We start from the raw sequence: 55,535 nt of genomic DNA on the forward strand, positions 1-55,535 counted from the left end.
GTTCCTCATCTTCCAGCACGACCCGATGGACGGCTTCTTCCAGCCCGCCGGCATCATCGGCTCCATCATCGGCGCGATCATCGTGCTCTTCATCTACCTGCGCTTCGCCGGTCGGAGCGCCTCGCGTCGCTGACGCGACCACACACGGACTGGAGGGACGGTGCCAGCTGGCACCGTCCCTCCAGTCCGTCTGCGCGTGCGCCGCGCACGTCACGCGCGGTTCTGCGCCGGCACGTGTCCTGAACACGCGCCTCCGGGCCGAACACCCGGATCACCGTGTTCTCGCCGGACCGGCGTGTTGAGAACACCCGCCCCAAGCAGCGCGCGGGGGCGCGGCCCGTACCGACGATCGCTACTCCACGCCCCACTCGCGGACGAGCATCCCGAGCGAATGGTCGAAGGCCTTCAGGAGGTCCATCCCTGGTCGGAGCAGGGACTGCATCCGGTACCCCTCCCAGATCGCCACGATGTGCTCCGCGGCCCGCACGGCGTCGAGCCCGACGGGGAGACGACCGAGCGCGATGTCGTGCTCGACGCCCGTGATGATGATCTGGTGGTACGCCTCGTACCGCGTCTGGAGGTAGGCCGACGACGGGTGGGTCGGGTCGGTCGCCTCGGCCAGGACGGACAGCAGCATCCGCGGGAGCATCGGCTCCGCGACGGTGTCCTCGACGAGCCGCCGCATGTACATCAGGATCCCCTGGTCGCGGGCGACGTGGGCCAGACCGCCCGTCCGCTGGTTCTGCCACGCGTTCACGGTCGAGAGGATGAGCCCCTGCCACGACGGGAAGTACTGCTGCACGTCGTCGATCGACATGTCGAGCTCGTCGGCGATGTCCTTCATCGTCGTGCGCCGGTAGGACTGGCGGGAGAAGACCGCGATCGCACCCTCGATGATCCTGACCCGCTCCTGCAGGTGGTCCTCGGTGGCGGGTGCCGGTGCCACGCTGTCCGGTGCGTCCATGGCGGGTTCCTTCGGTTCGGGAGCGATCGGCGACGGCCGGGTCGGCGGTGCGGGCGATCAGGTGTCGTCGTTCGGGGATCACCGGTGACGATCGCGGTCGACGATCGCGTTGGTCCCATGGAACACGGCCGGACGGCCCCACGGATAGCGCCAGTTCTGGGGGTCAGCGCCTCGGTGTCGCGGGCTGGCTCAGCCGATCCGGAGCGACCGCACGACGTCCTCGACGGCGGCGAGCGGCATCCGTTCGGCGAACGACGCCGCGCTGCGGAACGGTCGGAACAGCTCGTCGCGGCCGTCGACGACGAGCACGATGTCGGCGGTGCGCTGGATCCGGCGCCGACTCGGGACCGCGACTGCCCGCGTGATGGTCTCGAGGCCCCAGGACGACTCCGGCTCGGCGTCCCGTGCGGTGGCCCAGATGCCGACCGTGCCGTGGTCGACCACGAGCGAGCGGGTCCCGGTGTGGACGCCGCGTCCGACGGTCACCACGAGCGCGTCGGGGAACCGTCGGCGGAGGACCCGGTCGCGGTTGATCCGGGGGATGCTCGCGACGACGATCGCGATGACGATGATCGCGAACGCGGTCGCGACGATGAGGGCGTTGCCGGCTGCGCGCATCCGGCCGGACTCACCGGCGACCAGCATGCCGACGATCGCGAGGACGAGGAGGACGATCGCCACGGTGCCGCCGACCGTGAACGGGAGACCGCGGAGCGGACGCGCGCCGCGCGCTGCCCGGGCGACACGGGTCGCGTGCGACGCCGTGTCGGTCTGGAGGCGCGGCACCGGTCCGGTCGTCGGCTGACTCGTCATGGTCGGACGGTATCCGATCCCCGCGGGGAGTCGCCTCCCCCAGTGCGGGGAGCCGGCGGCGGTGCCGGGTGTACCGCACCGCGCTCCGAGCGCGGCACCGCTCTGCGGGGCGGTGTCGTGGCTGGCGAGCGGTGTGTTGCGGAATGGAACTCGGCGCGGCTGCGTTCGGCCCCACGATGAACATCTTCGACTCCGCCCAGTTCGGCGACCTCCAGCTCCGCAACCGCATCGTCATGGCTCCGCTCACGCGCACAAGGGCCGGCTCGAAGGGGATCCCGAACGATCTCCTCGTCGAGCACTACGCCCAGCGCGCCGGCCTCGGTCTGATCGTCACCGAGGGGACCTGGCCGATCCAGGAGGGGCGCTCGTACCCCGGCCAGCCCGGCATCGAGACCCCCGAGCAGATCGCCGGCTGGAAGCGCGTGACCGACGCCGTGCACGCCGAGGGCGGCACGATCGTCATGCAGCTCATGCACGGCGGACGTGTCTCGCACACCGACATCTCCGAGACGCCGCGGATCGTCGGCCCGAGCGCGATCGCAGCACCCGGCGAGACCCACACCGCGAACGGCAAGGTCGCGATGCCCGTGCCGCACGAGCTCACCACGGACGAGGTCCGCGAGGTCGTCGCCACCTTCGTGCAGGCCGCCCGCAACGCGATCGAGGCCGGCATGGACGGCGTCGAGGTCCACGGCGCGAACGGCTACCTGGTCCACGAGTTCATGTCGCCGGTGTCGAACGTCCGCACCGACGAGTACGGCGGGTCCCCGGAGAACCGGGCACGCCTCGCGGTCGAGGTCGTCACCGCCGTGGCCGAGGCCGTCGGCGCGGGCCGCACCGGCATCCGCCTCAGCCCGTCGCACAACATCCAGGGTGTCCTCGAGGAGGACGCCGACGACGTCCGTGCGACCTACACCGCGATCGCGGAGGGCATCGCTCCCGTCGGCATCGCGTTCCTCGACGTGCTGCACGCCGAGCCCGCGGGCGAGTTCGTCCAGCACCTCCGGACGACGGTCGGCGCGCCGTTCATCGCCAACACCGGCTTCGCGTCGGTCACCACGCGCGAGGAGGCCATCGGCTACGTCGCCGACGGTGTCGCCGATGCGGTGGCGACCGGGCGCGCGGCCATCGCGAACCCCGACCTCGTGGTGCGCTGGGAGCAGGACGCCGGGGAGAACACCCCGAACGCGAACACGTTCTACGGCGACTCGGCCGAGGGCTACACCGACTACCCGACGCTCGCCGAGGCCCGCGTCGACGCCTGAGCGGCCCCCGCAGGTCCACGACGCCCCTCCCGCACCGATCTGCGGGAGGGGCGTCGTCGCGTGTCCGCCCGACCGCCCCGGACGCCGGCGGTCCACCACCGGCCGGTACGCTCCGGGCATGGCTCTCCTGCACCGTTCGACGATCGTCCCCGGCAAGCTCGACCTCGCCGCCGCGTGGATCGGTCGGCAGCCGTGGTGGACGGGCGGATCCGACACGTCGCTGACGAAGCCCGGGGCGTTCCGCCTCGACGACCCTGAGGGACGAGTCGGCATCGAGTTCATCGTCGCGGGGACCGTGTCGGGGGCGCTGCTCCTGCTGCCGCTGACCTACCGTGACGCCCCGCTCGAGGGTGCCGAGGCCGGACTCCTCGGGACGATGGAGCACTCGGTGCTCGGGACCCGGTGGACGTACGACGCCGCGGTCGACCCGGTGGCGCTCGCGGCGGTCATCGAGGTCGTCCGGACCGGGGGGACGCAGGCGCGCGAGATGATCGACGGCCCGGACGGACCCGTCGAACGGGTGCCCTCGGTGCTCGCGCACGGTTCCGTCCGCGCCGCGGGCGATGGTCGCACTGGAGGGACGGTGCCGGTCCTCGGGATCGCTCCGGCCTCGGACGTGGTTGCGGCCTCCGACGTGGTCACGTCCTCGGACGCCGTCTCGACGACGGTCACCCTGCCGAACGCGCAGCTGGTGGTGCGCCGCCTGCTCGACGGGCGGTGGACGCCGGACGACGCCACGGGCCTTCTCTCCGCGACGTGGGGCGACGTCGTGGACGTCCCCATCGTCGCGGTGCGCTCCGCCTGAGTCCGCGAGGTCGACGGCCCCGGTACGGTCGAACGGTGTCGAACACATCAGCGCCGCTGACCGTCATGACCTACAACATCAAGAACCCCGAGCCGGAGCACCACTGGGAACGACGGTTGCCGGTCCTGCTCGACGTGGTCCGCCGGAACGCCCCGGACGTGCTCTGCGTGCAGGAGGCCTTCGCCGGCCAGATGGACGACCTCCGCGCCGGTCTCCCGGGATGGGCGGACATCGGACAGGGCCGCGAGGGCGGGACGGCCGGCGAGCACTCCGCGGTGTTCTTCCGGGCGGACCGGCTCGAGCTCCTCGGCGACGGTGTGTTCTGGCTCTCGGACACCCCGGACGTGGTCGCCTCGAACACGTGGGGGAGCGTGTTCATGCGGATGGCGACGTGGGGACGGTTCCGGGACCGACGCACCGGGGGCGACTTCACCGTGCTCACGACGCACCTCGACCACGAGGCGTCCGCGAACGGCGACGAGGTCCGTCGGCGGAGCGCCGAGCTCATCGCCCGGCGGATGGCCGAGGTCGACGGGCCGGTCGTCGTCACCGGGGACTTCAACGAGGGGGCGGGACTCGGTGCCGCGACGCCGCCGTTCGTGTCGGCGGGCTACGTCGACACGTGGACGGCGGTCGGGGCGACGGACCCGGTGTCGAGCTTCAACGACTGGCGGCCGCCGACGTCCGACGGCGTCCGCATCGACTGGATCCTCACGCGCGGGGACGTCGCCGTGGAGTCGGTTCGGATCGACCACGACGGGCCGGAGACCTGGGCGGCGAGTGACCACTTCCCGGTCGTGGCGACGCTCCGCCCGGGCGGGCCGTTGGAGGGAGCTCGGACGCCCTAGCAGTCGGCCGAGGAGTGCACCGGCATCGGCGACCCGAGGACCGTGACCGTCGTGCCCGAGGTGATCGCGCTGACGCCGTTGACGCCGTCGCGTGTCCGATCGCCGTCGCCCGCGCGGGACCAGCCGCGCTCGAGCACGATCTGCCAGTCCGCGTCACCGTCGGAGCCGTAGGACTCCTTGTCGGTGTCCGGGGCGGCTCCGACCCGGTCGGCGATGTCGTCGCCGACCGACACACCGTCGGGACCCTGCAGGTGGATCGTGGAGCCGGAGCGCGACCGGACGCTCGCGGCGAGGATGCGGACGTCGTACCCGTTGCCCGCGGCCGCCGTCGTGGCGAGGTCGATGATGCGGAGTGCTCCACCCCACGTGTACGAGGTGCTGGCCGGGACGCAGTGCGCACCGTCCCCGACCACCGTCTGGGTGACCTTCGGGCGGCCGAGCAGCGCGGTGAGGGTGGCGATCGTGCCGTCCGTGTCCCGCATCGACCGGGTGCGGAGGAGGTCCGGTCCGGTCAGGGCGAGCTGTTCGGCGTCGAGCTGGATGGTGTCGGTGCCGCGCAGCAGCCGACGTTCCCGGGCCGTGGCGCGCGCCGACGCCGAGGCGTCCGGGACCGTGCCGTCGTCGGCGACCGCACTGCGTCCGATCGGCCGCGACTCCGACCGTGGCCCCGCGGCGGAGCCGGGATCGCCGGGCACGGCGACCGCGCCCACGGCGGTGCACCCGCTCACGAGCAGGGCGACCGCGGCGAGCGTCGTGATGAAGAGACGACGAGCCACCCCTCGACGGTATGGGGCGTTCTCCGCGGGGTGGACCGTCGTTATCGAATCGGTTCACCCCTGTGGCCGACTCGTGACCTGGGGAGGACGGGGCGGGACACGCGTGTCGGACGCGCCCCGTCCCTCCAGTCCGATCCCGGACCGCTCGTCCGGTCCTGGCCTACTCGTCGTCCTCGGTGCGGACGCGACCGAGCGTCGCGATGAGGTCCTCGTGCAGTTCCATCCACACGTCGTGGTACGAACCCGACAGCGGGCGTGCGAGGGCGTCGCGGTCGCCAGCGCGGTACCCGGCGATCGCGGCCTCGAACCGGTCGCTGTACCGGCCGAACCGCGGGTCGACGGACACGAGTTCGCCGATCACGCCACCGATCGTCTGGTGCACGGCGTCGAGGCGGTCCGCGACGTCCGCGCCGGACTGCGCGTCGGTCGTCAGCTGCTTGAAGTCGCGGTTCGGGAAGAGGAACGACTCGTAGACGCCGCTGATCGTCGCGCGATCGGCCTTGGAGAGCCGGTCGTCGGCGAGCAGCACCGAGCGGGCCCGGCCGGCGGGGGTCAGCGTGTGCATCGCCCGCTTGCCGCCGGTGACCTGGGTGTGACCGCGCTCGTCCGTTCCCGCGAGCGTCGACTCGATGACGACCTCGGTCAGCCCGGTGCTCTCCACGATCTGCTCGGTGGTCGCGAAGCCCCGGACGCGTAGGGCCTGGAGCACCGTGAACTCGGACCCGTCGGAGGCGATGTCGTCGGTCGTGTGCTCGGACACCTGGTGTGCCCACGAGCCGGTGAGGAACAGGCGCGGGATCATCTCGGTCGCGAGTCCGGCCACGATCGTGTCGTAGCAGGCCGCCACCGCGGGGTGGATGTCGAGGAAGTCGTGGTGCTCGGTGAGCTCGTCGACCATGCCGGCGGCGCGGGCGAACGGCAGGGCGAACCCGGCCGTGTACGTCAGGGCGCCGGCCTCGATCTTCTCGCGCTTGTCCATCTTCGCGATGCGCCCGTAGAGCGCGGCCGACTGCTGCTCGGCCTGGGTGCGGAGGGCGGTCATGTCGTCGAGGTCGAGCTGGGTGATGCCCGACATCGGTGCATCCCAGGTCGGACGCGAGTACGCGGCGACGTGGGTGATGTACGGCACGTAGTTCGCCGGCTTCGTGAACACCGTCGAGATGTCGACCACCTGCACGTCGAGGCCGGAGTCCGGGCCGAAGAACATCGCCGTGGTGACCGACCAGGGCAGCGGCGACGCCGGGTCGTTCCAGTGCCAGGCCGGCTCGTTCAGGAAGATGTCGCGGACCAGGACGAAGCCGCCGTCGTCGGTCGGGTACGGGCCGTGGTCCGAGACGCCGAGCCGGTTGTCGAAGTGCAGCAGGAAGCCCATGAGCTCGGCCGCGCCCTGGAAGCGCTGGAAGGTCGACCGGTCGGCGTCCTCGGTGAGGGCGATCCGGTCCGCGGTGAAGCGGTCGATCCAGTCGCGGTCGAGCACCTCGGCGCGGTAGTCCTTCATCGAGGTGAGGATCGGGCCGTTCCCCCAGAAGCCCTTGTACATGCGGCGGACGACCCCGAACGCGTCGCGGATGCGGTCGCCCTTGTAGTCCTCCTCGTGGAGGTTCAGCTCGAGGGCGATGCCACGGCCGAACGACGGCGCGGTCGCCATCGCCCAGATGTGGAGCATGTTGATCTTCGTGCCGATCTCGCGCTTCGCCGTCGCCGCGATGTCGATGACACCCTGCTTGCCGACGCCGTCCTCGATCGCGCGGAGCCACTTCGGGTGCATGAACCAGCAGTTCATGAGGCCCATCGCCTCGTACTCCTGGCGGGGGATGAGGCCGGACTCGCCCTCGGTGGCGCGGGAGGCGAGGGCGTCCCACTCGTTCCACGTGTAGTACCCGATCGCGTCGTTGACCTCCTCGCGCGTCAGGTCGGGGAGCGCGTCGTCGTCGACGTACAGCACCTTCGTGGTCATCTTCTCCTGCATGACCCGGTCGCCCTCGACGCCCTTCGGGACGACGCCGCCGAACTTCTCGAGGAGCAGCATGATCTGCGCGAGCTCCTCGGCGCTCATCGCGGGTGCGGCGCTCTCCGGGGCGGGGGAGTCGTCGACCGGGGCGCCCTCCTCGACCAGGACTCTGCCCTGCGGTCGCTCGCTGACGTCGAGGCGGATCCGGACGCCGTCGGCGGGGATCGTCTCGCCGCGGCCCGTCCGGACGCCCTTGTCGAAGGTGACGCTCATGACGGCGGGGATGCCGTACTCGCGGCACAGGATGCCGAGGTGGCTCTCCGGGGCGCCCTGCAGGGTGACGACGCCGCGGACGCCGGCGTTCAGGGCCATCGTCAGGAAGGTCGTGGTGCCGCCTCGGGAGAGCACGACCACGTCGGACACGTCGGCGTCGTCCGCGACGAAGGCGATGACGTCCTCCGGTGTCTCGAGCCACTTGACGACGCCCTCGACGACCTGGTCGGTCTCGTAGACGGTGAGGCCGGTCCCGACCTGCTCGAACGTCGTGCCGTTGTCGGTGATCTGCTGGGACATTCGTCCTCCGGGGTTCGGGCGCGACGTCGCGCTGCGATGGGTTGCGAGTGATCCGGACCGGGAGGGGCCTCGGATTGGTCGACCGGCCGGATGGTGTTCCTGTCGATCAGAACCTAGTGCGTGCGGCGGCCGGAGCGCACGAGGACGCGGTCGACGGCCGATCGGACCTGTCGCTTTCCGGGCGGAACGACGAGATCGGCGGAGAAGTCGGGGGAATCGGTCGCTGTGCGGGCAAACCGACACACCCGCCGCGGGTCAGGGGGTCACGATCACGCGGAGGACCTGGCCGGCGCGCTGCTCGGCGGCCGCGGCCTCGAGGCCCTCGAGCGGCACGACCCGCTCCAGGAACGCATCGAGCCGGAGTTGGCCGGTGCGCCACAGCTCGGTCATCCTCGGCACCTGCACCCGCATGTCGCTCGACCCGTAGAACGAGCCCGTGATGCTCTTCGCCTCGTGGAACAGTTCCTGCGCGCTGAAGGACACCATGTCGTCCGCACGTCCGGCGCCCACCACGACGACCCGTCCGCCGCGTCGGGTGGCGTCCCAGGCCGAGCGGATCGTGCCGGAGACGCCGACGGCGTCGATCGCCACGTCGAACCCGCCGCCGGTCTCGACGGCGGTGGACGGCCCGCGCTCGCCCGGGGCCGCCGTGACGATCGACCCGAGCGACTCGGCGAGCCGGCGCCGCGCAGGATCGGGGTCGACGACGGCGATCAGGGACGCACCGGCGATCCGTGCGCCCTGCACGGCGTTCAGCCCGACCGCTCCGGCCCCGATCACGAGGACGGTCTCACCGGGTCGCACGCCGGCCGTGTCGACCGCAGCGCCGAAGCCGGTCGGGACCGCGCAGCCGAGGAGCGCCCCGACCTCGAACGGCACGTCGTCGGGCAGCGGCATGAGGGAGCGGGCGGGCACGACGGTCTCGGTGGCGAGGGTCGCGGTGCCCATCCCGGCCACCACCGGTGTGTCGCCGACCGACAGCGCTGCGCCCTGGTCGGCGGACCGGGGACGGTTCCGGCAGATGTACGGCTGGCCGGCACGACAGGCCGAGCAGTGTCCGCACGCGGGGACCCAGCTGAGGACCACGCGGTCGCCGACCCGGACGTCCGTCACGTCGGCACCGACGGCGATCACCTCGCCCGCGCCCTCGTGCCCGAGGACCGCCGGCAGGGGCTGCCCGAAGTCGCCGCGGGCCAGCGACAGGTCGGTGTGGCAGAGTCCCGCCGCGCGGATCCGGACGACGGCCTCGTCGGGACCCGGGTCCCGACGCACGACGTCGTCGCGGACGGTGAACGGACCGCCGGGCTCGAACACGACCGCGGCGCGCATGGTGGCGCTCACGCGAGGGGGTCGATCTCGTCGAACGTGCCGTCGTCGGGCACCGGGTCGCCGAGGACCGCCTTCACCTCGAGGTACTCCTCGATCGCGAACGGCCCCATCTCACGACCGAGCCCCGACTCCCCGTAGCCGCCGAACGGCGACACCGGGAGCGCGGGGGTCCGGACGCCGTTCACCCGCACCTGGCCGGCACGGATCCGCCGTGCGAGGTCCCTGGCCCGCGCATCGGAGCCGGACCACACCTCGCTCGACAGGCCGTAGGGGGTGTCGTTGGCCATCCGGACGGCGTCGTCGGGACCGTCGTGGCCCTGGACGACGAGCACCGGCCCGAAGACCTCCTGACGGACGATGTCGTCCTGCTCGCCGACGTCGGTGACGATCGTCGGGTGCATGAACCACCCGGTGCCGTCGACGGCCGTGCCGCCCGTGGCGATCGTCGCACCGGCAGCCCGGGCGGCGTCCACGAACCCGAGGACCTTCGCGCGCTGCCCGGCGGACACCATCGGGCCCATGGTCGTCGCGGGGTCCAGTGGATCGCCGAGCACGTAGGCCTCCGCAGCGGTCACGGCCACCGCCACGGCTTCGTCCAGCGCGGCCCGCGGCACGATAAGCCGGGTCGGGGCGTTGCACTTCTGCCCGGCGTTCGTGAAGCAGTTCTTCACGGTGGTCCGGACTGCGGTGGCGAGGTCGGCGTCGTCGAGGACCACGGCGGGCGACTTGCCGCCGAGCTCCAGCGTCGCCCGCTTGATACGGCCGCCGGCGACCGCGCCGACGTGGCGACCCACCCCGAGCGAGCCGGTGAACGACACGACGTCCCAGGTCTCGTCCTGGAGGAGCGCCTCACCCGTCGTCGCGCCGGTGCCGGTCACGACGTCGAAGACCCCGGCAGGGAGCCCCGCACGACGACCGAGCTCGGCCAGGAACAGCGCGCCGAGCGGGGTGAGCTCCGCGGGCTTCAGGACGACGGTGCACCCGGCGGCCAGGGCCGGGGCGAGCTTCGCGACGATCTGGTGGAGCGGGAAGTTCCACGGGGTGATCGCGAGGACGACCCCGACGGACTCCCGCACGATCGAGCTCCCCGAGGCGTCGCGGGTGTCCCACGCGAACCCGCGCGCGATGTCCGCTGTGGTCCGGAGCACCTTGACGGGCAGGTCGACCTGCACCGCGCCGGATTCCCGGAGCGGCATGCCGATCTCCCGCGAGGAGAGTGTCGCGAGCTCGTCACGGTGCGCCTCGAGCTCGCCGGCCAGGCGGTCGAGCAGGTCCGCACGTGCGGACGGGGCGAGCGCTGTCCAGCCGGCCCATGCCTCCCGTGCGTCTCGGAGCGCGCGCTGCGCGAGACCGGGGGATGCGTCGAGGACGGTCCCGATCACCTGCTCGGTCGCCGGGTCCACCACGTCGAGCGGGCGCTCGCCGTCCGGCGAGACCCAGTCGCCGCCGATGAACACGGACCGCTCCGGCACCACGACGGGGTCGGCGGACACGCCGGTGATCCCGCTCATGCGCCGACCACCCGGACCGGCACGCGGTCCCACCCGCGGAACAGGTTCACCCGCAGCCGCTCGGGCGCTCCGTCGAGCGACAGGCGGATCCCGCGGTCGAGCACCGCGCGGAAGAAGGACCGGACCTCGGCCCTGGCCAGGTGCGACCCGAGGCAGAAGTGCGCGCCCCAGCCGAACGACAGGTGCTCGTTCGGGGTGCGGTCGAGCCGGAAGGTCTCCGGGTCCTCGAACATCGCCGGGTCCCGGTTCGCCGCGGAGAACCACAGCACGACCTTCTCGCCGGCGGTGATGTCGCGCCCGCCGATCGACAGGTCCATCGTCGCCGTCCGTCGCATCGCCGCGACCGGGCTGACGTGGCGGAACATCTCCTCGACGGTCGGCGCGAGCAGGGACCGGTCGGCCGCCAGACGCCCCCACGCATCGTGCTCGTCGAGGGCCACGGTGCCACCGGACACCAGGTGCCTGGTCGTCTCGTTGCCGGCCGCGACGAGGAGGATGTAGTACGCCGCGAGCTGGTTCCAGGTGAGCGGCTCGCCTCTCACGGCGCCGTTCGCCATCACGCTGATGAGGTCGTCCTGCGGGTCCGCGCGCCGGGTGTCCGTGAGGTGTTGGAAGTACCCCATCAGCTCGTCGCGCGCCTCGGCGAGGGCGGCAGCGTCCACGACCCCGTCCGGGTCGGAGCTCGTCAGCCGGTTCGTCCAGTCGACCATCCGGGGTGCGTCCGCGGCGGGGACCCCGAGCACGCGTGACAGCACGAGCATCGGCAGTCGCGCGCTGACCGTCTCGACCAGGTCGAACGACCCGAGCCGCTCGGCGTCGTCGAGGAGCAGGGTCACCGACTCCTCGATCATCGCCATCCACCGTTGGATCTTCACGGCGCGGAGGTGCGGGATCGTCACGCGGCGGAGGGCGACGTGCTCCTGCCCGTCCATGTTGTGCAGGCTCTGCAGGGCGCCCTCCACCTTGCGGTCGAGGATCTGCGTCCCCTCGGCGGCGGTCAGGCGGTCGGTGTCGCTCGCCGCGGCCTTGACGTCGGCGTACGTCGTGAGCGCCCAGAACCCGGGACCGCGCTCCGACGGTGCATTCCAGTGCACCGGGTCGTGCTCCCGCAGCTCCCGGAACACGGCCATGTCACGGTCCTCGGTGAACGCCCGGAGGTCCATGAGGTCGATGTCCCGCGGGTCCGTCGTGGCACGGTCCGCGGGTGCGCTGTCGATCGTCATGCGAGAGTGCCTCCAGCGAGCGCGGCGTGCTGCTCGGCCGCATCGAGTCGGGGCGCGGCGACGACGCCACGCGGGTGGAGGAAACGGTACACGGGGTCGGCAACGAACTGAGTACCGTTGACCTTCGATCCGCCCCCAGGAGTGTGCCCGTGACGACAGTCCCCGAAGCCGTGTTCGCCTTCGACCACGACCACGGTCGTCCGGCGCGCGAACTCGCCGACCTGCTCGGCGGCAAGGGCGCCGGTCTCGCCGAGATGACGGGTGCGCTCGGCCTCGACGTCCCGCCCGGCTTCACGATCGCGCTGCCGGTGTTCCGGATGTGGCGTCACGGTGGGTGGCCCTCCTCGTTGGACTCGGTGGTCGCGTCGCACGTCGCGGCGCTCGGGGAGCGGATGGGGCGCACGCTCGGCGATGCCTCGGACCCGCTCCTGCTCTCCGTTCGGAGCGGTGCTGCCGTCTCGATGCCCGGGATGCTCGACACGGTCCTGAACCTCGGGCTGAACGACGAGACCGTGCGTGGACTCGCGGCGGCCACGGGCGACGAGGCGTTCGCGTGGGACAGCTACCGCCGGTTCCTGCGCATGTACGCCACCATCGTGATGGGCATCGACCCGGGGGCGCTCGCCGAGTCCCGGCCGGTCGCGTCCGTCATCGGTGCCGGGGACGGACGGGCGCGTTCCGCTCAGCGGGATCGCGCCAGCGATCCGCGGAACGCGCCGGGCGAGCCTGCGAGCCCGGGGCACGCGTCCGCCTCGTCGGTCGCGGACCTCCAGGCGCGCATCCTGGCAGCCTCCGGCCGGTCGGTGCCGAGCGACCCGGCCGAGCAGCTCCGCGAGGCGATCGAGGCCGTGTTCTCGTCGTGGGACAGCGACCGCGCCAGGGCGTACCGGCAGCGCGACGGCATCGACGAGGACGCCGGGACCGCCGTCAACGTGCAGGCCATGGTGTTCGGGAACCGCGGGACCCGCTCCGGCACCGGCGTGGTGTTCACCCGCGACCCGGCGACCGGCGAGCCGGGACCGTACGGCGACTACCTCGTCGGCGGGCAGGGTGAGGACGTCGTCGACGGCAGCGCCCACCCGATGCCGATCCGGGAGCTCGCCGACGAGGACCCCGAGGTCTACGCCGACCTCATGGCGGTGCTCCATCGGCTCGAGGCGCACTACCGGCAGGTCTGCGACGTCGAGTTCACGGTGGAGGAGGGTCGGCTCTGGCTGCTCCAGACCCGCCCGGGCAAGCTCAGCGCCGTCGCTGCCGTGCGGACCGCCGTGGACTTCGTGGACGACCCGGACGTCGACCTGACGCCGGCCGAGGCGGTGTCGCGTGTGCCGGAGCCGATCCGGCTGCGGGCGCGGGGCGATCTCGGGGACGCGGGTCGTGCCTCCCGGCTGTCGGCGGTGCCGGCCTCCGGCGGTGGCACGGACGACGCGCTCGTCGACGACGCGCCCATCGACGACGCGCTCGTCGCGACCGGACTCGGGGCCTCACCGGGGACCGTCACGGGCGCGGTGGTGTTCTCGTCCGAGGCGGCGCTCGAGGCGACCGACGACGTGGTCCTGGTGCGCCCGGAGACCTCGCCGAAGGACGTCGTGGGGATGTCTGCGTCGGTGGGCATCGTCACCACCCGGGGCGGACTGGCGTCGCATGCGGCCGTCGTCGCTCGCGGATGGGGCATCCCGGCCGTGGTCGGTGTGGCGGCCCTGACGATCGCCGATGACCGGGCGACCGGGCCGGGCGGCGTCGTGATCAGTGCGGGCGACGTCATCACGATCGACGGGAGCACCGGGCAGATCTGGCTCGGGGCACGCGAGGCGGCCGCCATGTCCGACACCGACCGGGAGGCACTCGAACGCCTCGAACGCCTCGAGTCCTGGGCCGCCGGAGCCTGAGGGCCGTGCGACGGAGCTGCTGCTCGGACGCTCCTGCTGTCCGCAAACCGCGGCGGACTCGGCCGGCTCCGACGGTCCACCGAGCACGGTGGACGGACCGGCGGCGATCGTCGTCGGAGCAGACGAAGGAGTTCTGATGGCGAACGGTGTTGCAGCAGTGTGGGTCCCCGTGACGGACATGAGCCGGGCGGTGGCGTTCTACCGCGACCACCTCGGCCTCACGGTGACGAGCGAGGACGAGGACTGGTCCGAGATCGACGGGAACGGCCTCCTGATCGGACTGAACGGCCGCGAGAGCGCCTCGGTGTCGTCGGAGGGCGGCGCGGTCATCACGTTCCAGCCCGACGGCACGATCGACGACGAGGTCGCGCGGCTGACGGAGGCCGGCGTCGAGTTCACCGGCGGGATCTCCGACCACGAGTGGGGCCGGATCGCGCCGTTCAAGGACTCCGAGGGCAACGACCTGCAGTTCTACGTCCCGCCGACGAACTGAGCACGAGGACGAGCTGAGCCGGTCCTCCGCGGTGGGTGACGACGAGGACGAACGCTGGTTCGTCGTGGACGGGAGGCGATGGCGGCGGACCGACCCGAGCCTCCCGGCCGACGTCGTCACCCGCCTGCAGTCGCACCTCGGGCGTGGACGCTCCGGCGTCCGGGTCGCGAAGCGCGCCGGTGACGACGACGCCGTCGCTGCCGCGCGGAAGCGCAACGGGCTCGCGAAGCACGGGCTCGGGGAGCGCGGTCCGGAGTGGTGGGAGGAGCCGGAGGCGGATCGGCTGGCCCGGGCGCTCGATGCGCTGCGGGAGCTCGACGCCCTCGACGACTGAGCAGGAGTGAGGCCGGAGCCCGGAGCAGGGGTCGGTGCCCGAACGGTTCTGCCCCAGCGAGCGTCGACTGGCCGAGGGACTCCCTGGCGCAGTTGACGCTCGCTGGCACAGAACAGGTCCGAGCGAGCGAGCGAGCGGGGCCGGGCCGGACGGGGCAGACCGCCCTCAGTCCTTGCCCTCGAGCGCCGCCGTGACCGCCTCCGCGAGCATCCGCTGCCCCTCGTCGTTCGGGTGCAGCTGGTCCGTGGTCGAGATGCCCTTCCGGGGGGTCGACCCGTCGCCCGGGGGGAACACCGACGCCAGGTCGACGTACGCGGACCCGGTGGTCGACGCGACCGAGCGCATCGCCCGCTCGTACGCCGACCAGGAGGACTTGACCGTCTTCAGCTCGGTCGCACTCGGCTGCTGCTCCCCGATGACCAGGACCGACGGCTTGGTCGGCAGCGCCTGGATCCGCCGGACGAACGCCGTGTACCGCGAGCGGAACTCGGCCGCCGTGACGACCTGCGCGTCGTTCCCACCGAGTGTGATCGTGACGAGGTCGGGAGCCGCCCGCCGCATCGCACCGAGGAAGCCGTCGGTGTCCTTGGTGAACAGGGCCACCGTCGCACCGGAGTGTGTCGCGTCGAAGAGGGTGATGCCCTTGCCCCGGTCGCCGTTCCGGACCGTGAGGCCCTGCAGGTCGAACGCGCCCTTCGCGGTGATCGTCACCGAGTGCTCCCCGGACGACAGCCCGTGCACGGCCGTCAGCTGGGAGGCGCTGTCCGAACCGTCGGTGTCGACGGACTTCGTGGCACCGTCGTCGATGGCGTACGTGAACTCGCCGGAGCCCTGGTACCTGGTCCACCAGATGTCGAGGTCGGTCCCGGTGAACCGGTAGGTGCGCGTCGCTCCCGCCTGCATCGAGAGCGCGCGGTACCCGAGGTCGGGGATCGTGTCGTCGAAGGCGCTGTCCCCGCTGTGCGCCGTGGACCAGTCACCCCAGGTGGAGTCCGGTGCGTACACGGCGAACTGCGCGGGCAGGTAGCCGACCCCGCCCGGGGCGCCGGTCGTCGGGTTGGCGGCCCTGAGGTCCGCGAGCGTGAGGTCGATCCACCGGTCGGACCGGGCCGAGGCGCCCTGGCCCTCGCTGAGGGAGTCCCCGACGGCGACCCAGTTCGCGGCGGCGTGGGTCCGGTCGGCGAGCGCGGTGTCCCAGGTGCCGAGCGGGTCGGCCGGGGTCGAGGACGTGGTCGGAGTCGACGTCGGAGCGGGACCCGACGACGAGCACCCGGCCGCGGCGAGGACGACCACCACCGGGAGTGCGATCAGGGCGCTGCGGAAGGCTCTGGGCCTCCGGCCATCGGACTGCCGTCGGCTCATGGCCCGATCCTAATCGGGGTGTGGTGTGTGCTTCGTCGGCGCGGTCGGGACCGTCGTGCTCATCACCGCGAGACGCGCGAGCGTCTCGTCCACGTGGTCGACCATCGGTCGGCCGGCCTCGTCGTCGAGCCACCGCGCCGACGCGACCGAGAACGCCGTCACGCCGAGCTCCGCCGCGAGGGTCGCGGACAGCTCGTCGGCACCGCGGGCGATGAACCCCGCGCGCATGGCGTCGCCGAGGACCGATCGCTTCCAGAGTTCGCGCTCCCGGAGGCCGTCGTCGGACAGCACCACCGCCCGGTGGGCCAGGAAGTGCCCGCGCGCCGGTTCGAACTGCGACACGGCGAGTCGGCGGAGTCCTGCGGCGATGACCTCCATCGGAGGCAGATCGGGTGGCGCGCTCGTCATCACCTCGGCCACGACGCCCGGCAGGTCCTGTTGGTAGGCGAAGAACACCTCGCGCTTGTCGGCGTAGTGCCGGAAGAACGTCCGGGTCGTGAGCCCCGCCCTGGCCGCGATCTCCGGGACCGTCGTGGCCGCGAACCCCTGCTCCGTGAACAGCTCCATGGCGGCCTGCGCGAGACGTCCTCGCGCGTCGGGCTGCCATCGACTCATGTCCCCGATCCTAGTCATGACAGATCGTGTCATCGCGTGTATGGTCATGACACGGCGTGACATCAGGGCACGTCCGAGCGAGACCAGGGAGCACCACAATGCCGGACGCAGCATTCATCCTCGGGGCCACAGGCAGGACCGGTCGCGCGATCGCCGTGGACCTCGACGCCGTTGCCGCAGGCCCGTCGACACCTGCGGCGGTCACCCGATGACCGCCGCCAACCACGCGGCCTGGCTCGACCGGCCGTACGCGGACCTGACCGTCCGCGAGGCGCCGACCCCGACACCGGGAGTCGACGAGGTCCTGGTGCGGAACCGCGCCGTGGCGGTCAACCCGCTCGACACGATGAAGCAGTGGACCGGCAGCATGATGTACCGCTGGCTGCCGAGTCCGACGGTCCTCGGCGAGGACGTCGCGGGCGATGTCGTCGCGGTCGGCGAAGGCGTCACCCGCTTCCATGTGGGCGATCGTGTCGTCGGGTACGCGGTCGGCATGGAGAAGGACCGCGACCACGTCGGCGAGGGCGGGTTCCAGGAGCTGACCGTGCTCCGGACGATGCTCACGGCGCCGATCCCGGACGACATGTCCTACGAGCGCGCGGTCGTCCTGCCGCTCGGGGTGTCGACGGCCGCGAGTGCGCTCTTCCAACAGGACCAGCTGGGGCTGACCCACCCGACGCGATCCGTGCCTCCCGTCCGTGGCGATGGCGTCGCGGATGCGAGCGTCCGGCAGGTGGCGGAGACCGCCGGACGGGAGGCGGTGGTCGTCTGGGGTGGGTCGACGAGCGTCGGGAGCAACGCGATCCAGCTCGCCACGGCCGCCGGGTACGACGTGGTGACGACCGCGTCGCCGCGGAACCACGAGCGAGCGCTCGCGCTCGGCGCGACCGCCGTGTTCGACTACCGCAGTCCGACGGTCGTGCAGGACGTCGTCGCGGCGCTCCGTGGTCGGCGGGTCGCGGGCGTCCTCGCGGTGGGGGTCGGCTCCGGGGATCCCGCCGTCGCGATCGCCGCCGGGACCGGCGCGGAGCGGGTGGCCCTGGCGAGTCCGTCGGTGTCGTTCGAGTCCCTGCCGCGGCTTAGCGGACCGAGCCTGCGGTTCGTCCGGGTGATCGCGGGGCTCGTCGGCGGGAACGTCGCGCTGCAGGTCCGTGCTCGGTCCCGGGGGATCCGCGTGCGGTTCGTCTGGGGCAGCTCGCTCATGGGGAACGAGGTCGGCCCGATGCTCTGGGAGCGGTACCTGCCGGGGGCGCTCGCCGACCGGTCGTTCGTCCCCTCGCCGGAGCCACTCGTCGTCGGGACCGGGCTGGCGTCGGTGCAGACGGGGTTCGACGTGCTGCGGCGCGGGGTCTCGGCGCAGAAGGTGGTCGTGCTGCTGGACGCCTGACGGGTCGGACGGTGTTCACTCGACGCATGACGGACTTCGTGGTGGACGGTGCGAGCGGTTCCGAGGCGCACGGTGTCGACCTCGTCGACGGGGACGCCCCGGTCGTCCGGCTGATCGTGCACGGCGACCTCCCGACGACGATCGAGCACGACGGCCGCACGTGGATCGCGACCGGGGGCTCCGACACGCCGGACCCCGACGCTCCGTCGCTCGCGGTGTACCGCCCGACGAACTGACCCCGATCAGCGCCGGTGCGGCCCGTGCGTGTCCGCTCAGCGCAGTCGGGGGACGGTGACGGTCAGCGCACGTCGGGGTTCAGTGAGGGCGCGTGCGTAACGTCCGGGTCATGACCGATCAGTACACGTTCCAGGACCCGAGCAAGCTCTACGCCGACAAGGTGCCCGACGAGCAGTACCTCGGTGGTGCCGGCACCGACGCCGAGATGGCGGAGAACGTCCCGGCCGACCACGGCGAGGACACCTACCGCGGTTCCGACCGACTCAAGGGCCGCAAGGCGCTCATCACCGGTGGCGACTCCGGCATCGGCGCAGCAGTGGCCATCGCCTACGCCCGTGAGGGTGCCGACGTGGCGATCTCCTACCTGCCCGAGGAGGAGGAGGACGCCAAGCGCATCGTCGGGCTCATCGAGGCAGCGGGTCGCACCGCGGTCGCGCTCCCCGGCGACATCACGGACGCCGCGTTCTGCCGCAAGCTCGTCGCGGACGCGGTGGAGGGGCTCGGCGGTCTCGACGTCCTCGTCAACAACGCCGGCAAGCAGCAGCACGTCGAGGACCTCGCGGACCTGACGGACGAGGAGTTCGACGCCACCTTCAAGACGAACGTCTACGCGATGTTCTGGATCACGAAGGCCGCCCTCCCGCACCTCGCCCCGGGCTCCAGCATCATCAACACGACCTCGATCCAGGGGTACTCGCCGTCGCCGATGCTCGTGCACTACGCGTCGACGAAGGCCGCGATCAACAACTGGTCGAAGGGTCTGGCCGGCCAGCTCGCGCCGAAGGGCATCCGCGTGAACGCGGTCGCTCCGGGCCCGATCTGGACGCCGCTGCAGCCCGCCGGTGGGCAGCCGTCGGACGCCCTGCCGGAGGTCGGCTCCGAGACGCCGCTCGGTCGCTGGGGTCAGCCCGCCGAGCTCGCGCCGGCCTACGTGTTCCTGGCCAGTGGCGAGTCGAGCTACGTGCTCGGCGAGACGCTCAACGTGAACGGCGGCATGCCGACCCCGTAGGTCGCGTCGCGCGCGCCCCGCTCCGCGCGCCGGCCGCCGGCCGCCGGCCGATGCGTGAGAAGTGCCCAACTGTCGAGTGAGCTCAGGCTCCCGACAGTTGGGCACTTCTCGTCGGGTCCGGTCGGGCAGGCGGTCGCCTGCACGCGGCCTGGAGGGTCGGTGCGCGTCCGCCGCGTCAGGCCGCGGCGGCCGACGGCGCCGGGTGACGCAGCGCCGGGCAGTGCTCCGGCGTCGGGTTGTGCGCGATGTGGATCACCTCGTCGAGCTTCGCCTGCGCCTGCTGCAACGACCGGATCTGCGCGCCGATCCGGTCGCGCTCGGCGGTGAGCAGCGCGAACGACTCCGGGCTCGCGTGGCCGGTGTCGACGCAGGGCAGGAGCTCGAGGATGGTCCGGCTCGGGAGCCCGGCGGCGTAGAGCTGCTGGATGAGCTGGACGCGCTCGACGGCCGGCTCGTCGTACGTCCGCTGCCCGCTGCCGGTCCGGTCCGCGGGCAAGAGCCCCTGCTCCTCGTAGTACCGGAGCGCGCGGACGCTCACCCCGGACCTGCTCGCGACCTCGCCGATGCGCATCTGGATGCCCTCCTGGTGAGCTTGACGCCAGGACTTGCCTCTGACGTCAACGTGAGGTCTTAGCGTACTCGACGTGCCCCGCGGAGAGACCGTCCGGGCAGGAAGGACACCATGGAGATCGCAGGATCCGTCGCCCTCGTTACCGGAACGAACCGCGGCATCGGGCGCCGGTTCGCCGAACAGCTCGTGGAGCGCGGCGCGGCCAAGGTCTACGCCACCGCTCGACGCCCCGAGCTCGTGGACGTCCCGGGCGTGGAGACCCTCCGCCTCGACATCACCGACCCGTCGTCGATCGCGGCCGCGGCGGCCGTCGCGCAGGACGTCACGCTGCTGGTCAACAACGCCGGCATCTCGACCCACACGAGTCTCCTCACCAGTCCGATGGAGGACATCCGGCGCGAGATGGACACGCACTTCTACGGCACGCTCCAGGTCATCCGGGCGTTCGCACCCATCCTCGCGCGGACCGGTGCCGGTGTGTCGGGTGCGACCGCGATCGTCGACGTGCACTCGGCGCTGTCGTGGTTCGTGTACCCGGGGGCGAACGGCTACGCCGCCGCCAAGGCCGCCGAGTGGAGCATGACGAACGGCGTCCGCATGGAGCTCCAGGAGCAGGGCACGAGCGTGCAGGGGCTGCACCTCGGAGCCGCGGACACCGACATCATGGCCGGGTACGAAGGGCCGATGATCGACCCCGCCGACGTCGCCCGACAGTCGCTCGACGGGGTGGAGCGGGACGCGATGGAGGTCCTCGCCGACGACTGGAGCCGCTTCGTGAAGGCCGCCCTCGCGAAGGACCCGTCGGAGCTCTACGGGCAGCCGCTCCCCATCTGACCGGGGCTGTCCGACCCTCGCGAGGGGTCGCATCCGCGACGCGTCGGGTGTCGAGAGGGCGCGGATGCGACGCATCGAGGTGCGGAGCCGGCCGCGGGCCGGACGTGACGGACGGGAGGCACGTGATCCGTGCCTCCCGTCCGTCGCGTCGCGCGCATGCGCGCCCTGGTGCAGGTCTCGACTAGCTGCCCTGCGCCTCTTCCGACCCGCGGTGGCTGCCTGCCACCGCGGTCAGCTGCCCTGCGCCTCTTCCGACACGGGCTGCCACTCGCGCCACGTCGCCAGACGGGACTCGTAGTCCTTCTCGGCGATGCCGAGCGGGGCCTTGCCGAAGAAGACGCGGAGGGGCGGCTCCGCGGCGTCGACGACCTTCATGATCGCGGTGCGGGTGCCGGTCGGGTTGCCGGGGTCGGCTGCCGACGGACGGTTCGCGGCGGCCTCGCGGACGCTCTTGTACGCGTCGATCTCCTGGCTGCGCTTGGACGACGGGCCGGACCAGTCGGTCGAGAACCCGCCGGGCTCGATGAGCGTGACCCTGATGCCGAAGCCGGCGACCTCCTGCGACAGCGACTGCGAGAAGCCCTCGAGGCCCCACTTCGAGGCGTGGTAGGCGCCGACCGTCGGGAACGCCGAGATGCCGCCGATGCTCGACACCTGGATGATGTGGCCGGAGCCCTGCTCGCGCATGATCGGCAGCGCCGCCTGGGTGACCCAGAGCGCGCCGAACAGGTTCGTCTCGAGCTGGCTGCGGACCTCGTCCTCGGTCAGCTCCTCGACCATGCCGAAGTGCCCGAAGCCCGCGTTGTTGATGACGACGTCGAGCTTGCCGAACTTCTCGGCGGCTTCCTTGACCGCAGCGAAGTCCGCCGAACGGTCGGTGACGTCGAGGTTGATCGCCAGGAAGGTGTCGGGATACTGCTCGACGAGCGGCTGGACGTCGTCGGTGTTGCGTGCCGTGCCGGCGACGTTGTCGCCGCGCTCGAGTGCTGCTTCGGCCCACTCGCGGCCGAAGCCCTTCGATGCGCCGGTGATGAACCAGGTCTTGCTCATGTGGTGGTGTCCTCTCCGAGTCCACCCGCGCTGGGCGATGCGCTCGACACGGGGAACACCATGCAACTCGGGCCGGCTCAGTGTGAACCGGGGATCCCACGCATTCCGGCCAGCCGTTCGAGGAGCTCGCGGGCGGACAGCGCCGCCGCGAGCTCCACCTCGACGGGCTGGATCCCGAACTCGCGCTCCATGGCCTTGCGACGGGGCATGTCGGCGAGCGGGACCTCCGGTCGCTGCGGGAGCGCTGCGACGGCCCGGGCTGCGGCGTCGAAGGCACCCGCGGGGGAGCCGAGATGCTCCCAGAGCAGACGGACGTCCCTGGCCACCTCGTCGTCCGAGCCGCCGATCTCGAACCCCGTGCAGGCCATCGTCGCCAGGCGCTGGGCGAGGGGATCGTCGGGGGACATGCGGGCATTCTCGCGCACGTGGGCTGGCCGCAGGTGCGGGCTGGCCGCCGGTGTGGGGGGCGGCAGCGGAACGGCCCCGTGCCACACGCGGATCGCGTGGGGCACGGGGCCGGGGTGTCCGTCGGACGGTGTCAGCTGCCGGTCGTCGTCCGGCGGCGTCGGGTCAGGAGTGCGAGCACGAGGCCGAGGGCGAGCATCCCACCGCCGGCCCAGAGCCCGACCGTGTCGTCGGACCCGGTGTACGCGAGTGCCTCGGTGGAGTCACCGGCTCGGGGCGTCGCGGCGATCGGCGTCGCGGCGACGGGCGCTGCGCTCGCCGCGGGCTGGACGACGACCGGTGTCGGAGGGGTCGTCGGAGTCGGCGCGGGGGTCGGCTGCTCGGTCGGCGGGGTCGTGACCGGGGGGATCGCGGTGCCGGCACCCTCGCCGCCGCTCGTGGCCTGCGTCAGCGACGCGCTCGTCTCGAAGGCCGTGGGGACGTCGGCCGTCGTCGTGGTGACGGCGGCGTCGTTCGAGAACGTGGCCGGTGCGGCGTCGCTGCCGAACGGGGTCGGCATGGACGCCGACACGCGGAGACGGAACCGCTCGCCGGCCTGCTGTGCGGGCCAGTCGACGGAGACCTGGTCGTCGGAGCAGGTGTAGGGGACCGGGCCGGTCAGCTCGGCGGTCTGCTCGTAGTCGCCCTGCGCATCGACGAACCCGTCGTACAGGTGCACCGAGTCGGCGCTGCAGTCGAAGGTCCAGCCCTCACCCGCGGGGACGGAGTCGACCGTCGTGGCGGAGTCGAACGCACCGTTCGGGGTGTCGATGTTCCACTCGATGAAGTCCGTCGGGTCGGTCTGGCCCTGGTCGTCGTTCGTCCAGGTGCCGTACTTCGAGGGCTGTGAGAGGTCGGCCGGCACGGGGCCGGTCGGGGTGATCACGGTGGTGAACGTCTTGCCGTCGTTCGTCACGGACGTGAACGGCGTCGGCTGCCCGGACGGGGTCGAGATGCCGTCGAAGTCCGCACTGACGAACGCGGTGCCGCAGACGCCGGTGTGCGACTCCGCGTAGGCGGTCAGCGTGAACGTGACGATCGCCGCGTCGGGGGTCGTCCCGGTGATGGCGGCCGAGGCGACCTCGACACCGGTCTTCGGGTCGTCGAGGCGGAAGCCCTCGGGCAGGCGCCGCATGTGCGGGTCGAGCTGCAGGGTGAAGGTGTCACCGGCGCGGGAGCCGTTCGGCACGCACCAGGTGATGTCGGTCCGGAGCTGGGAACCCTGGGCGGGGTTCGTCGGCGTGATCACGACGTTCTGCACCGCGCCGGACACCACGGCGGCGTTCGCGGGCGCTGCGGTGGCGATGACCGCAGCACCGGCGAGGAGAGCCGGTACCGCGAGGAGGGTGAGCAGGCGGGTGCCGGGGCGGGATGTCAGACGCACGGATTCGCTTTCGGGTCGCATCGCGGTGCAGTGGTCGCGGCACGGGATGCCGTGCCGCGACCTCGCGTGTGGGGGTGGGGGATCGTGATGCGACGCGCCGCTGCGAGGCCGCCGGTACAGACGCCGTGACTGCGGGAACAGTGGCGACGGAGACTCAACATACGGACCCCCTGTGCGGGGGTCAAGTGCGGGGTGCGGTGGACGGACAGGAGCAGGCCCCCGACGACGTGGTGCGGTGGAGGTCGATCCTGTCTGTCCTCCATAGTGCCGACACCCGGAACGGGGATGGTCCCTGTCCCCCGAACGCGCTTTGATGAGAGCCGTGGACACGATGTCCGCACTGATCGGTACTGGGTCCCATCGACGTCGACCCGTCTCGACTCGACGAAAGGGCATGATGCTCGACTCAACCAACGCGGACACCGCTGCAGCAGCGGCCGCGGCGCAGACCCTGCATCTCCGCGTGATCATCGTCACGGCGACGGTCGACGTCCTGCACGAGGTCCACTTCCACCAGGCGAAGCCGGAGATGGTCGCGGACCGCCTCGGCATCTCGGTCGAGTCCCTGCACCAGCACTTCCCGTCGTGGGACGGCCTCGTCCTCGCCGCGCTCGACCGCTGGAACGGCGAGCGCATGGACTCCGTGACGCACGCGCTCGGCGACGCGAGCATGGTCGACTTCCTCCGGGCCATCGTCGCGTCGAACGTCGAGCAGCCCGAGCTCATGCGGCTCCTCGTCGCGCTCATCAGCGTCGCCGGCAACGTCGACCACCCGATGTCGGCGTACCTGCGGTCGCGCTACCAGCTCTTCTACTCGCAGATCCGCCGCGGTCTCGAGCACGACGTCGCCGTCGGCCGGGCACCGCACACCATGGACCCGAAGCGCGGAGCCGAGCAGCTCATCGCGCTGTACGAGGGCCTGCAGATCCAGGCGCTGATGCGACCCGACATCGACCTCGTGCCGGCGTTCGACCGCGCAGTCGCGCGGCTGGAGAGCGGATGGACCGAGCGGTACGAGGCCCGGATCCCCGCCAGGGTGATGTCCTGGTCGGACGACAGCTGGGCGATCTGAGGCTGCTCCCGGGCGTGGTCGGAGCGATCGCGCGCTGACGATCCCGTGGCACAGCGACACGATGCGGCTGGGAAGCCCGCTCCTCCTGTCGTTCTGCGCCTGGAACGACACTCGCGCTGGCGGTGTGCGGCAGGGCTCGGTCAGCCGAACAGCATCAGCCCCGCGACGACGAGCAGGACGATGCCGACGGCCCCGCCCATCACCCAGAGGCCGATCCGTGCCGGCACGCGACGCATCGGCGGCCCGGACCGTGCGGCCTGTCCGTCGGCGATCTGCGTCGCGGCGACGAGTTCGGGCGCGGCTGCCGGGGGGACGGGCGGCGGCTGCGGTCGATCGTTCTGGGTGGCGACGACCTCGGTGACGAGTTCGTCGCGCGGGATCAGGTCGGGCAGGCGTCGGTAGCGATCGCGCCCGTCCTCGCCGTCGGTCTCCTGCGGCATCTGGACCCCCTCCGGTCGTCCTCGCAGCGTAGCGCCGAGAGCGGCCTCACCGCGAGACGCTCTCGTCCCGTGGCAGGCGCAACACACCGCCCTCCGACCGCCGCACCGCGCTGCACGGCGGTGTCTCGACCGGAGTGCGGTGTCGCGCAGCGGGCGGCGTACCGCGCAACGGGCGGCGCACCCCGCCGGCGGTCGGCTCCCGCTACCTCCGCGACCCGCGCGGCACGGACCCGTCCCCCGGGTCGTACCCCGAGTCCCGGATGACGCTGATCGCCGTCGTGTCGCTGTGCAGCGACTGCACCTGCACCCGACGGCTCCGGCGCAGGGAACGCCTGGCGCCGGGGGTCGCGAGGAGCCCGCCGAGCACGAGCCCCGCGCCGATGCCGAGCGCCACGAGCACCGCCGCGACGAACCCGATCGCGGCACCGCTCGACCCCGCCATGAACTCGAGCAGCGCGTTCGACACCGCGACACCGGGCAGGAGCGCCCCGCAGAACGCCGGGACCGCGATCGTGGCGACCGCGGTCCGCATCCGGGCGGCGGCGACGGTGCTGAGCGCGCCGAGCACGACCGACGCCAGGAAGGTCGCACCGAGCAGCGGCAGCCCGATGGACTTGAACGCGTACAGACACGACGCCGCGATCACCGAGAACACGACGGCCACCGGGATCACGCGTGCGCTCGCGCCCTGCACGAAGCAGTTCGCGCCCGCCGACACGACCGTCAGTCCGAGGGAGACCCACAGCGGCAGGAGCTGGACGGTGATGCCGCTGGTGTCGACCTCCAGGTCGAGCCCCGTCGTGACCGCGAGCCCCGCCGGGACCCCGACCACGATCGCGGCGATCGTCAGGCCGATCGCGAACGCCCGCGACACCGCCATCGACCGGAAGTCCGAGATCGCGTCCTGCGCCCAGGTGACGAGCGCCAGGTGCGGCAGGAGGAGCACGACGAGCGCACCGACCATGGCGGCCGCACTCCCGGGGCCGAGGACACCGGACCAGATCGCGAGCGTGCCGATGGCCGATGCCACGAGCGCCTGGAACCCCGACACGAAGAAGGGTGGGAAACCGCGGCGCGTCAGCCAGCGTCCGCTGACGATGAGCCCGTACATCACGAGGAAGGCACCGACCCCCGCACGCCATCCGCCGCCGGCCTGCATCGAGATCGAGATGCCGAGGAGCGCCAGGCCGCCGTCCGCGAGCCACTGCGGCCACCGCGGGGGCATCCGGAGCACCGCGACGAGCGCACTCACGGCGCTCGTCATGTCACGCTCGTCGTGGATGACGTCGTCCACGATCTGGTTCGCCCGGGCCAGCCTGTTCAGGTCGGATCCATCGGTGAGCACGGTCCGCACCTTCATCACCGACGGGGCATCGTGTGGGGAGTGCTGCAGGGTCACCGCGTTCCCGGAGAAGGCGAGCTCGAGCGGTGCGAGGTTCCACTTGGTGCTGACCGCGATGACCGCCGCCTCGACGGACCGGGTGTCCGCGCCCGAGGCGAGCATGACCTCCACCAGGTCGAGGCAGAAGTCGATGATCTGGTTCGCCGAGTACTGGTCACCGCGGCGGCTCGTGTCGGGTTCGATGTGCTCGTAGATGGTCCCGCGGAGCCGCGCGCGGACGTCCCGGAGGTCGTGTTGCTCGACGCGGCGCGCCTTCGTGCGCGGAGGTCGGGTGGATCGCGGTGGGCGCGGCTCGTGCCGCCCCGCCCAGGGACCGTTCGGAGGAAGCTGCTCGACCATCCCGACCATTGTGATCGTCCGGACCTGGCCGTGTCCGGAACACCGGCGTGCGCGCCTGTCGGACTGGAGGGACGGTGCGGCGCCGACCCGTCCCTCCAGGCCGGTGGCGGTCGCGTTCTGACCACGCGCGTCCGGCAGGAACACGCGGATCCGCGTGTGCGCGGCGGACGGCCGTGTTCAGAACACGTGCCCGCGGTGTGGACGGAGGGGGCTGACTCAGCCCTCGAACGTCGTGTCGAGGGTGATCTCGACGCCGGTCAGGGCCTTGGACACCGGGCAGGTCTCCTTGGCCTCGGTCGCGGCTGCCGTGAACGCGGCCTCGTCGATGCCGGACACCTCGCCCGAGACGGTCAGGTGGATGCCGGTGAGCTTGAAGCCACCCGCGGCGTCCGGGCCGAGTGACACGTCCGCCTTGACGTCGAGCGCCTCGACGGTGCCGCCGGCCGCACCGAGCACGGCCGAGAACTGCATCGCGTAGCAGGCGGAGTGCGCGGCCGCGAGGAGCTCTTCGGGGCTGGTGAACCCGTTCGCCGACTCCGAGGAGCGCTTCGGGAACGACACGTCGTACGTGCCGACGCCGGACGAGGTCATCTCGACCTGGCCCTCGCCGGTCTCCAGGGATCCGTTCCAGGCGGTGCGTGCGGTGCGAGTGGGCATGGGTGCTCCTTGGGGTCTGCTGATGGGACCCGTCCGTCATACCCGTCGAGCCTGACAAGCAGGACAGCGGTCGGACTGGAGGCGCGGATCGGGCCCGCACCGCGCCTCCAGTCCGGATCCGGGTCGCGCGGGCGACCCGTTCGATCGATCCGGTCAGCGACCGGCCGCGCGCCGCCCCGCTGCCGACATCCGCCTGCCGAGGTACTCGAGCCCGAAGATGTCCCCGTGCTCCGCGTGGCCGACCACGCCGTCCCGCTCGTACCGCATCAGGCTCTGGTAGCAGACGTACGCCGGGCTGAACTGGTGCCAGGGGTACCCGCCGACCGCCGTGCCGCGGAACTCGTGCGTCTTCCCGTTCGCGTCCGTGGCGACGATGTGGTTGCTCACCGCCACCATGTCGATCCGCGCCGCGGTGACCGTCGCACTCGTGAGGCCGACCATCTCGCCGTGCTCGACCACGTAGCCGAAGCGGAGCGAGTCGTAGACCACGGTGCCGTCGTCGTCGATGCGGAGCGCCATGCCGACGTGCAGCGCGTAGTCCGGCCCGAGCGTCACGTGGATCCACGCGGCGCCGGCCTGACCGACCTCGGCGCGGGCGCCCCAGCTGCGGTCCATGCCGTCGTAGCAGTCGACCTGGTACGTCTCACCGCGGAGCTCGAGCGTCCCGGTGACGTGGCCGACGGCGTCCATGTGCCCGTTGTTCCAGACGTCCCCGAGCCCGGTGTCCGGCGCTCCGTGCGCGTCCGTGACCATGAGCGGGTTGTGCGCCGTGTCGTGCGTGTCGTACGGCTCGTGGATCGCCTCGAAGCGCAGGTCGAGCCGGCAGGCGCCCGGCGCGTTGCTCTCGTAGCGGACCGAGAAGTCGCGGGGGGCGTCGTCGACGTGCAGGCTGAGGCCGCTCGGCAGCGTGAAGTCGGAGAACTTCTCGGGTGCCGGCATGTGCACCTGCGGGTCGGCGAAGTCGATCTCGTGCACCCGCGTCGCGAACCCGCCGTGCACGACGACCGACGAGATCGCGGCGCCGACGTTCGGGCGTGCGAGGACGTACGCGTTGCCGAGGATCCCGGCCTCCGGGACCGAGAACACGCAGACGAGGGTCTCGGCCCAGTTCTGCTGTGCCGGGTCGCTCGGGTGCCAGTCCATGTCCTCCGCGGTGATCACCGGGCGCCCTCTGCCCCGGCCTGCCGGCGGTCGAGGTCGCGCTCCTGGTCCGCGAGGACCTCCGCGATGCTCGACGGGCTCTTCGGGAAACCGGTCATCCTGGCTGCTGCGACCTCGCGGGCCGACTGACGCTTCGCTGCGACGGACATCAGGGACCAGGCCTCGTCGGCACGGTCGGTGTCGACGAGGGCGGCGAACCGCTCCTCGGCCTCCTGCTTGGCGGCGAGGACGAGCGCGCGGAGCTCGCCGAGGTCGGCCGGGAGGACCGGGGCCGGCTCGGCGTCGGTGCCCTGCGTCGTGCCGGTGGTCGCGTTCGACAGCGCGGTGAGGTCGTGCACGAGGGCGGTCGCGTCCCCGTGCTCGACGACCTCGTAGCGGTACTCGGACGCCTGCACGTCGAGGATCCAGTCGAGCGTGGCGAGCACGAGCCCGGCCTGTTCCTTCGCGAAGCGCTCGTCCGCACCGATCGCGGGCAGCACCGTCGTGGCGATGGTGTGGCGGACGGAGCGGAGCTTCTGTTCGGTCGTGGGTACCATCGTCGGTCCTCAGGCTTCCGGGGTCGTGGCGTCGGGCGTTGCGTCGGTCGGGGTCGTGGCGGGCGTCGCCGCGTCGGGCGTGCCGACCATGTCGTTGAGGAGGTCGATGTAGTACACGCCGAGCCCGCTCAGGAAGTTGCCCATCACCTCGAGGTGCGTCAGGCGCTCCTCGGCGTTCCGGGGGAGCGAGGCGGACAGCGCGACGACGGCCCAGTACATGTTGAGCACGAGGTAGTACCGGAGCCGCTCTTCGTCCACGGAGAGCCCGGAGAGCGCCTCGTACTGCTCGATGAGGTCCTTCCTGGTGAGGAGTGCGGAGCAGTAGAAGTCACCGGTCTCGGCGTCCGTCTCGCCCCAGCCGGCCATCATCGCGTACGCCAGGTCGTGGTGCCGGTCGCCGAGGTACGTCAGCTCCCAGTCGAGCACCGCGGTCATCTGCCCGGACGCCTCGTCGAACAGGAAGTTCCCGTTGCGGTAGTCGCCGTGCACGATCGAGACGGTGTCGAGGACCGGCCGGTTCCGCCAGAGCCACTGCCGGGTGAGGGTCACGGTCGGGTGCGGCTGGAACGCGTCGTCGTCCCACGCGCGGTCGGTCGACGCGAGGCGCCAGTCGATCGCGTCGGTCGTGCCGGGGCGCGGGCGCTCGAAGGCGGTCAGGTCGTGCGACGCCCAGTCGATGGTGTGCAGCGTCGCGAGGTGCCGGACGTACTGCTCGGCGAGGATCGGTCGGAGCCGCGAACCGTAGGTGACGCCGAGGCCCGACGCAGTGGCCGGGGTGTCCGACGGGCCAGAGACGCCCGTGATGAACTCCGAGATGAGTGCCGGTGCTCCGAGCTCGGACGCGTCGTCGGTCGACCAGTACAGGACCGGGACGGGGACGCTGCTCGTGCCGACGATCGCGAGGACCTCGGCCTCGCGGCTGCGCGAGCTCTCGACGGGGGAGCCGAGGGGGTCCATCCGGAGGACCATGCGGTCCGAGCGGGCCTCGCCGTCGACGGTGCGGTCGAGGGTGAAGACGAACTGCTCCTTCGACGCGCCGCCCGGCAGCCGGCCGAGGTCCGTGATCGCGAAGTCGCCCTCGACCCGCGATGCGAGGAACGCGTTCAGCCGTTCACTGATGACGTCGAGCTCGATGGGCTCCTGGACGTCGACGCCGCGGTGCGCGCGCTTGCGGTCGAGGGCCTCGCGGACCTTGGGCTCCAGGTGCGGTGATCCCGCGTCGGCCGTGGGTGCGTCGGTGGTCGTGGACATCGGTGTTCCTCCTCGTGGGGCACTCGTGGACCCGGCGACAACCTATTCGTCGTGGTCGCCTCCGCGGATCGGCGCGCCGTGTCGGAGTGGTGAACGCACAGACGGACGGGAGGGACGGTGCCAGCTGGCACCGTCCCTCCCGTCCGTCAGCGGCTGGGCCGCGACCGCGTGCGTCAGTTGCGCGCCGTGCGACGGCCGGAGACCTTGAGGTAGATGAAGAGCACGATGATCGCGCCGATGATGGAGCCGATGATGCCGGCGGGCTGGAAGAAGCCGTCCATCGGGTCGTGCTGGAAGATGAGGAACCCGAGGATGGACGAACCTCGCAGGTAGATGAAGAGCACGATGATCGCGCCGATGATGGAGCCGATGATGCCGGCGGGCTGGAAGAAGCCGTCCATCGGGTCGTGCTGGAAGATGAGGAACCCGAGGAACCCGCCGACGAAGGAGCCGACGATCCCGAGGACGATGGTCATGAGGATGCCGATGTTCTGCTTGCCGGGCATGACGAGGCGGGCGATCGCGCCGGCGATGAGGCCGACGATGATGAGGCTGATGATGAGTCCGAGCATTGTGCACTCCTTCGGGTTCGGTGCTCGTGGTCATCGCGGCCGGGCTGCCGATCNGCTCTTCCGATCTGATGCCGATGTTCTGCTTGCCGGGCATGACGAGGCGGGCGATCGCGCCGGCGATGAGGCCGACGATGATGAGGCTGATGATGAGTCCGAGCATTGTGCACTCCTTCGGGTTCGACCGCGGGTGACGGCCGGTGGGGGACACCGCGAGTGCGGCAGCCCCCTACCCAACCTGGTGACGCCTGTGTAAGTGCCTGTCATCGGGGTACAGCGGCGCTCCGGGCTGGGTGGCCGAGCGGAGCGGCGGGTCACCAGGTGATGCGCTGGAACTCGGCCAGCAGACGCGCACCACGTTCCGGGTGCACCTGCTCGAACCAGCCGACGCGCCCCCGCAGGTGCGCGCGGAAGTCCGGGACCCCGACGCGGTCCTGCCCGTCGGGTCCGTGCTCGGCGCAGTTGTGCAGGATCGCCTTGAGCCGGTCGAACTCCGCGCGGCCGACGCTCGGACGCTCGTTCACGACGATGCCTGTGACCGACTGCCGGACCCCTCGCCGACGGACCCGTGTCTTGCTCGCGTTGAGGATGTGCCCCTCGTCCGTCACGATCCGTCCGACGCCGCGGACGAAGGCGTCGACGCGTGCCGCGAACCGGTCGTCCCCGCTGAACGCCAGGTCGTCCGCGTACCGGGTGTAGGTCGCGTCGGCGGAGGCGGCCCAGCCTGCGAGACGCGTGTCGAGCCTCCAGACCGACGCGTTCGCTAGCGTCGGCGACGTCGGCGCGCCCTGCGGGAGGTGCGGGGTCGCGAGCGCGCGTCGGAGCGCCGCGCGGTCCTCGGGAGTGCCGCCCGGCGGCATCGCGGCGATCACCCGCGGCGGCACGACATGGATGCAGAGACCGGTCAGGGTGTGCGCGACCGGCTCCGGCAGGCCGCCGCGACGGAGCAGCCCGTAGACCATCGGCGCGGACACGGCGGCGAAGAAGTGCGCGAGGTCGAGGGTCACCACCGCCTGGCGTCCGGTGTGCTGGGCCGCGCCCGAGACCGCGCTCCGCCCTGGCACGAACCCGTGCGCTGCGTCGTGGACCGGCAGGAACGTCAGGATCTCGTCGAGCGCGGTCCGCTGGACGGCACGGAGCCGAGGCTTCGGCACTTCGAGGAGGCGCGGTACCCGACCCGGTCGTGCGCGCCAGACGTACCCGTGGTGCTGGAGGACCGCGTCGTGGGTGCGGCGGTTCCACTGCTTCGTGTCGGCGAACCACTCGAGGCGGCCGATCGTCAGGTCGAGCAGCCGGGCGAGGTCCGCCACCGTGTCGATGCGTGGCACGTGCCCGGTGTTCGGTGGAGCCTCGGTCGGCGTGGCGCGACGGCTGGCGACCGTGATCGGCGCCCGTTCGGCGCTCCTCCGGACCGCCTCGGCGAACCCGTCGACGGACTGGAGGAACGCGGCGAGTTCCCGAGGGGCGTCGCGCGGTGCGCGCGGGTACCCCCGGAGCGCGGCGAGGACGGTCATCGGGACGAACCGGCGGTGCGGCCCGACGGCGGCGGTGCCGGCGGCGAGGAGCGCGTCGACCGCCCAGTCCTCGGCGGCGAGGAAGGCGTCGGCGAGGACCGTCGCGATCTCGGCCGTGCGGGCAGACGCGACAGCCGTCCTGCGGGTCGTCGTCGCGTCCGTCGTCCTGGCGATCGTGACGTCCGCCGTCCGCGCGAACGGGTGCGCTCCGTCCACGCCCGTCGGTTCCGCCACGGGATCAGGCTAGTTCGCGGGCATGCGTCGCAGCCAGGGCTGGCCGTTCGGATCATCGACCTCGATCCGTCGATGCAGTCGCGCGAGGCGGTGCGGCCGGGACGTGCTCGTATGCTCGGGCGATGGTCGACGACGAGCTCTCAGTCCCGCGGTCGGTGCCACCGTCGGCGGACCACCGCGACGTCGGGGCGCTCCTCCGCGCGGCTGGCTGGGAGTCGTGCGGCGTCGGGGACTGGGCGATCGCGCTGCGCTCCCCGTCCGGGCGGCATGCTGCCCGGATCAGTCCGTTCGACCCGGCGGCGCCGTACACGGCAGAGCTCTACCGCCGCGCGGCCTCGACCGGACAGGTGCCGCGGCTCGACCTGCACGTCGGACTGGAGGGCGGCGCGGAGCTCACGGTGATGGAGTTCCTCGAGCCGGTGGCGCAGGGGGAGGCTGTTGCCATGCACCGCGCGATCGAGTCGCGCGAACTGGTCGTTGCCCGGCTCGTCGAGCACATCGACGACGTGCACGCGCTCGGCGCCCGAGAGCTGCCGTGGTGGGGGCCGGTGGACGACAACCCTGCGAACGTGATGCGCGCCGCGGACGGCAGGGTGGTCGTGACGGACCTCTTCTACGCCGACGGCCCGGGCCTCTTCGCGACGGTGCTGTCCGATCCCGATCGCGTCGCCCGCGCGATCCCGCCGGCTGCACGTCGGTTCATGTTCGAGCTGCCGCTCTCGAGCAGCGGGGGGTGGGACGCCGACGCGCTGCAGGCGATGCGCGGGGGTCTTGCGGCGGCCGACGCGGCACTCGGCCTCGAGGGTCGCGGCTGAGCTGCCCGCGGCGAGCCCGAGGGCGAGCGCTTTCGAATTTTTCGCAATCGTGGCAGGGTGTGGGGATGACATCGCCCGATGCGACCGACACCCGGACCACCGTGCTCCCGCCGAAGGACCTCGCGGGCATGGCCGAGCTGTCCCGGTTCCTCGAGGACCACACCGAGCCGGCACTGCTCCTCGGACCGGACGGCCGACAGGTCCCGTTGCCGATGGAGGTCTACGAGATCCTTGAGCATGTCGTGGCGGCGATGTCTGCGAACCAGGCCATAACAGTCGCACCACTCGGGCAACAGCTGACGACGCAGACGGCGGCGGACCTCCTGGGGATCAGTCGTCCGACGCTGATCAAGCTGCTCGACCAGCGCGAGCTTCCGTACGATCGTCCGACCGGCAGCAGGCATCGTCGGATCCGGCTCGCCGACCTCCTCGCGTACCGGGCTCGGCGTGGGTCCGCTGCGGAGGACCGTCTCGCCGCGATGACCATGCAGGCGGCGGCTGCGGGCCTGTGGGACGTCGACGCTTCCCGGTACGACGATGCGCTGCGTGAGGCTCGTGGCGGGCAGGGACACTGACGGTTGGCACGGTTCGGCGCCTTCCTCGACGCCTGTGTGCTCGTGCCGGCCATCCAGGTCGACACCCTGCTCAGGCTCGCGGAGGCCGAGTTCTTCCGGCCGTCGTGGACGGCGACCGTGCTCGGGGAGGTCAATCGGGCATTGCGCGTCGTGCATCCAGAGCTCGAGCCGAGGCTGATCGAGGGTCGGTTGCAGGCCATGCGGCTGACCTTCCCCGACGCCGACACGACCGGGTGGGAGTCGCTGGTGCCGGCCCTGCGACTTCCTGACCCGGGCGATCGGCAAGTACTCGCGGGAGCGATCCGCGCCCGCGCCGACGTGATCGTGACGAACAACCTCACGGACTTCCCGGATTCGACGTTGCGGCCGTTCGGCCTCTCCGCGCTGTCCGCCGACGAGTTCCTGCTGGACCAGCTCGATCTCGATCCGTCGGCTGTCATCGACGTCATCCAGAAGCAGGCGGCCGCCACGCGCAACCCAGCGCTCGGTGTGCCGGCCGTCCTCGGCGCACTGACGCGCGCCGGCGCGGGCGGATTCGCCACCGATGTCGCTCGCAGGATGGTCTGACGGCGACCTCCGACCGACTCGTCGTGTGGTTCGGGAGGGACGGTGCGCGGAGCGCGCCTCTTCTCCTGAGGTGGACGGTCATGGGTGTACTTCGTGCCCCGGGGGAGCCCCGGAGAGGTCGACGCACAGCGTGCGCCGGCCGCCTCGGTCGGAGGTCGCCGTGCGCACACGTTACCGCCGCGAACGGCACGGGACCTAGGCTTGCGCGAGACCTCGGGTGTCGGGACCTCGGGGCGGAGACACACGGGGGTCAGGGTGCTCGGACGCGCTGCGGCTGGGATGGTGCTCGCGCTCGGGGTGGCGCTCGTCGTGACCTCGTGTTCGACGGCGAGCAAGGGGGACGCCGTCGCGGCCGATCGCGCCGAGGCCCTCGCCGAGCAGATCGGGGCCGATCTCGCACCCCCGGTGATCCGCACGCGCGACGCCGGGTGGCTCGTCGCGACCCACGTCGTGCGGCGGGACGACCCGGGTGCCGGAGTGCATGTCGACGCGCTCCGGTGGTCGGGGTCGTCCGGGACCGCGCCCGGCGCCCAGATCGACGTGCGGATCCGCATCGAGGAACCGAGCCACAGCGCCACGACCATCGGTGAGGCGTCGTACGAGGCCGGTTCCGCGACGAGGTGCTTCCACTACGACGTCGTCGGGTACCAGTTCCACGACACCCTCGTGCCGAAGGAGATCAGCTGCCCCGCCGTGACGGTGCCGCCGACCCCGACAGCGACCGCGCTCCCGGCGCTGCCCGACGACGCGGAGGCGCTGGTGGATACGGCACTCACGGCGTCGTCCTCGAGCGGGGACCTCCGGGTGGCTCTACGCGCCGCGTTCCCGCAGTCCTTCGTCACGATCGACACGACGAGGACCGACGACGGCGTGCTCGTCGCGGCGGTCGGCGTCCCCGAGGAGCGCGACTGCCTGGTCGCCGTCCGCGGGACCGACGGTGTCGTCCAACGGATCTCGTTCGACCCCGTCTGGATCGAGCCGGGGGAGACGGGCTGTGTGACGGCGCTGTACACGAACCCGCCATCCTGACCACCGGCCGCCGCGGGGCGGGGGCGGGTCGTGCCTCCCGTCCGATCAATGAGTGGATGGCGGGCGTCAGCCGCTCATGAGACGTGCCCATCTGTCGGGTCCGGCGGTCCCAGGCGACAGATGGGCACGTCTCGACGGCCCGGCGGCTACTTGTAGGTCGCCGCCTGGCCGTAGAGCGGCTTGGTGAAGGAGGAGACGTAGGCGCTCTTGTCGCCTCCCGGCAGGTTGTACGTCATGAAGACGCCGTAGCCGTCCGAGACCGTCCGCTTCGCCAGTGACGCAGCCGTGGTCGAGGAGGTGTTCTGGATGTCGACCGCGGCCGGCGAGAGGTGCTGCTTCGTCAGGCCCGGGATGCTCGGCGCCTGGTACGAGCCGTAGTACGGGTTCCACGCGTAGTCGATCTTCGAACCGACGGTGGAGCTCCCGGCGGAGAGGCTGCTGCCGGTCTCGCCGATGTTGTAGAGCGAGATGAGCTTGTTCGGCATGTCCGCACGGAGCGCCGAGACGAGCCATCCGGCGGAGTTCGCATTCGGCTGCGCGGTACCGTTGTTGCCGTACTCCGCGTACTCGTCGTCGAGGTCGACACCGTCGAGGCCGTACTTCGTCACGGCGTTGCTGACCTGCGTGGCGAAGTCGGCGGCGGCGGCCTGCGAGGTGAAGTTCGCGAACCCGGCGCCCTGGTGGTTCCCGAGGATCGACAGGGACACCTTGATGCCCTTGGCCTGCAGCGGACGGATCTGGGTGGCGGCGTCGTCGAGCGTCTTCTGGACGTTGTCGTTGAAGTACAGCTGGGCCTTCGAACCGTCGTAGTTGATGTTGGCAGCGAAGATGATCGCGACGTCGAAGGCGTTGGCCCCGTTCGCGAGGGTGTACCGGCCGACGTTCGCGAGCTGGTCGTTGTTGACCTCGACGTAGGCGATGCTCGTCGGGCCGGACTTCGTGGCGGTGGTCGTCGCGGCGGTGCTGGTGCCGGTCGTCGTGTGCGGTGTCGGCGCTGCTGATGCTGACATCGGGGCGAGCGGCAGGGCGATCGCGGCGACCGCTGCGGCGCAGATGCCGATGAGGCTCGCGCGGGTCTTCGTGGATCGGGTGGCGTTCGTTCTCATGACACTCCTCGTCGAGTGGTGAACGCGGTCGGCGGACGTCGATCGCTCCCGCCATGCCACACGACTAAAACGCTTTAGTCAAGCGATGTGCGTGGGCCGACCGCGCACCGTGTCCGGCCGCGGGCGCAACGACCCCGACGCCACGAAGGCCGTCGCGAGCAGCAGCGCGACGAGCCACAGCGCGGTGAGCAACCCCGTCCCTTCCGCGATGAACCCGATCGCCGGTGGTCCGGCCAGGTTCGCGAAGTACCCGATCGACGCCACGACGCTGACCCGTGCGGCCGGGTTCGTGCCGGACTCCGCGGCGGCGGACATGCCGAGCGGGAAGCCCATCGAGACCCCGACCGCCCAGAGCAGCACGCCGACGAGGATCAGCCACGGACTCCCGCCGAGGATGAACAGCACCACCCCGACGACGCCGAGTGCCGTCGTCGCCCGGGTGGTCCGCACGCGCCCGAACCGGTCCACGAGCGGACCGCCGAGCGCCCTCGCGCCGGTCTCGCCGATCGCGAACGCCGTGAAGAACAACGCGGCCACGGCGGCGGTCTGGCCGTGGTCCTCCTTGGTCGCGAGCGTCAGCCAGTTGTTCGCCGACCCCTCACCGAGCTCCGCGCCGAGCATCACGAGGCCGATCATCAGCAACCGCAGGTCCGTCCAGCCGCGGAGCCAGCCCCGCACGCGCTCTCCGACCGAGAGGCCGGGGTCCTGGTCATGGTCCTCCGATGTGGCGCGCGACCCGAGGGGGATCGCCCGCATCATCGGGAACGCGATGACCGCGATGAGCACGGCCTCGCCGACGAACTGCGCGGCGGGAGCGATGCCGATCGCGGCGCACGCGGCACCGATCCCGGAGCCGATCGCGGCACCGGCAGACCACGCGGCGTGCAGCAGCGGCATGAGCGTCCGGCCGAAGCCGCGCTCGATCGCCGATCCCTCGACGTTGATCATCACGTCGAACGCGCCGACGCCGAACCCGACGACGACGAAGCCGATGCCGACGAGGGGCACGGACCGGAACACGTCGACGCCGAGTCCGATGACCGCGATCGCTACGGCGATGAGCAGGAGCACGCCGCCGAGAGCTCGCCGAGCTCCGAGCGCGGTCAGCAGCGGGGTCGAGGAGAGCAGCCCCGCGACCGAACCGACGGTCACGCCCGCCAGCAGGAGACCGATCTGGCCCGTGTCCAGTCCGAGTTCGGCACGGATGGACGGGAGGCGCGGCCCCCATGTCGAGAGCGTTACGCCTCCCAGCGCGAAGGCCACGATGATGGCGTTCCGCCACCGCACGAGGGCGTGGCGGTCCTGGCTGGTCGCGGTGTCGGTCACGGCGGCCATTCGATCACATCCCGGGCCCGGTCCCGGTCCCGGTCCCGTTCTCGCGGCAGTGAGGAGTGCCGAACTGTCGGGTGGATGGCGGCACCCGACAGTTCGGCACCGCTCGACGCGGCCAGGGCGCCCGGGCCGCCGGGGCCGGAGGTCAGACCTGCGCGTACGCCCCGGCGTCGATGTCCTCGACGAGCGTCGGACCGGTCGGCGTCCACCCGAGGGTCTCCCGCGTCGCCGTACTCGACGACGACATGTCCATCCCGAAGAACCCGCCGAGGAACCCGAAGTGCTCCGCCGCATCCGCCTGGGGCACCGAGACGACCGGCAGCCCGAGCGACCGTCCGATGGCCTCGGCGATCTCCTTCGTCGGGACACCCTCCTCGGCGACCGCGTGCACGATCGGCATCGCGGACGGGTTCTCGAGCGCCAGCACGTTCAGCTTCGCGGCGTCCGAACGGTGCACGGCGGCCCAGCGGTTCGTGCCGTCCCCGACGTACCCCGCGGCGCCGTTCCGCACGGCTGCCTTCACGAGCACATCGACGAACCCGTGGTCTCCGACACCGTGGGTCGTCGGCGAGAACCGGAGGCTCACGACCTCGATGCCCCGGTCGAGGAACTCGAGCGCGAGGTTCTCGGCTCCGCCCCGCATCGCGTCCGGGCCGGTGAACGGCGAGGCGTCCGACTCGACCGACGGACGTCCCTGCGCGAGCCCGGCGACACCAGACGCGAACAGGAACGGCTTGCCCGAGCCCTCGAGCGCCTCCGTGATCGTCGACACCGCGGCACGCTCAGCCCGGTTCGACTCCGCCGGGTTCGACCAGTCGTGCTTGTTCGCGAGGTGGATGACGGCATCGGCGTCGACCGCGCCCGTGCGGATGACGTCGAGCGAGTCGAGATCGCCCCGGAGGACCGTGGCGCCCTTCGCCTCGAGGGCTGCTGCGGACGCGTCCGAACGCGCGAGGCCGATGACCTGGTGTCCGGCGGCGAGTGCCTCGTCGGTGGTGGCGGATCCGATCCAGCCGGATGCTCCGGTGATGAAAACACGCATGAGCGTGACCTCTCTCTCAGTGCCGACTGATGTCAGCGACTGCCGTCACTGTACACCCGGATGTCAGTGGCTGTCATCACCTGACTCCCCGCCGTAGACTGGGCCCATGGTGCGATGGGAGCCGGGTGGCACGGAGCGTCTCCGGATGGCGGCGCTGGATCTCTACGTCCGGCAGGGGTTCGAGCAGACGACGGTCGCCGAGATCGCCGCGGCCGCCGGACTCACCGAGCGCACGTTCTTCCGGCACTTCGCCGACAAGCGAGAGGTCCTGTTCAACGGGCAGGAGGTGCTCGAGGCACAGTTCCTGGCCGGCGTCGCCGAGGCGCCCGACGGCTCGTCCCCGCTCGACCTGGCCGCCGCGGCGCTCGCGGGCTCGGCCGGGTTCTTCTCGGAGGACCGCCGCGCCTGGTCGCGACGACGCCAGACGGTGATCGGCGCGAACGCGTCGCTCCAGGAGCGCGAGTCCCTGAAGATGGCGACGCTCGCGGGCTCCCTGGCGGCCGCACTCCGCGACCGAGGGATCGCCGAACCCGCGGCGACGCTCGCCGGGCAGACCGCCGTGACCGTCTTCAGCGTGTCCTTCGCCACCTGGGTCGAGGACGACGAGACGCGCACGTTCCCGGCCATCGAGCACGACGTCCTCGCCGAGCTCACCGCCCTGACAGCGGCCACCGTCCAGGCGCCAGCGGCGGAGCGCCCCACGGTGTAGACGGGGACCCGACATCGATGTCGGGCGCCACAGCGCGCCACTGCCACACCTCAGCCAGCGCCACATCGCAGGGAGACCATCCGCATGGAGTACACCCACCTCGGCTCGACCGGCCTCAAGGTCAGCCGCATCACGCTCGGCTGCATGAGCTTCGGCAACGGTAACGAACAGCAGACCTGGACCCTCGACGCCGCCGGCGCAGAGTCGATCTTCCGGAAGGCAGTCGACCTCGGCATCACGTTCTGGGACACCGCGAACGTGTACGGCCGCGGCAGCTCGGAAGAGGTCACGGGCGAGGCCATCCGCAAGTACACCCGCCGTGAGGACGTCGTCCTCGCCACGAAGGTGTTCGGCGAGATGGGCCCCGGCCCCGGTGAGTCCGGGCTCTCCCGCCGCGCGATCATGGAGCAGGTCGACAAGTCCCTGCAGCGCCTCGGGAGTGACTGGATCGACCTGTACCAGATCCACCGCTTCGACCCGGAGACCCCGGTCGAGGAGACGATGGAGGCCCTGCACGACGTCGTCCAGGCCGGCAAGGTCCGCTACATCGGCGCCTCGAGCATGTGGGCGTGGCAGTTCGCCAAGCTGCAGGCCGCGGCGGACCTCGGCGGCTGGACGCGCTTCGTGTCGATGCAGAACCAGTACAGCCTCGGCCAGCGCGAGGAGGAGCGCGAGATGTTCGGGCTCCTCGCCGACCAGGGCGTCGGCTCGATCCCGTGGGGTCCGCTGCAGGCCGGCAAGATGGCCCGCCCGTGGAGCGAGCAGAACACCGCGCGTGCCGGGGACGAGCCCGAGGTCGACCCGAAGGGCAACCCCGTCCGGCTCGACTCGGACAAGGGCATCGTCGACGCGATCGAGCGGATCGCGGGCGAGAAGGGCGTCTCGATGGCACAGGTCGCCCTGGCCTGGGTCCTCGCGAACCCCGTCGTCGACGCCCCCATCGTCGGCGCGACGAAGGTGCACCACATCGAGGACGCCGTCGCCGCGCTCGACGTGCGCCTGACGCCCGAGGACGTCACGGCGCTCGAAGAGCACTACGTCGCAAGGCAGCCGACGTTCTTCTGATCTGCTGATCTGCCGATCGGGTGGTCGCGTCCGCCAGGTACGGAACGTGACCACCTGACGGACTGGCGCGCCCCGCTCGGCGGAATCGCGCCAGCGATTCGCGGGGCGCGCCGGGCGAGCCTGCGAGCCCGGGTGCCAGCCCGCCCCGTCCCTCCAGTCCGTTCGTACGCGCGTTGCGCACCGTCGAGCGTGGCCTAGCTGAGCCGTGTGTGCAGGATCCCGCCGTCCACGTCGACGATCGTGCCGTGCACGAACGCGGCCTCGTCGCTCGCGAGCCAGCGGACCGCGGTGGCGATGTCGACCGGGCGGACGGGCTGCCCGGCGACCGTGCCCCTCGTCATGGCGGCGAGGACGTCCGCTGACTCGGCGTTGCCGGGCGTGGAGGTCGCCCCTGGCGAGACGCTGTTGACGCGGACGCCGGACGGACCGAACTCCGCGGACCAGGTACGGGTCATCTGCTCGATCGCAGCCTTCGACGCCGTGTAGGCGGCACCGAACGGCACGCCGACGCGGGACATCCAGGAGCCGATGTTGACGAAGACCCCGGAGTCCCGCTCGACCATCGCGGGGGCGAGGGCGGCGACGAGCACGTGCGGTGCGCGGATGTTCGTCGCGAGGATCGCGTCGAGTTCGTCGTCGGTGAGGAGTGCCGTCGGGCTCGCGGGGTAGACGCCCGCGTTGTTGACGAGCACGTCGACGTGGCCGCCGAGTGCCGTCGTGGCCTCGGTGGCGAAGCGTCGGACCTCATCGGCGGAGGCACCGAGGTCGGCGACGACGGCACGGGCGGTACCGCCCGCCGCGGTGATCGTGTCGACGACGGCCTGGGCGCGCTCGGCGTTCCGACCGCTGACGACGACGGTGGCGCCGGAGCTCGCGAGGACCCGGGCGATCGCCTCGCCGATGCCGCTGGTGGAGCCGGTGACGATCGCGGTGCGACCGGCGAGCCGGGTGTCGGGGACGAGTGCGTCGAGGGCGTCGGCGTTGGACAGGATGGGTTGATTGGACTGCATGGTCCAGTTGTACCACACAGTTGGACCTTGCGGTCCAATGGCGTAGGCTGAGGGCATGGCAGCGACCGAGCGACTCGCGGCGACCGAGGGACCCGTGGCGGCTGAGCGACCCGTGCTCACCGAGCGTGGTCGGCAGACGCGGCTGCGGATCATCGAGGAGACCGGTCGGCAGATCCTCGCGGACGGCATCGGTGGGACCACTCTCGACACCGTCCGCGCGGCGACGCTGACGAGCAAGAGCCAGCTCTTCCACTACTTCCCGGGCGGCAAGGCCGAGCTCGTGCGCGAGGTCGCGCAGTGGGAGGGGCTGGAGCTGTTCGCCGCGCAGGAGCCCGAGATCCACGACCTGGGGTCATGGGGGTCGTGGGACCGGTGGCGTGCCGGGCTCGAGGTCTACTACTTCGAGCGGGGGCGCTGGGCGTGCCCGATCAGCACCCTGGCACAGCAGTCGGCGCCGTCGGACGAGACGCTCGCCGAGACGACCCGGCAAGGTGTCGCCGCGTGGGCTGCGATGCTCGCGCAGGGTGTCGGGCGCATGCAGACCGCCGGTGCGATCGACCCGTCGGTGGATGCCGCCCGGGTCGGGACGGGGATCGTCGCGGCGATCATGGGGGGTCTCGCGCTGAGCCAGCCGGAACGCGACGGTGCGCCACTCGCCGCCGCACTCGACCTCGCCTTCCGGGGGCTCCGCAGCCTCGAGGTCTGACACCCGGACGGGGGATGCGCCCGGGACGCGAATCGTCCTGACGGCGGATGCCGTGTGCCTGCCGGGTCCAGGACGATGTCGACGTGAACCATGCTCCATCCACCAGCCGTCGGGCGGTGCTCGCCGGTGCTGGCGGGCTCCTGACGACCGCGCTCCTGTCCGCCTGCGCCACCGGCGCGCCGTCCGTCCGGGTGTCCTCGTCCCCATCGGTGCGGCGGAGTGCACCGACGACTCAGACGCCGACGCCGACGCCGACGCCGAAGACTCCGACTCCGATGCCGACGCCGGTCTCGATCGCTCGGCAGCCGCTCCCGGGCGGGACGATCACCGGGCTGCCGACCGGTACGCCGGGCATCGCGTGGACGGTCGACGACGGGGTCGACAGCAGTGTCGTGGAGGCCTACGCGCGGTTCGCCCTCGAGACCGGCACACGCCTGACCTTCTTCGTCAACGGCGCGAACCCCTCGTGGACCGAGCACGCGGACCTGCTGCGTCCGCTGGTGGCGTCCGGGCAGGTGCAGCTCGGCAACCACACCTGGGACCACCCGGCACTCACCAGGCTGTCCGACCAGGGCATCGCAGACGAGCTCCAGCGGAACCACGACTTCATCGCATCGACGTACGGCGTCGACGCCCGGCCCTTCTACCGTCCGCCGTTCGGGTACCACGATGCCCGGGTGGACGCCGCCGCCGCGCGCGTCGGGTACTCGACACCGGTGCTCTGGTACGGGTCGCTCGCCGACTCCGGGGACATCACGACCGACCAGATCGTCGGGTTCGGCGAGCAGTGGTTCCTGCCGGCGCACATCGTCATCGGGCATGCGAACCACCAGGGCACGATCGCGGCCCTCCCTCGGCTCGACCAGCTGCTCCGGGACCGGCGGCTCGCGACGTTCACGCTCCGCGACGTCTTCGCGACCTAGGGGCCACTGTCGTTCGGCGCCGAATGGAGAAGCGCGCGGAGCCTCGGTTCGACGAGCGACGCGGAGCCGACCGGTGACAGGATCCCGTGGAAGACCGCGAGCTCTTCGTCCCGGAACTCGGGCGGGCCGTCGAGCACGGACTGGATCGTCGACACGAGGTCCTCGAGCGCGCGGACACACGCGTACCGGACGAGCCGGGCCTCGTCGAGCTCGACCGGACCGTACCCGCGGTCGAACGCCGCCCGCTGCTCGTCGGTCAGGGGCTGGAACAGGACCGGGAACTCCACGAGGTGCAGGTCGAGCTCGCGCGGGGCGACCACCGCCTCGTCCCAGTCGATCAGGCACGGGACCCCGTCGGCGTCGAGCACGAGGTTGCCGAGGTGCGGGTCGCCGTGACACGGGACCGGGACCCCCTCGTCCCCGTCGGAGAGTCGCGTGCCGCGGAGCAGGAGCTCGACGCGCTCGCGGGCATCCTGCCACGCGGTGAGGGCCTCGGAGTCCGGCCCACCGGCAGCGGCGAGGGTGTCGAGCGCCACGATCCCGGCACGGTACCGACGCCGTCGACGCCGGATCCCGCGACGGGCACCCCTCCGGCGCTCCTGCATCGGGAACGGGTGCGCGTGGACCGCCCCGAGCAGCGCGCCGACGGCCTGCCACTGCGCGAGGTCGAGCCCGACCGTCGCCGCGTCCTCGCCGGGCACCCACGCCGTGACCGACAGACGTCCGCCACCCCGCCGGCTGGTCGGACGCCCGTCGGCGGCGACACGCACCGGCGGCACCCCGGCGACACCGGCGGAGGACAGTGACTCGCTCAGCTGGACACCGGTCCGGGTGCGGCGGCTCGTCCACTTCACCGCGTAGCCGTCCGTGCCGTGGGACACCTGCCACACGGCGGCCGCGGTGTCGGTCCCACCGATGACCCGCTCGACCTCGACCTCGCCGGTGTCGAGACCGAAGTCGTCGGCGATCCAGCGCACCACGTCGGGCACGTCGGGTCGGGTGTCGCGCGGGCTCACCGCAGGCCGCTCCGCGACAGGCCCTCGACGAAGTACCGCTGGAAGGCCAGGAACAGGGCCACGATCGGCACGATCATGAGCAGGTTGACGGCCATGATCGCGCCGTAGTCAGACGTGTACTGCCCCTGCAGCGTGCCGACGATACCGATCGGCACCGTGAACAGGTCCTGGTTGCCGGACAGCGCCACGAGTGGCCATCCGAACGCGTTCCACTCGCCCATGAACGTCAGGAGCACGAGGACCGCGAGCAGCGGACGGCAGAGCGGCAGCACCACCGAGAAGAACACGCGGAACTGCCCCGCGCCGTCGATCCGCGCCGCCTCGATGAGTTCATCGGGCACGGCGATGAAGAACTGTCGCGCCAGGAACACCCCGAAGATCGCCGCGCTCTCCGGCAGGATGACCGCCCAGATGCCGCCGTACAGGTGCAGACCGATCGAGATGAGGAACTGCGGCACGATGATCGCCTGCGGCGGGATCATCAGCGTCGACAGCAGCACGAGGAACACCGCGTTGCGGCCGCGGAACGGCAGCTTCGCGAAGGCGTACCCGGCGAACAGGTTGCAGATCACGGTGATGACGGTGACCACCACCGCGATCACGAGCGAGTTCGCGAACCACCGCCAGATCGGGAACTCCGAGAACGGCCGCACGAAGTTCTGGATCGTGAGGTGCTGTGGCCAGAGGTGGAGCCCCGGGGCGTACAGGTCGGCCTTCGTCGAGAACGCCGTGAGGAGCATCCAGTAGAGCGGGAACGCCATCACGATGCTCACCACGACGGCTGCCGTGATCCGCAACCACAGGAGCTTGGTGCGGTTCCGGGGCGGACGCGCGCCGTCCCTCCTGGCCGTGGCGGTGCGCGGCGATGACGCGTCGGCGTCGCCCGTGGCCCATGTCGTCGTCATCAGTCGGTCTGGTCCCGTCCGGCGTTGAAGCGCCACTGGATCCCGGTGATGACGAGCGTCACCAGGTAGATCGCGATGCCGACGGCGGCGCCGTAGCCGAGGAGCTGGGGGCCGTGCTCGTCGAACGCGACCCGGTAGGCGTAGGACACGACGGTCGTGGTGGAGTACCCGGGCCCGCCCCGTGTCATCGCCCACACGGTGTCGAACACCTGGAACGAGTAGATCAGGTTCATGATCAGCAGGAAGAACGTGGACGGGCCGAGCAGCGGGAACGTGATGAGCCGGAACTTCTGCCAGCCGCTCGCGCCGTCGGTGGTCGCAGCCTCTTGCACGGACGGGTCGACGCCCTGCAGCCCGGCCAGGTAGATGAGCATGTCGAACCCGATCCGCTGCCAGAGCGTCACGAGGATGATCGCCGTCATCGCCCAGCCGCCGCTCGACTGCCACGAGATCGCCGGGAGGCCGAGGGCACCGAGGAACTTGTCGATGAAGCCGTTGTTCTGGTCGAACATCCACGCACCGAGCACACCGGTCGCGACGCCGGACACCACGAGCGGCAGGAAGATGATCGTCCGGAAGACCGCCCGTCCGGGCAGGACGCCGTTCAGGAGCACCGCCACGGCGAGGCCGATCGCCATGCCGACGGGCACCGTGAAGAGCGTGAAGATCCCCGTGTTCGCGACCGACTGCCAGAACACCGGGTCGGTGACGAGACGGACGTAGTTGCCGATGCCCGCCCACGAGGTCCCGCCGAGCGAGTCGAGGTCCTGGAAGCTGATGACCACGGCGTACACGAGCGGCAGCAGCGTGAAGATGCCGATGAGCACGACGTTCGGCAGCAGGAAGGACCCGGCGGCGATGCCGTTCGCCCGCCGGATGCTCGTGCGCTTCGGGAGCTTGGCGCCCCCGGCCGTCGCGCCGCCGATCTGCGCGGTGGCGCGACCGGCAGCCCCGCCCACACCGCTCGTCCCGCCGACACCGGCTCCCGCGTCCGCACTCGTCATGCCGTCACCGCCTCGTTGATCGCCGTGGCGATGGCCGACACCGCGTCGTCCGCCGACCGGCCCTGGAACGCCAGCTCGAGCTGGTCCTGCAGCGCGGTGTTGATCGCCGCGAACCCGGGCACGGTCGTCTCGCGGACGGCGGCCTCGGTGATCGTCGTCGCCTGCTGCCCGAACACCGTCATGACGTCGGGGCGGATCGCGTAGTCGAGCGGCGTCTCGGCGAGGCTCTTCAACGTCGGCAGTTCGTTCGCCCGCTGGCAGAAGTCGCGCATCTGTTCTTCTTCGACGAGGAACTTGAGGAACGCCGCCGCGAGCTCCGGGTTCGCGGTGTCGCGGGTCGCGACGATGGCGTTGCCGCCGAGGTCCGACGCGGCGGCCTGGTCGCGCGGCATGTAGGTCGTGGCCCACTCGCCGCCCTGGTACCCGTTCTTCTGGTCGGCGAGCTCCGGCACGAGGAAGTCGCCGATGAACGTCATCGGGACGGTCTGGTTCAGGAAGAAGTTGTCCGAGTACACGGTCGTCTTGATGGTGTTGTTCGCCGGCACCCACCGCTCGTCGAAGAACCGCTTCGAGAACTCCATCGCGCGGTGCCCGGCGTCGCTGTCCACCGCCGACTTCGTGAGGTCCGCCGTCAGCAGTGACCCACCCGCCTGGTAGACGAAGCTCGCCCAGCGGTACGCACCCGCAGCCGTCCAGTCGTACGCGAACGGGTACTGCTTGTCGGGCAACGACTTCCGGAGCTTGGTCGCCACGTCGGCGAACTCGTCCCAGGTCCAAGCGTCGTCGAGGCGGTCCGGCACGGCGCCGATGCCCGCGGTCTCGAACGCCTTGGTGTTGTAGGCGATCGCCGTCGTGTCGGTCTGGTGCGGCACACCGTAGACATGGCCCTCGAACCGGACGGCGTCCCACAGCGCCGGCAGGAACGCGGCGGCCTCGGCGTCGGTCACGTACGGCGTCATGTCGAGCAGGACCCCGTGCGAGGTGTACTTGCCGATGCTCGTGTAGTCGACCCGGAAGACGTCCGGCGCGGTGCGCGACAGGATGCCGCGGTCGATGCTCGAGAAGAAGCCCTCGTACGGCAGGGTCTGGAGCACGATGGTCGTGCCGGGGTGGCGGGCCTCGAACGTCTTCTTGGCGTGCGCGAACCCCGCGTTCTCGCCGTCGCTGCCGCCCCAGAACGCGAACCGCAGGGTGCCCGTGACGTTGCCGACGCTCGCCTTGGACCCCGGTGAGGCGTCGCTCGGCGCGGGGCCGTTGTTCGCGACGCAGGCGGTCAGGGCGCCGAGCGCCACGGTGCTCACCGCGCCCGACAGGAGCGCGCGACGCGAGAACGTCGGTGTTGCCATCGTTCGGCTCCTTCGTGCCGTGCAGGTCCGGGTCACCCGACACGACTCGGGTCACCCGAACGTAGTCCGCGCCACCGACATCCGTGATGCTCCCCACCTGCTCGGCTCCGCTGTGATCCACGCCGCGCAGCATCACGCCTCCGTGTTCATGTTTGGATGTGGTTCAATCATCGTGAACATGGCGTGTTCATGAACGGAGACCGATGCTTCCCGCCACGACAGTCAGCATCCACGATCGCCTCGCCGAGTACGGCCTCGCCCTCGAACCCGCCACCGCCGCCGACGAGCACGGCCCCTCGGCGCGGCGTGCGAACCTGTCGCACGAGCGCCTTGGTGCGCTCGGCGAGGTCCAGGTCCTCTGGCCGGCGAGCATGTCGATCGGCGGGCTCGGACCCATGCTGGACCGTCCAGGGCGTGAGAAGACCCTGTTGCTCGGCGATCATGTGGGTGTGCGAAGCGCAGACGGGCTCCGCAGGGCTGGCTTCAACTACGCAGATCGGGCGGGGAACGCGTTCGTGAGCATCGGGGGGCTGCACCTTGACGCTCGTGGCCGGAGTCGAGGGCGTCAGGAGCGCATCCAGAGATCCGGTCTCGGACCGCAGAGCACGAACCTCTTCAGCACCAAACGGTCGCGAGTCGTCTTCGTGCTCTTGAGCTGGTCGGCGCTCGTAGAGGCACCGATCCGCACCATCGCGGCGGCGGCTGGTGTGTCCGTGGGAACCGTGGTCGAAGCGATCGAGATGCTGAGGGTCGCGGGGTTCCTCACGGACGCAGCGGGCGTCCGGCGGCTCCATCGTGACGACGAACTCAGGGAGCTCTGGATCGCCGCCTACCCGCTCGGCCTCGGAGCGACGACAGCGGTGCAGGCGTTCGCGGGCGATCCGCGATCCGTCTCGCTTCCGGACGGCGTGCGGGGACACAGCAGTGGAGAGCTCGCGGTGGACCTGCGTGGACTGACGGCGATCGTCTACGTGTCCAGGTGGGACCCGCGGATGGCATTCCAGAACCGATGGCGATCAGACGCCGAACCGAACATCTTCGTCCGCGAGGAGTTCTGGAACGAGCCATCGAGGGACGACCGCGCGCAGGACGCCGCAGCGCCGACCGGGTCGCTCCCGCCCGCCCCACCGCTTCTTGTCTACGCCGACCTCGTTGCCGCTCGTGAAGCTCGCCAGTGGACTGCGGCAGCCCAGCTCAAGGGCCGGAACCCGATGCTCCGTGTCAGTTGATCCGAAGCGCCTCGACCTCCTGGAGAGCGTCGTCGGGGAGATCGTTCGGAAGATCGGCATCGAGCCGCACCGGATCATGGTGATCGGTGCCGAAGCACGGGATCTCATGCACTCCGGGCAGGGTCACGACTTCGACCTCCGGGGGACGACGGACGTCGACCTCGCCCTGGTGCTGGACGACTGGAGCGCCTTCGATCGGATGCAGTCGTGCTTCCCGAAGCTCGGGAGCAACGGCATCCGGTTCCGCGTCTCAGGAGTCGCCGTGGACGTGATGCCGTTCGGAGGAGTCGAGGACCCGACCGGTCTGACGACTCCTGCATCCCGCGGTGAGGAACTCGTCGTGTTCGGCTTCCAGGACGTCTACGCCTGCGCACGTCCGCTCGAGCTGCCGAGCGGTCGTGTGCGTCTCCCGTCAGTGCCGGGGTACGCCGCGCTGAAGCTGCGCGCCTGGATCGACCGTTCGCCGTGGGGCGAGGACAAGGACGCCCGCGACCTCGCTGCCGTCATGTTCTGGTACCAGCGTGACCCAGCAGTCGAGGCGCGAGTGTGGCTGCCCGAGGCAGAGGAGCTGCTCCTGGCTCGCGATACAGACATCGACCGGTACAAGGCGTACCTCCTCGGTGCTGATGCAGGAGCGGTTCTCTCCGCCGCGAATCGACGAGACCTCGCGGACCGGTTGATCGCCGCCGACCCGGTCGAGCCCCGCGCACTCGATTTCGGTCGACCCTCGTCGTGGACCGCGGATCCGCTTCGTCGCTCAGTGCTCTTCGACGAGGTCATCCGGGGTGTGGCGATGTCCGAACCTGTCTGAGCGACCCCTGCCGGGCATCACGGAGCGGACCCGCCATCGGTCAGGCCCCGGCGCCGAGCTCCCAGCGCAGGGTCCCGACGTGCGCGTCGAGCGGCTCGACGAGCACGCGGGCGAGCGGGCCATCGGGATCGCCGTCGCCGAGCGTGGAGAACGTGAACAGGACCCAGGTGCGCTCTTCGGACGGCCCGGCGATCGTGTAGCTGACTCGACGAGCGCGCCGTGGTTGCAGGCCGCTCGCGGATCCGTCCGGGGCGTCCTCCTCGACGAGCTCCTCGCGGAGCGCGGGCTGACCGTCGACGTCGACGACACTCGCGAGGGCATCGCTCCGTGCCGCGAGCGCGTCGACGAGCTCGTCGTCTGGGACGTCCGTCGGCTGCGGGTCGCGCCACTCGGCCACCGTGTACGAGGCGGCGACGGCGACATCCCCCGTCCGGCTCGTCGGCAGGGACACCAGTCCCGCTCCCGCCTCCCGCGCCTGGTCGACGAGTTCCGTCAGGTGGCGCCTGACCTCCTCCCGGAACGGCGTCGCCCGGTCCGGGGCACCTCCGCCGCGCGAGCTCGCGGATGCGTCGGTCGACGTCCGGACGGCTCGCGGGGTCGAGGGGCAGCTGCTCCCACCCCGGGATGTCGACGATCGAGTACTCGGTCATGCCAGGACCTCCTGCGCTCTCGGGTCGGCCGGGTCGACGGAGACCGCGACGAGCAGCCGCACGAGCGCGGCCACGGCGTCGTCCGCGGTCGACGGGTCGGGGAGTGTCGACGACACGACGACATCGAGGTCGACGGTGTGCCGGACGATGTCGACGCGGAGGGCGAGTCTGCCCTCCGACGGCGCGGGTCACGAGCACTCCGCACTCCGCACTCCGCACTCCGCACCCCGTCGCCGAGGTCGTCCAGCAGGTACTTCGTCGTCCGACGACCGAGCGGCCCTGCCGCACCGAACTGCAGCAGGCCCGGCAGGTGGTCGCCGTCCGGATCCGCGGTCCGGAACACCCTGAGGGCTGCGCGCACAGCCGGCGCGAGGTGACGCCAGGTGTCGTCGTCCTCACGGCGCCATCCGGGGTCTACCAGGACGTCGACGGAGCCGACCGTCTTGCCGGCATGCGGCCGTGGGCCGGACGCGAGCCGTGCCTCCCGGCCGTCGCCCGGTTCCGTCGATGCGGACGGACCGAGTGCGACCGTCGTCGGGCGCCACACGCGAGCGGCCGGGAGGCCCGGTGCAGGCAGGAGCGCACCGCGCGTCTCCGGCCAGGTGCGGACCGGCACCGCGTGGCCGACGCCCGTCGTCGTCACCGTCGTCGCCGCCGCCGCCGTCGCCGTCGCCGTCACCGTCACGAGACGGTGACGGGCAGCCACTCCAGCCCGAGTTCGCGCGCCGCCTGGATGCGGTGGTTGCCGTCGTTGATGGTCCACGAGCCACCGTCCCTCGAGAGCCCGACCGCGAGCAGGGGCTGGCTGGTCTGTCCAGATCACGAACCCCCCGCGAGCGTCCGAGGTGTTGGAGCGTCCGTGACCGGACGGCTCGCGGCTGTCGGCGGTCGCGCGTACACCTGAGGGGTGCCCGAGGGAGACAGCGTGTACCGCCTCGCCGCGCGGTTGCGCCCGGCGCTCGACGGGCAGACGATCGTCGCCGGAGAACTCCGCGCCGGCGCCGCTGCCGGCACGAGCCTCGCCGACTGGCGCGTCCTCGGACACGACACGCACGGCAAGCACCTGCTGACGCGCTTCGACGGCGGATGGACCCTGCACACGCACCTCCGGATGCAGGGGTCCTGGACCGTCACCGCGCCGGGCCGGGTGGTCCCGCGATCGGTCGCTCCGACGGTGCGGGTCCGCATGCGCACCGCTTGGGAGCGGACGGCGTGGGGCATCGAGCTCCCGGTGGTGGACCTCGTGCGGACCGAAGACGAGCCAGCGGTGATCGGGCACCTCGGTCCCGATCCACTGCGGAGCGACTGGGATCCGGTGATCGCGGCCGAACGGCTGGCGCGTGACCCTGGTCGTCCCGTCATCGCGGCGCTCCTCGACCAGCGGAACCTCGCCGGGCTCGGGAACATGTGGGCGAACGAGCTGTGCTTCCTGCTCGGCTACGGACCCTGGCGGGCTGTCCGCGACACCGACACCGCCGCGCTCGTCCGGACAGCGCACCGCGGCCTCCGCGCGTCGGTCTCGATCCCCGGCATGTTCCAGACCACCACCGGGGTGACCCGTCGCGGCGAGCGGCACTGGGTCGTCGGTCGCGCGGGTCGTCCGTGCCTCCGCTGCGGCACGACGGTCCTGGTCCGCGCCGAGGTCGCGGACGACCCGGACCACCGCCGCACGTGGTGGTGCCCGCACTGCCAACCGTGCTGAACGCACCGAACGCTCAGGACGCGGACACGGTGGTCGGCATCCTGAACGCTAACGGAAAGAAGGGGCCGGCAACGGCACTCGTCGGCATGGAGAACTGGGCCGACAAGACCCGGCAGTCCGTCTACGCGACCGCGCAACGCATGGCCGGGGCCCTCGCCTACGACGAGCTCCTGGAATGGACCTCGGCGGAGGGCGTGCGCCGGTTCGACGTCGACGCGTTCGTGCAGTCCGAGGACCTGCTGATCCTGCTCTCCAAAGACGGCGTGGGATCGGCCGGCGCGATCCTGACCTCCCTCGTGCGAGCAATCTGCAAGACCGGGGAACGTCTCGCGCAGCGCTCCGGAGGACGCCTGCCCGTGCCGCTGGTGATCGAGCTCGATGAGTGCGCCAACATCGTCCGCTGGCCAGCGCTACCGTCCGTGTACTCGTTCTACGGTTCGCTCGGGATGCCGATCAACACGTACTTCCAATCGAAGGACCAGGCGGTGGAAGCGTTCGGGCAGAACGGGTGGGGCGCGATCTGGGGTGCCGCCGTCACCCGCGTATTCGGCGGCGGCGCGATGGACCCCGAGTTTCTCCGCGGGCTGTCGAACCTGATCGGTGAGCGTGAGGAGGTCACCTACGGCGGGTCAACGCAAGACAGTGGGGCATCGTCGACGTCGACGTCCACCCGCCGGGTGCCGGTCCTCTCCGTTGACGACCTCGCGAACCTGCCGTTATGGCGGGCCGTGATGTTCAACTCCAACACCCGCCCCGTGATCCTCGACTCGAGGCCCTGGTTCCGGGACAGAAGGCTCCGGGACCTCATCGATCGCGACGCCCCGCCCCCGTGCGAGCCACGGTCAACCAGTTCGGGCTCCGGGCAGGCGGTGACCCGTGGCCGGTGAGACCGGAAGTGTGCATCCCCCAGATGGCACGGGGGATGCAGTAGATCCTGAGTATGGGGATGAGGTCCGGGATGCCTTTCTGGCGTGGGTGGTCGAGCACTTCACGGGGATCGAACACGTGCACACCGACAAACGGGCACCGTGGTGTGCGGAGTGGTGGCGGCATCCCGAAGTCGTCGCGCGACTGTGGGCACTGTGGCAGGCACGTCTGCAGGCCGATGAAGACTCCAGCGTCCGCCTCGACGCGGTCTCCGACTGGTGGTTGACGCACTGGGACCGCCACGCAGCAATCCTCCTCGATCCCCGTACCGGCCCGTTCCGGAAGTGCGACCGCACCCTCGGCCATCTCCACGAGACCCATGGCGCCGCAACACCCGGTATAGACATCCAGTGGCCACCGTCTGACTGGCGAGTTGCGTCGTGAGCGGCGACGGATCTCGCTAGTGCGAGGACCTCATGCGGAGGGTGTACAGGTAGCGCCCCTGGTGCTGCTTGCGCTACGCGCCCGGGGCGACTTCAGAACCCTCCTCCGGAGAATGATCCGCCCTTTCGCACGTTGATCAGCTGGTTCGAGGATGGGATTCCCTGGACCACGGTGGGGTCGAGAACGTCCCCGGCGAAGAGGTCACCCATCGCGTTGTTAGACAGCGCTGAGCCGACCCAGAGGTTTCCTGTTGCGGAGGTCTCGTTCGCTGGTGCGGCGTATGGAGCGATTTGTGAATCAGCCGCGACGGTCGTTGATCCGTCGAGGAGGAGTCGCATCTGCTGGTTGGAGGCGTCGTATTCGGCGGTGATGAAACGCCAGTTTGCGTCCGGGGAACTCGACAAGGAGATCGGGGCGCTGACGGCGCAGTTCGCCGCATGTGGTTGTTGGGACTGCATGCAGAACTGGAACTGGCCGTTGTCGATCTTGACCCAGAACGCGGACGTAGTCGGGCTGTTGATCGACAGGAACGTGTACGCGTTGTGGCGCTTGTCGATTTCGGTCGGTCGGACCCATGCCGAGATCGCGAAGCTCTTCGACGTGTCGATGACCTGATGCGTCGTGTTCACTGTTGTTTGTTTCGCGAAGTAGCCGAGTCGGAACTCGACGTGTTGGTTCTCGCACGTGCTGCTATGTGAGTCGAAGTGGTCATTGTTCCCGGTGGTGCAGCGATAGACCGCGATGGGTGTGAGTGGCGCGGGGACGTCCGATGCCGTGTTCCAGATGTACCCCAGTGGTGTCCCGGTCACGCCGCTGCTCTCGCAGGTCGAATGGAAGCTGGTCATGTCGCCAGAGCTGAGAGCGCACGAGTAGAGCAGCTGCGTGTTCGTTGGCTGCGGTCCTCCGACTGATGCGAGATCGCCGAGGTTCGTCTCGTAGTTGAAGCCTGCTGCTGCGCCACCGTTGATGGCTGCGGAGTGCGTGCTCCCGCTGTACCGATTGATCGAGGTCAGTCCAGGGAACGTCAGTGCGTTGCCCGTCGGACCGTTGAAGGTCCCGGCAGGTGGAGAAGCGCTGGTGTTTGAGCCCACGGAGAGCGGAGTCCCAGAGGTAATCGTCGATCCGCTGGCCGTGTTGCTGTCGGAGATCGACGTGGGGTTGCTGGTGCCCGAGTCCAGGAGCCACCCGTGGCCCGTGTCGAAGCTGACACCGGCGTCGTCGGCAACGCCGGTGAACTTGAGTCCGGAGGACGAGGAGCGCCCGGCTGTGTTCAGGGAGACGTTGCCCGCTTTGTCGTAGGTGGCAACCCACAAGGTTGCGACCGTGTCGATCGGTGCAGCGGAGATGGTTGTCGAGGTCGTCCCTGACGCACACACGGTCGTGACGTTGCCGACGCGGAACGCGCAGTCCCCATTCGTCGCCGGGGTGATCGTGACAGGCGGAGTCGGCGATGGAGCGTCCGGAGACTGCGTCGTTGGAACCCACCAGTAGGCGATGCTCCGGATTGCATCCGCGGCGGCGTAACCGACCGTGACCGACGTCGGCTTCCCGACCGTCCAGGACGTTGACACCGTCGTCACCGCCGGCAGCTGCGGACCGACGTTCTTGACGACGAAGTAGCACCACGACGACCATCCGCCGTAATCGCCCCCGTCCGTGGTGATCGCTTCCCACGCATACTCGGAAGCGGTGTCGCTGTTGAAGGTGCGAATAGGGATCTGGGTGCTCTGATCACCCTGCGCTCCGCGCTCGGAGTTCCAGCTGGTGCTGGTGCTGCTGATGTGGCCTGATCCGTCCACTGCGGCGACGGAGAACTGCGTCTGCACGTTCTGGGCATCCG

Annotated in this window: 56 protein-coding genes and 1 pseudogene (1 of these 57 running past the window's edge); 25 read left to right on the plus strand and 32 right to left on the minus strand. The window is 71.1% G+C overall.

All coding sequences use genetic code 11. The features are described 5' to 3' along the window. The first annotated feature begins 25 nt into the window (after positions 1-25). The gene (locus ASF23_RS17090) at positions 26-133 is read left to right on the plus strand and encodes a GlsB/YeaQ/YmgE family stress response membrane protein (RefSeq protein ID WP_082474297.1); all 108 of its coding nucleotides are present in this window, start codon (positions 26-28) and stop codon (positions 131-133) included. A gap of 219 nt (positions 134-352) precedes the next feature. Here the strand turns inward: ASF23_RS17090 and ASF23_RS17095 are convergent, their stop codons facing one another. Then, positions 353-964 carry a TetR/AcrR family transcriptional regulator gene (locus ASF23_RS17095; RefSeq protein ID WP_082474284.1) on the minus strand — a complete coding sequence of 204 codons (612 nt, stop codon included), beginning with the start codon at positions 962-964 and terminating at the stop codon, positions 353-355. Positions 965-1,153: 189 nt separating this feature from the next. Then, on the minus strand, positions 1,154-1,777 hold the full coding sequence (locus tag ASF23_RS17100; protein ID WP_055956631.1) for a hypothetical protein: 624 nt from the start codon (positions 1,775-1,777) through the stop codon (positions 1,154-1,156). A gap of 176 nt (positions 1,778-1,953) precedes the next feature. On the opposite strand from ASF23_RS17100, the gene ASF23_RS17105 reads away from it, so the two are divergent. From ASF23_RS17105 to ASF23_RS17115, 3 genes are all read left to right on the plus strand, one after another. Beyond that, positions 1,954-3,042, plus strand: coding sequence for an alkene reductase (locus ASF23_RS17105; RefSeq protein ID WP_055956876.1), 1,089 nt, complete (start codon positions 1,954-1,956; stop codon positions 3,040-3,042). 118 nt (positions 3,043-3,160) lie between these two features. Further along, on the plus strand, positions 3,161-3,847 hold the full coding sequence (locus ASF23_RS17110) for a maltokinase N-terminal cap-like domain-containing protein (protein WP_055956633.1): 687 nt from the start codon (positions 3,161-3,163) through the stop codon (positions 3,845-3,847). A gap of 35 nt (positions 3,848-3,882) precedes the next feature. Further along, entirely contained in the window at positions 3,883-4,695 is an 813-nt protein-coding gene (locus tag ASF23_RS17115) for an endonuclease/exonuclease/phosphatase family protein (RefSeq protein ID WP_055956636.1), read from the plus strand. On the opposite strand, the gene ASF23_RS17120 is transcribed toward ASF23_RS17115, so the two are convergent. From ASF23_RS17120 to ASF23_RS17140, 5 genes are all read right to left on the minus strand, one after another. Further along, positions 4,692-5,471 carry a hypothetical protein gene (locus ASF23_RS17120; protein ID WP_055956639.1) on the minus strand — a complete coding sequence of 260 codons (780 nt, stop codon included), beginning with the start codon at positions 5,469-5,471 and terminating at the stop codon, positions 4,692-4,694. The genes ASF23_RS17115 and ASF23_RS17120 overlap by 4 nt on opposite strands. 160 nt (positions 5,472-5,631) lie before the next feature. Next, on the minus strand, positions 5,632-7,995 hold the full coding sequence (locus ASF23_RS17125) for a PEP-utilizing enzyme (protein WP_055956642.1): 2,364 nt from the start codon (positions 7,993-7,995) through the stop codon (positions 5,632-5,634). Positions 7,996-8,250: 255 nt separating this feature from the next. Then, positions 8,251-9,336: an alcohol dehydrogenase catalytic domain-containing protein gene (locus ASF23_RS17130; RefSeq protein ID WP_200919394.1), complete on the minus strand. Its 1,086-nt coding sequence runs from the start codon at positions 9,334-9,336 to the stop codon at positions 8,251-8,253. After that, positions 9,333-10,835: an aldehyde dehydrogenase family protein gene (locus ASF23_RS17135; RefSeq protein ID WP_055956879.1), complete on the minus strand. Its 1,503-nt coding sequence runs from the start codon at positions 10,833-10,835 to the stop codon at positions 9,333-9,335. The genes ASF23_RS17130 and ASF23_RS17135 overlap by 4 nt, the downstream gene beginning before the upstream one ends. Beyond that, the gene (locus tag ASF23_RS17140) at positions 10,832-12,058 is read right to left on the minus strand and encodes a cytochrome P450 (protein ID WP_055956646.1); all 1,227 of its coding nucleotides are present in this window, start codon (positions 12,056-12,058) and stop codon (positions 10,832-10,834) included. Before ASF23_RS17140 ends, ASF23_RS17135 begins: the two co-directional genes overlap by 4 nt. Before the next feature lie 149 nt (positions 12,059-12,207). Between ASF23_RS17140 and ASF23_RS17145 the strand changes: the two genes are divergently transcribed. From ASF23_RS17145 to ASF23_RS17155, 3 genes are all read left to right on the plus strand, one after another. Beyond that, positions 12,208-13,947 carry a PEP/pyruvate-binding domain-containing protein gene (locus ASF23_RS17145; protein ID WP_200919395.1) on the plus strand — a complete coding sequence of 580 codons (1,740 nt, stop codon included), beginning with the start codon at positions 12,208-12,210 and terminating at the stop codon, positions 13,945-13,947. A 136-nt stretch (positions 13,948-14,083) separates the two neighbouring features. Beyond that, entirely contained in the window at positions 14,084-14,440 is a 357-nt protein-coding gene (locus tag ASF23_RS17150; RefSeq protein ID WP_055956650.1) for a VOC family protein, read from the plus strand. A gap of 31 nt (positions 14,441-14,471) precedes the next feature. Beyond that, complete coding sequence (locus ASF23_RS17155) at positions 14,472-14,774, plus strand: hypothetical protein (protein WP_055956653.1); 303 nt, start codon at positions 14,472-14,474, stop codon at positions 14,772-14,774. 165 nt (positions 14,775-14,939) lie between these two features. On the opposite strand, the gene ASF23_RS17160 is transcribed toward ASF23_RS17155, so the two are convergent. Continuing rightward, entirely contained in the window at positions 14,940-16,136 is a 1,197-nt protein-coding gene (locus ASF23_RS17160; RefSeq protein ID WP_055956656.1) for a GDSL-type esterase/lipase family protein, read from the minus strand. A 9-nt stretch (positions 16,137-16,145) separates the two neighbouring features. Continuing rightward, positions 16,146-16,751: a TetR/AcrR family transcriptional regulator gene (locus ASF23_RS17165; RefSeq protein WP_055956659.1), complete on the minus strand. Its 606-nt coding sequence runs from the start codon at positions 16,749-16,751 to the stop codon at positions 16,146-16,148. A gap of 208 nt (positions 16,752-16,959) precedes the next feature. Between ASF23_RS17165 and ASF23_RS17170 the strand changes: the two genes are divergently transcribed. The 3 genes from ASF23_RS17170 to ASF23_RS17180 all read left to right on the plus strand — a co-directional run bounded on the left by ASF23_RS17170 (position 16,960) and on the right by ASF23_RS17180 (position 19,384). Continuing rightward, on the plus strand, positions 16,960-18,138 hold the full coding sequence (locus ASF23_RS17170; protein WP_055956662.1) for a zinc-binding alcohol dehydrogenase family protein: 1,179 nt from the start codon (positions 16,960-16,962) through the stop codon (positions 18,136-18,138). Between the two features lie 26 nt (positions 18,139-18,164). Further along, positions 18,165-18,374, plus strand: coding sequence for a hypothetical protein (locus tag ASF23_RS17175; protein WP_055956665.1), 210 nt, complete (start codon positions 18,165-18,167; stop codon positions 18,372-18,374). Positions 18,375-18,484: 110 nt separating this feature from the next. Continuing rightward, entirely contained in the window at positions 18,485-19,384 is a 900-nt protein-coding gene (locus ASF23_RS17180) for a glucose 1-dehydrogenase (protein ID WP_055956668.1), read from the plus strand. Positions 19,385-19,559: 175 nt separating this feature from the next. Here ASF23_RS17180 and ASF23_RS17185 read toward each other — a convergent pair whose 3' ends face one another. Further along, a complete protein-coding gene (locus tag ASF23_RS17185; RefSeq protein WP_055956671.1) occupies positions 19,560-19,955 on the minus strand; it encodes a MerR family transcriptional regulator in 396 nt (131 codons plus the stop codon). A gap of 111 nt (positions 19,956-20,066) precedes the next feature. Between ASF23_RS17185 and ASF23_RS17190 the strand changes: the two genes are divergently transcribed. Next, positions 20,067-20,789 (plus strand): SDR family oxidoreductase, encoded by a 723-nt coding sequence (locus ASF23_RS17190; RefSeq protein ID WP_055956673.1) that lies wholly within the window; start codon positions 20,067-20,069, stop codon positions 20,787-20,789. A gap of 231 nt (positions 20,790-21,020) precedes the next feature. Here the strand turns inward: ASF23_RS17190 and ASF23_RS17195 are convergent, their stop codons facing one another. From ASF23_RS17195 to ASF23_RS17205, 3 genes are all read right to left on the minus strand, one after another. Next, on the minus strand, positions 21,021-21,839 hold the full coding sequence (locus tag ASF23_RS17195) for an SDR family oxidoreductase (RefSeq protein WP_055956676.1): 819 nt from the start codon (positions 21,837-21,839) through the stop codon (positions 21,021-21,023). 77 nt (positions 21,840-21,916) lie between these two features. After that, positions 21,917-22,246 (minus strand): hypothetical protein, encoded by a 330-nt coding sequence (locus ASF23_RS17200; protein ID WP_055956679.1) that lies wholly within the window; start codon positions 22,244-22,246, stop codon positions 21,917-21,919. 131 nt (positions 22,247-22,377) lie between these two features. Next, positions 22,378-23,667 (minus strand): Ig-like domain-containing protein, encoded by a 1,290-nt coding sequence (locus ASF23_RS17205; protein WP_055956681.1) that lies wholly within the window; start codon positions 23,665-23,667, stop codon positions 22,378-22,380. Between the two features lie 394 nt (positions 23,668-24,061). On the opposite strand from ASF23_RS17205, the gene ASF23_RS17210 reads away from it, so the two are divergent. Next, positions 24,062-24,739, plus strand: coding sequence for a TetR/AcrR family transcriptional regulator (locus tag ASF23_RS17210; RefSeq protein WP_055956684.1), 678 nt, complete (start codon positions 24,062-24,064; stop codon positions 24,737-24,739). Positions 24,740-24,879: 140 nt separating this feature from the next. On the opposite strand, the gene ASF23_RS17215 is transcribed toward ASF23_RS17210, so the two are convergent. The 9 genes and pseudogenes from ASF23_RS17215 to ASF23_RS17250 form a co-directional block, all read right to left on the minus strand. Then, the gene (locus tag ASF23_RS17215) at positions 24,880-25,179 is read right to left on the minus strand and encodes a hypothetical protein (protein ID WP_055956686.1); all 300 of its coding nucleotides are present in this window, start codon (positions 25,177-25,179) and stop codon (positions 24,880-24,882) included. A 202-nt stretch (positions 25,180-25,381) separates the two neighbouring features. Then, on the minus strand, positions 25,382-26,920 hold the full coding sequence (locus ASF23_RS17220) for a threonine/serine ThrE exporter family protein (protein WP_055956883.1): 1,539 nt from the start codon (positions 26,918-26,920) through the stop codon (positions 25,382-25,384). Positions 26,921-27,136: 216 nt separating this feature from the next. Beyond that, entirely contained in the window at positions 27,137-27,577 is a 441-nt protein-coding gene (locus tag ASF23_RS17225; RefSeq protein ID WP_055956689.1) for an OsmC family peroxiredoxin, read from the minus strand. Positions 27,578-27,730: 153 nt separating this feature from the next. Beyond that, positions 27,731-28,738, minus strand: a complete 1,008-nt coding sequence (locus ASF23_RS17230; protein WP_055956692.1) for a DUF7064 domain-containing protein — start codon at positions 28,736-28,738, stop codon at positions 27,731-27,733. Further along, entirely contained in the window at positions 28,735-29,274 is a 540-nt protein-coding gene (locus tag ASF23_RS17235; RefSeq protein WP_055956695.1) for a hypothetical protein, read from the minus strand. Before ASF23_RS17235 ends, ASF23_RS17230 begins: the two co-directional genes overlap by 4 nt. Before the next feature lie 9 nt (positions 29,275-29,283). Next, the gene (locus ASF23_RS17240) at positions 29,284-30,525 is read right to left on the minus strand and encodes a phosphotransferase family protein (RefSeq protein WP_055956698.1); all 1,242 of its coding nucleotides are present in this window, start codon (positions 30,523-30,525) and stop codon (positions 29,284-29,286) included. A 173-nt stretch (positions 30,526-30,698) separates the two neighbouring features. Beyond that, the gene (locus tag ASF23_RS18985; protein WP_268750866.1) at positions 30,699-30,869 is read right to left on the minus strand and encodes a GlsB/YeaQ/YmgE family stress response membrane protein; all 171 of its coding nucleotides are present in this window, start codon (positions 30,867-30,869) and stop codon (positions 30,699-30,701) included. Further along, positions 30,849-31,097, minus strand: a pseudogene (locus ASF23_RS18910) (GlsB/YeaQ/YmgE family stress response membrane protein); the annotation flags it as partial. The gene ASF23_RS18985 and the pseudogene ASF23_RS18910, both read right to left, overlap by 21 nt. 311 nt (positions 31,098-31,408) lie before the next feature. Then, positions 31,409-32,842, minus strand: a complete 1,434-nt coding sequence (locus tag ASF23_RS17250; protein ID WP_156364603.1) for a reverse transcriptase family protein — start codon at positions 32,840-32,842, stop codon at positions 31,409-31,411. A 122-nt stretch (positions 32,843-32,964) separates the two neighbouring features. Here ASF23_RS17250 and ASF23_RS17255 point away from each other — a divergent pair, with 122 nt between their 5' ends. The 4 genes from ASF23_RS17255 to ASF23_RS17270 all read left to right on the plus strand — a co-directional run bounded on the left by ASF23_RS17255 (position 32,965) and on the right by ASF23_RS17270 (position 35,828). Continuing rightward, positions 32,965-33,657 (plus strand): hypothetical protein, encoded by a 693-nt coding sequence (locus ASF23_RS17255; RefSeq protein WP_055956703.1) that lies wholly within the window; start codon positions 32,965-32,967, stop codon positions 33,655-33,657. 65 nt (positions 33,658-33,722) lie between these two features. Next, a complete protein-coding gene (locus tag ASF23_RS17260) occupies positions 33,723-34,232 on the plus strand; it encodes an excisionase family DNA-binding protein (protein ID WP_055956706.1) in 510 nt (169 codons plus the stop codon). 3 nt (positions 34,233-34,235) lie between these two features. Then, the gene (locus ASF23_RS17265; RefSeq protein WP_055956707.1) at positions 34,236-34,799 is read left to right on the plus strand and encodes a PIN domain-containing protein; all 564 of its coding nucleotides are present in this window, start codon (positions 34,236-34,238) and stop codon (positions 34,797-34,799) included. Between the two features lie 255 nt (positions 34,800-35,054). Next, the gene (locus ASF23_RS17270) at positions 35,055-35,828 is read left to right on the plus strand and encodes a hypothetical protein (RefSeq protein ID WP_156364604.1); all 774 of its coding nucleotides are present in this window, start codon (positions 35,055-35,057) and stop codon (positions 35,826-35,828) included. Between the two features lie 146 nt (positions 35,829-35,974). Here the strand turns inward: ASF23_RS17270 and ASF23_RS17275 are convergent, their stop codons facing one another. The 3 genes from ASF23_RS17275 to ASF23_RS17285 all read right to left on the minus strand — a co-directional run bounded on the left by ASF23_RS17275 (position 35,975) and on the right by ASF23_RS17285 (position 39,308). Beyond that, positions 35,975-36,934 carry an endo-beta-N-acetylglucosaminidase H gene (locus ASF23_RS17275; protein ID WP_055956712.1) on the minus strand — a complete coding sequence of 320 codons (960 nt, stop codon included), beginning with the start codon at positions 36,932-36,934 and terminating at the stop codon, positions 35,975-35,977. A 78-nt stretch (positions 36,935-37,012) separates the two neighbouring features. Then, positions 37,013-38,260: an MFS transporter gene (locus ASF23_RS17280; protein ID WP_162236789.1), complete on the minus strand. Its 1,248-nt coding sequence runs from the start codon at positions 38,258-38,260 to the stop codon at positions 37,013-37,015. A gap of 151 nt (positions 38,261-38,411) precedes the next feature. After that, positions 38,412-39,308: an SDR family oxidoreductase gene (locus ASF23_RS17285; protein ID WP_055956719.1), complete on the minus strand. Its 897-nt coding sequence runs from the start codon at positions 39,306-39,308 to the stop codon at positions 38,412-38,414. Positions 39,309-39,414: 106 nt separating this feature from the next. On the opposite strand from ASF23_RS17285, the gene ASF23_RS17290 reads away from it, so the two are divergent. Continuing rightward, a complete protein-coding gene (locus tag ASF23_RS17290; RefSeq protein ID WP_055956723.1) occupies positions 39,415-40,017 on the plus strand; it encodes a TetR/AcrR family transcriptional regulator in 603 nt (200 codons plus the stop codon). 84 nt (positions 40,018-40,101) lie between these two features. After that, entirely contained in the window at positions 40,102-41,082 is a 981-nt protein-coding gene (locus ASF23_RS17295; protein WP_055956726.1) for an aldo/keto reductase, read from the plus strand. Positions 41,083-41,276: 194 nt separating this feature from the next. Here ASF23_RS17295 and ASF23_RS17300 read toward each other — a convergent pair whose 3' ends face one another. After that, positions 41,277-42,092, minus strand: coding sequence for an SDR family NAD(P)-dependent oxidoreductase (locus ASF23_RS17300; RefSeq protein ID WP_055956889.1), 816 nt, complete (start codon positions 42,090-42,092; stop codon positions 41,277-41,279). 55 nt (positions 42,093-42,147) lie between these two features. On the opposite strand from ASF23_RS17300, the gene ASF23_RS17305 reads away from it, so the two are divergent. Both ASF23_RS17305 and ASF23_RS17310 read left to right on the plus strand, forming a co-directional pair. Beyond that, positions 42,148-42,798 carry a TetR/AcrR family transcriptional regulator gene (locus ASF23_RS17305; protein ID WP_055956729.1) on the plus strand — a complete coding sequence of 217 codons (651 nt, stop codon included), beginning with the start codon at positions 42,148-42,150 and terminating at the stop codon, positions 42,796-42,798. A gap of 83 nt (positions 42,799-42,881) precedes the next feature. Next, on the plus strand, positions 42,882-43,721 hold the full coding sequence (locus tag ASF23_RS17310) for a polysaccharide deacetylase family protein (protein WP_200919396.1): 840 nt from the start codon (positions 42,882-42,884) through the stop codon (positions 43,719-43,721). Here the strand turns inward: ASF23_RS17310 and ASF23_RS17315 are convergent. The 4 genes from ASF23_RS17315 to ASF23_RS17330 are packed head-to-tail and all read right to left on the minus strand — an operon-like array spanning position 43,718 to position 47,992. Then, positions 43,718-44,737: a phosphotransferase enzyme family protein gene (locus ASF23_RS17315; protein WP_055956732.1), complete on the minus strand. Its 1,020-nt coding sequence runs from the start codon at positions 44,735-44,737 to the stop codon at positions 43,718-43,720. The two genes, ASF23_RS17310 and ASF23_RS17315, sit on opposite strands and share 4 nt — an antisense overlap. Next, positions 44,734-45,642, minus strand: coding sequence for a carbohydrate ABC transporter permease (locus tag ASF23_RS17320; protein WP_082474287.1), 909 nt, complete (start codon positions 45,640-45,642; stop codon positions 44,734-44,736). Before ASF23_RS17320 ends, ASF23_RS17315 begins: the two co-directional genes overlap by 4 nt. After that, a complete protein-coding gene (locus ASF23_RS17325) occupies positions 45,642-46,646 on the minus strand; it encodes a carbohydrate ABC transporter permease (protein ID WP_055956735.1) in 1,005 nt (334 codons plus the stop codon). The genes ASF23_RS17320 and ASF23_RS17325 overlap by 1 nt, the downstream gene beginning before the upstream one ends. Continuing rightward, positions 46,643-47,992 carry an ABC transporter substrate-binding protein gene (locus ASF23_RS17330; RefSeq protein ID WP_055956738.1) on the minus strand — a complete coding sequence of 450 codons (1,350 nt, stop codon included), beginning with the start codon at positions 47,990-47,992 and terminating at the stop codon, positions 46,643-46,645. The genes ASF23_RS17325 and ASF23_RS17330 overlap by 4 nt, the downstream gene beginning before the upstream one ends. Positions 47,993-48,195: 203 nt before the next feature. Between ASF23_RS17330 and ASF23_RS17335 the strand changes: the two genes are divergently transcribed. Together ASF23_RS17335 and ASF23_RS17340 are read left to right on the plus strand one after the other, a co-directional pair. Beyond that, positions 48,196-49,221, plus strand: coding sequence for a type IV toxin-antitoxin system AbiEi family antitoxin (locus tag ASF23_RS17335; RefSeq protein ID WP_055956741.1), 1,026 nt, complete (start codon positions 48,196-48,198; stop codon positions 49,219-49,221). Continuing rightward, positions 49,211-50,032: a hypothetical protein gene (locus ASF23_RS17340; protein WP_055956743.1), complete on the plus strand. Its 822-nt coding sequence runs from the start codon at positions 49,211-49,213 to the stop codon at positions 50,030-50,032. The genes ASF23_RS17335 and ASF23_RS17340 overlap by 11 nt, the downstream gene beginning before the upstream one ends. Positions 50,033-50,072: 40 nt before the next feature. On the opposite strand, the gene ASF23_RS17345 is transcribed toward ASF23_RS17340, so the two are convergent. Next, a complete protein-coding gene (locus tag ASF23_RS17345; RefSeq protein ID WP_055956745.1) occupies positions 50,073-50,483 on the minus strand; it encodes a hypothetical protein in 411 nt (136 codons plus the stop codon). A gap of 1,106 nt (positions 50,484-51,589) precedes the next feature. Between ASF23_RS17345 and ASF23_RS17350 the strand changes: the two genes are divergently transcribed. The 3 genes from ASF23_RS17350 to ASF23_RS19095 all read left to right on the plus strand — a co-directional run bounded on the left by ASF23_RS17350 (position 51,590) and on the right by ASF23_RS19095 (position 53,695). After that, a complete protein-coding gene (locus ASF23_RS17350) occupies positions 51,590-52,384 on the plus strand; it encodes a DNA-formamidopyrimidine glycosylase family protein (protein WP_055956748.1) in 795 nt (264 codons plus the stop codon). 29 nt (positions 52,385-52,413) lie between these two features. Further along, complete coding sequence (locus ASF23_RS17355) at positions 52,414-53,271, plus strand: type IV secretory system conjugative DNA transfer family protein (RefSeq protein WP_156364605.1); 858 nt, start codon at positions 52,414-52,416, stop codon at positions 53,269-53,271. A gap of 88 nt (positions 53,272-53,359) precedes the next feature. Further along, complete coding sequence (locus tag ASF23_RS19095; RefSeq protein ID WP_442855042.1) at positions 53,360-53,695, plus strand: DUF4913 domain-containing protein; 336 nt, start codon at positions 53,360-53,362, stop codon at positions 53,693-53,695. A gap of 92 nt (positions 53,696-53,787) precedes the next feature. On the opposite strand, the gene ASF23_RS17360 is transcribed toward ASF23_RS19095, so the two are convergent. After that, positions 53,788-55,535, minus strand: the 3' portion of a protein-coding gene (locus ASF23_RS17360) for a botulinum neurotoxin N-terminal receptor binding domain-containing protein (RefSeq protein ID WP_055956754.1). The gene runs 1,372 nt beyond the window's last position; 1,748 of the gene's 3,120 nt are visible here — the last part of the coding sequence; its start codon lies beyond the right edge, outside the window; its stop codon occupies positions 53,788-53,790.

This window comes from Curtobacterium sp. Leaf261 (assembly GCF_001422205.1).
GTDB lineage: Bacteria > Actinomycetota > Actinomycetes > Actinomycetales > Microbacteriaceae > Curtobacterium.

What these genes read in the sequence shown, in the direction of transcription:
- ASF23_RS17090 (WP_082474297.1), top strand. Translation starts at nt 26, where the DNA reads ATGGACGGCTTCTTCCAGCCCGCCGGCATCATCGGCTCCATCATCGGC.
- ASF23_RS17095 (WP_082474284.1), bottom strand. Translation starts at nt 964, where the DNA reads ATGGACGCACCGGACAGCGTGGCACCGGCACCCGCCACCGAGGACCAC.
- ASF23_RS17100 (WP_055956631.1), bottom strand. Translation starts at nt 1,777, where the DNA reads ATGACGAGTCAGCCGACGACCGGACCGGTGCCGCGCCTCCAGACCGAC.
- ASF23_RS17105 (WP_055956876.1), top strand. Translation starts at nt 1,954, where the DNA reads ATGAACATCTTCGACTCCGCCCAGTTCGGCGACCTCCAGCTCCGCAAC.
- ASF23_RS17110 (WP_055956633.1), top strand. Translation starts at nt 3,161, where the DNA reads ATGGCTCTCCTGCACCGTTCGACGATCGTCCCCGGCAAGCTCGACCTC.
- ASF23_RS17125 (WP_055956642.1), bottom strand. Translation starts at nt 7,995, where the DNA reads ATGTCCCAGCAGATCACCGACAACGGCACGACGTTCGAGCAGGTCGGG.
- ASF23_RS17135 (WP_055956879.1), bottom strand. Translation starts at nt 10,835, where the DNA reads ATGAGCGGGATCACCGGCGTGTCCGCCGACCCCGTCGTGGTGCCGGAG.
- ASF23_RS17140 (WP_055956646.1), bottom strand. Translation starts at nt 12,058, where the DNA reads ATGACGATCGACAGCGCACCCGCGGACCGTGCCACGACGGACCCGCGG.
- ASF23_RS17150 (WP_055956650.1), top strand. Translation starts at nt 14,084, where the DNA reads ATGGCGAACGGTGTTGCAGCAGTGTGGGTCCCCGTGACGGACATGAGC.
- ASF23_RS17160 (WP_055956656.1), bottom strand. Translation starts at nt 16,136, where the DNA reads ATGAGCCGACGGCAGTCCGATGGCCGGAGGCCCAGAGCCTTCCGCAGC.
- ASF23_RS17165 (WP_055956659.1), bottom strand. Translation starts at nt 16,751, where the DNA reads ATGAGTCGATGGCAGCCCGACGCGCGAGGACGTCTCGCGCAGGCCGCC.
- ASF23_RS17170 (WP_055956662.1), top strand. Translation starts at nt 16,960, where the DNA reads ATGACCGCCGCCAACCACGCGGCCTGGCTCGACCGGCCGTACGCGGAC.
- ASF23_RS17175 (WP_055956665.1), top strand. Translation starts at nt 18,165, where the DNA reads ATGACGGACTTCGTGGTGGACGGTGCGAGCGGTTCCGAGGCGCACGGT.
- ASF23_RS17180 (WP_055956668.1), top strand. Translation starts at nt 18,485, where the DNA reads ATGACCGATCAGTACACGTTCCAGGACCCGAGCAAGCTCTACGCCGAC.
- ASF23_RS17185 (WP_055956671.1), bottom strand. Translation starts at nt 19,955, where the DNA reads ATGCGCATCGGCGAGGTCGCGAGCAGGTCCGGGGTGAGCGTCCGCGCG.
- ASF23_RS17190 (WP_055956673.1), top strand. Translation starts at nt 20,067, where the DNA reads ATGGAGATCGCAGGATCCGTCGCCCTCGTTACCGGAACGAACCGCGGC.
- ASF23_RS17195 (WP_055956676.1), bottom strand. Translation starts at nt 21,839, where the DNA reads ATGAGCAAGACCTGGTTCATCACCGGCGCATCGAAGGGCTTCGGCCGC.
- ASF23_RS17200 (WP_055956679.1), bottom strand. Translation starts at nt 22,246, where the DNA reads ATGTCCCCCGACGATCCCCTCGCCCAGCGCCTGGCGACGATGGCCTGC.
- ASF23_RS17210 (WP_055956684.1), top strand. Translation starts at nt 24,062, where the DNA reads ATGATGCTCGACTCAACCAACGCGGACACCGCTGCAGCAGCGGCCGCG.
- ASF23_RS17215 (WP_055956686.1), bottom strand. Translation starts at nt 25,179, where the DNA reads ATGCCGCAGGAGACCGACGGCGAGGACGGGCGCGATCGCTACCGACGC.
- ASF23_RS17220 (WP_055956883.1), bottom strand. Translation starts at nt 26,920, where the DNA reads ATGGTCGAGCAGCTTCCTCCGAACGGTCCCTGGGCGGGGCGGCACGAG.
- ASF23_RS17225 (WP_055956689.1), bottom strand. Translation starts at nt 27,577, where the DNA reads ATGCCCACTCGCACCGCACGCACCGCCTGGAACGGATCCCTGGAGACC.
- ASF23_RS17235 (WP_055956695.1), bottom strand. Translation starts at nt 29,274, where the DNA reads ATGGTACCCACGACCGAACAGAAGCTCCGCTCCGTCCGCCACACCATC.
- ASF23_RS17240 (WP_055956698.1), bottom strand. Translation starts at nt 30,525, where the DNA reads ATGTCCACGACCACCGACGCACCCACGGCCGACGCGGGATCACCGCAC.
- ASF23_RS17255 (WP_055956703.1), top strand. Translation starts at nt 32,965, where the DNA reads ATGGTCGACGACGAGCTCTCAGTCCCGCGGTCGGTGCCACCGTCGGCG.
- ASF23_RS17260 (WP_055956706.1), top strand. Translation starts at nt 33,723, where the DNA reads ATGACATCGCCCGATGCGACCGACACCCGGACCACCGTGCTCCCGCCG.
- ASF23_RS17275 (WP_055956712.1), bottom strand. Translation starts at nt 36,934, where the DNA reads ATGAGAACGAACGCCACCCGATCCACGAAGACCCGCGCGAGCCTCATC.
- ASF23_RS17285 (WP_055956719.1), bottom strand. Translation starts at nt 39,308, where the DNA reads ATGCGTGTTTTCATCACCGGAGCATCCGGCTGGATCGGATCCGCCACC.
- ASF23_RS17290 (WP_055956723.1), top strand. Translation starts at nt 39,415, where the DNA reads ATGGTGCGATGGGAGCCGGGTGGCACGGAGCGTCTCCGGATGGCGGCG.
- ASF23_RS17295 (WP_055956726.1), top strand. Translation starts at nt 40,102, where the DNA reads ATGGAGTACACCCACCTCGGCTCGACCGGCCTCAAGGTCAGCCGCATC.
- ASF23_RS17300 (WP_055956889.1), bottom strand. Translation starts at nt 42,092, where the DNA reads ATGCAGTCCAATCAACCCATCCTGTCCAACGCCGACGCCCTCGACGCA.
- ASF23_RS17305 (WP_055956729.1), top strand. Translation starts at nt 42,148, where the DNA reads ATGGCAGCGACCGAGCGACTCGCGGCGACCGAGGGACCCGTGGCGGCT.
- ASF23_RS17320 (WP_082474287.1), bottom strand. Translation starts at nt 45,642, where the DNA reads ATGACGACGACATGGGCCACGGGCGACGCCGACGCGTCATCGCCGCGC.
- ASF23_RS17325 (WP_055956735.1), bottom strand. Translation starts at nt 46,646, where the DNA reads ATGACGAGTGCGGACGCGGGAGCCGGTGTCGGCGGGACGAGCGGTGTG.
- ASF23_RS17330 (WP_055956738.1), bottom strand. Translation starts at nt 47,992, where the DNA reads ATGGCAACACCGACGTTCTCGCGTCGCGCGCTCCTGTCGGGCGCGGTG.
- ASF23_RS17335 (WP_055956741.1), top strand. Translation starts at nt 48,196, where the DNA reads ATGCTTCCCGCCACGACAGTCAGCATCCACGATCGCCTCGCCGAGTAC.